Origin of the sequence: Gracilibacillus saliphilus (genome assembly GCF_010994085.1) — a bacterium.
Classification (GTDB): domain Bacteria; phylum Bacillota; class Bacilli; order Bacillales; family Amphibacillaceae; genus Gracilibacillus; species Gracilibacillus lacisalsi.
The window spans coordinates 1-41,892 of sequence record NZ_WJEB01000043.1; the positions used below are offsets into that span (position 1 = coordinate 1).

General features: G+C 37.7%; 41 protein-coding genes. 19 read left to right on the top strand and 22 right to left on the bottom strand.

The features are described 5' to 3' along the window. Positions 1-226 precede the first annotated feature (226 nt). The 3 genes from gntK to gnd all read right to left on the bottom strand — a co-directional run bounded on the left by gntK (position 227) and on the right by gnd (position 4,109). On the bottom strand, positions 227-1,756 hold the full coding sequence (gene gntK / locus GHT08_RS19595) for a gluconokinase (protein ID WP_163583115.1): 1,530 nt from the start codon (positions 1,754-1,756) through the stop codon (positions 227-229). An 80-nt stretch (positions 1,757-1,836) separates the two neighbouring features. After that, positions 1,837-3,183: a GntP family permease gene (locus tag GHT08_RS19600; RefSeq protein WP_163583082.1), complete on the bottom strand. Its 1,347-nt coding sequence runs from the start codon at positions 3,181-3,183 to the stop codon at positions 1,837-1,839. 29 nt (positions 3,184-3,212) lie between these two features. Next, a complete protein-coding gene (gene gnd, locus GHT08_RS19605; RefSeq protein WP_163583083.1) occupies positions 3,213-4,109 on the bottom strand; it encodes a phosphogluconate dehydrogenase (NAD(+)-dependent, decarboxylating) in 897 nt (298 codons plus the stop codon). A gap of 144 nt (positions 4,110-4,253) precedes the next feature. Between gnd and GHT08_RS19610 the strand changes: the two genes are divergently transcribed. Continuing rightward, positions 4,254-5,108: a MurR/RpiR family transcriptional regulator gene (locus tag GHT08_RS19610; protein ID WP_163583084.1), complete on the top strand. Its 855-nt coding sequence runs from the start codon at positions 4,254-4,256 to the stop codon at positions 5,106-5,108. Positions 5,109-5,311: 203 nt separating this feature from the next. Here the strand turns inward: GHT08_RS19610 and GHT08_RS19615 are convergent, their stop codons facing one another. Beyond that, on the bottom strand, positions 5,312-7,042 hold the full coding sequence (locus GHT08_RS19615) for a methyl-accepting chemotaxis protein (RefSeq protein WP_163583085.1): 1,731 nt from the start codon (positions 7,040-7,042) through the stop codon (positions 5,312-5,314). A gap of 253 nt (positions 7,043-7,295) precedes the next feature. Between GHT08_RS19615 and GHT08_RS19620 the strand changes: the two genes are divergently transcribed. Further along, complete coding sequence (locus GHT08_RS19620) at positions 7,296-8,072, top strand: YheC/YheD family protein (protein ID WP_163583086.1); 777 nt, start codon at positions 7,296-7,298, stop codon at positions 8,070-8,072. A gap of 178 nt (positions 8,073-8,250) precedes the next feature. After that, positions 8,251-8,808, top strand: coding sequence for a cupin domain-containing protein (locus tag GHT08_RS19625; protein ID WP_163583087.1), 558 nt, complete (start codon positions 8,251-8,253; stop codon positions 8,806-8,808). Positions 8,809-9,445: 637 nt separating this feature from the next. On the opposite strand, the gene GHT08_RS19630 is transcribed toward GHT08_RS19625, so the two are convergent. The 4 genes from GHT08_RS19630 to GHT08_RS19645 all read right to left on the bottom strand — a co-directional run bounded on the left by GHT08_RS19630 (position 9,446) and on the right by GHT08_RS19645 (position 12,353). Then, positions 9,446-9,886: a VOC family protein gene (locus GHT08_RS19630; protein ID WP_163583088.1), complete on the bottom strand. Its 441-nt coding sequence runs from the start codon at positions 9,884-9,886 to the stop codon at positions 9,446-9,448. 51 nt (positions 9,887-9,937) lie between these two features. Next, on the bottom strand, positions 9,938-10,546 hold the full coding sequence (locus GHT08_RS19635; RefSeq protein WP_163583089.1) for an AraC family transcriptional regulator: 609 nt from the start codon (positions 10,544-10,546) through the stop codon (positions 9,938-9,940). Between the two features lie 191 nt (positions 10,547-10,737). Then, on the bottom strand, positions 10,738-11,730 hold the full coding sequence (bioB, locus tag GHT08_RS19640) for a biotin synthase BioB (RefSeq protein WP_163583090.1): 993 nt from the start codon (positions 11,728-11,730) through the stop codon (positions 10,738-10,740). A gap of 14 nt (positions 11,731-11,744) precedes the next feature. Beyond that, entirely contained in the window at positions 11,745-12,353 is a 609-nt protein-coding gene (locus GHT08_RS19645; RefSeq protein WP_163583091.1) for a biotin transporter BioY, read from the bottom strand. Positions 12,354-12,636: 283 nt separating this feature from the next. On the opposite strand from GHT08_RS19645, the gene GHT08_RS19650 reads away from it, so the two are divergent. From GHT08_RS19650 to GHT08_RS19690, 9 genes are all read left to right on the top strand, one after another. Continuing rightward, positions 12,637-12,936, top strand: coding sequence for a hypothetical protein (locus tag GHT08_RS19650; RefSeq protein WP_163583092.1), 300 nt, complete (start codon positions 12,637-12,639; stop codon positions 12,934-12,936). Next, positions 12,933-14,438, top strand: a complete 1,506-nt coding sequence (locus GHT08_RS19655; RefSeq protein WP_163583093.1) for a solute symporter family protein — start codon at positions 12,933-12,935, stop codon at positions 14,436-14,438. The genes GHT08_RS19650 and GHT08_RS19655 overlap by 4 nt, the downstream gene beginning before the upstream one ends. Next, positions 14,431-16,212 carry a LytS/YhcK type 5TM receptor domain-containing protein gene (locus tag GHT08_RS19660; protein ID WP_163583094.1) on the top strand — a complete coding sequence of 594 codons (1,782 nt, stop codon included), beginning with the start codon at positions 14,431-14,433 and terminating at the stop codon, positions 16,210-16,212. Before GHT08_RS19655 ends, GHT08_RS19660 begins: the two co-directional genes overlap by 8 nt. Then, complete coding sequence (locus tag GHT08_RS19665) at positions 16,181-16,915, top strand: LytR/AlgR family response regulator transcription factor (RefSeq protein ID WP_163583095.1); 735 nt, start codon at positions 16,181-16,183, stop codon at positions 16,913-16,915. Before GHT08_RS19660 ends, GHT08_RS19665 begins: the two co-directional genes overlap by 32 nt. 296 nt (positions 16,916-17,211) lie before the next feature. Beyond that, positions 17,212-17,487 (top strand): DUF4212 domain-containing protein, encoded by a 276-nt coding sequence (locus GHT08_RS19670; RefSeq protein WP_018934127.1) that lies wholly within the window; start codon positions 17,212-17,214, stop codon positions 17,485-17,487. A 31-nt stretch (positions 17,488-17,518) separates the two neighbouring features. Further along, positions 17,519-19,192 carry a sodium:solute symporter family protein gene (locus GHT08_RS19675; RefSeq protein WP_163583096.1) on the top strand — a complete coding sequence of 558 codons (1,674 nt, stop codon included), beginning with the start codon at positions 17,519-17,521 and terminating at the stop codon, positions 19,190-19,192. A gap of 33 nt (positions 19,193-19,225) precedes the next feature. Beyond that, positions 19,226-19,684, top strand: coding sequence for a hypothetical protein (locus tag GHT08_RS19680; protein WP_193568328.1), 459 nt, complete (start codon positions 19,226-19,228; stop codon positions 19,682-19,684). Between the two features lie 542 nt (positions 19,685-20,226). Beyond that, positions 20,227-21,090: a DMT family transporter gene (locus tag GHT08_RS19685; protein ID WP_163583097.1), complete on the top strand. Its 864-nt coding sequence runs from the start codon at positions 20,227-20,229 to the stop codon at positions 21,088-21,090. Positions 21,091-21,197: 107 nt separating this feature from the next. Next, a complete protein-coding gene (locus GHT08_RS19690; protein WP_163583098.1) occupies positions 21,198-22,214 on the top strand; it encodes a DUF3231 family protein in 1,017 nt (338 codons plus the stop codon). 203 nt (positions 22,215-22,417) lie between these two features. Here GHT08_RS19690 and GHT08_RS19695 read toward each other — a convergent pair whose 3' ends face one another. The 6 genes from GHT08_RS19695 to GHT08_RS19720 form a co-directional block, all read right to left on the bottom strand. Then, positions 22,418-22,882, bottom strand: coding sequence for a hypothetical protein (locus tag GHT08_RS19695; RefSeq protein WP_163578512.1), 465 nt, complete (start codon positions 22,880-22,882; stop codon positions 22,418-22,420). A gap of 379 nt (positions 22,883-23,261) precedes the next feature. Then, entirely contained in the window at positions 23,262-24,440 is a 1,179-nt protein-coding gene (locus GHT08_RS19700; RefSeq protein WP_163583099.1) for a Ger(x)C family spore germination protein, read from the bottom strand. A 1-nt stretch (position 24,441) separates the two neighbouring features. Continuing rightward, a complete protein-coding gene (locus GHT08_RS19705) occupies positions 24,442-25,539 on the bottom strand; it encodes a GerAB/ArcD/ProY family transporter (RefSeq protein ID WP_163583100.1) in 1,098 nt (365 codons plus the stop codon). Then, the gene (locus GHT08_RS19710; protein ID WP_163583117.1) at positions 25,539-27,086 is read right to left on the bottom strand and encodes a spore germination protein; all 1,548 of its coding nucleotides are present in this window, start codon (positions 27,084-27,086) and stop codon (positions 25,539-25,541) included. The genes GHT08_RS19705 and GHT08_RS19710 overlap by 1 nt, the downstream gene beginning before the upstream one ends. Positions 27,087-27,326: 240 nt before the next feature. After that, complete coding sequence (locus GHT08_RS19715) at positions 27,327-29,375, bottom strand: catalase (protein ID WP_163583101.1); 2,049 nt, start codon at positions 29,373-29,375, stop codon at positions 27,327-27,329. Positions 29,376-29,888: 513 nt separating this feature from the next. Further along, positions 29,889-30,059, bottom strand: coding sequence for a hypothetical protein (locus GHT08_RS19720; protein WP_163583102.1), 171 nt, complete (start codon positions 30,057-30,059; stop codon positions 29,889-29,891). A 183-nt stretch (positions 30,060-30,242) separates the two neighbouring features. On the opposite strand from GHT08_RS19720, the gene GHT08_RS19725 reads away from it, so the two are divergent. After that, entirely contained in the window at positions 30,243-31,160 is a 918-nt protein-coding gene (locus GHT08_RS19725; protein ID WP_163583103.1) for an SDR family oxidoreductase, read from the top strand. 78 nt (positions 31,161-31,238) lie between these two features. On the opposite strand, the gene GHT08_RS19730 is transcribed toward GHT08_RS19725, so the two are convergent. Further along, positions 31,239-32,570, bottom strand: a complete 1,332-nt coding sequence (locus GHT08_RS19730; RefSeq protein ID WP_163583104.1) for an amino acid permease — start codon at positions 32,568-32,570, stop codon at positions 31,239-31,241. Positions 32,571-32,626: 56 nt separating this feature from the next. Further along, complete coding sequence (locus GHT08_RS19735; RefSeq protein ID WP_163583105.1) at positions 32,627-33,244, bottom strand: LysE family transporter; 618 nt, start codon at positions 33,242-33,244, stop codon at positions 32,627-32,629. Positions 33,245-33,340: 96 nt separating this feature from the next. Between GHT08_RS19735 and GHT08_RS19740 the strand changes: the two genes are divergently transcribed. The 5 genes from GHT08_RS19740 to GHT08_RS19760 all read left to right on the top strand — a co-directional run bounded on the left by GHT08_RS19740 (position 33,341) and on the right by GHT08_RS19760 (position 35,887). After that, positions 33,341-34,003 (top strand): reverse transcriptase-like protein, encoded by a 663-nt coding sequence (locus GHT08_RS19740; RefSeq protein WP_163583106.1) that lies wholly within the window; start codon positions 33,341-33,343, stop codon positions 34,001-34,003. A 55-nt stretch (positions 34,004-34,058) separates the two neighbouring features. Beyond that, positions 34,059-34,730 (top strand): hypothetical protein, encoded by a 672-nt coding sequence (locus tag GHT08_RS19745; RefSeq protein WP_163583107.1) that lies wholly within the window; start codon positions 34,059-34,061, stop codon positions 34,728-34,730. A 350-nt stretch (positions 34,731-35,080) separates the two neighbouring features. Further along, positions 35,081-35,287, top strand: coding sequence for a helix-turn-helix transcriptional regulator (locus GHT08_RS19750; protein WP_163583108.1), 207 nt, complete (start codon positions 35,081-35,083; stop codon positions 35,285-35,287). 18 nt (positions 35,288-35,305) lie between these two features. After that, positions 35,306-35,689: a hypothetical protein gene (locus GHT08_RS19755; protein ID WP_163583109.1), complete on the top strand. Its 384-nt coding sequence runs from the start codon at positions 35,306-35,308 to the stop codon at positions 35,687-35,689. An 18-nt stretch (positions 35,690-35,707) separates the two neighbouring features. Then, a complete protein-coding gene (locus GHT08_RS19760; protein ID WP_018934147.1) occupies positions 35,708-35,887 on the top strand; it encodes a hypothetical protein in 180 nt (59 codons plus the stop codon). Here the strand turns inward: GHT08_RS19760 and GHT08_RS19765 are convergent. From GHT08_RS19765 to GHT08_RS19785, 5 genes are all read right to left on the bottom strand, one after another. Then, on the bottom strand, positions 35,884-36,093 hold the full coding sequence (locus GHT08_RS19765) for a DUF3951 domain-containing protein (protein ID WP_163583110.1): 210 nt from the start codon (positions 36,091-36,093) through the stop codon (positions 35,884-35,886). The genes GHT08_RS19760 and GHT08_RS19765 overlap by 4 nt on opposite strands. 78 nt (positions 36,094-36,171) lie before the next feature. Further along, positions 36,172-38,028 (bottom strand): FtsX-like permease family protein, encoded by a 1,857-nt coding sequence (locus GHT08_RS19770; RefSeq protein ID WP_163583111.1) that lies wholly within the window; start codon positions 38,026-38,028, stop codon positions 36,172-36,174. Between the two features lie 17 nt (positions 38,029-38,045). Then, positions 38,046-38,810: an ABC transporter ATP-binding protein gene (locus GHT08_RS19775; RefSeq protein WP_163583112.1), complete on the bottom strand. Its 765-nt coding sequence runs from the start codon at positions 38,808-38,810 to the stop codon at positions 38,046-38,048. 148 nt (positions 38,811-38,958) lie between these two features. Further along, a complete protein-coding gene (locus tag GHT08_RS19780; protein ID WP_163583113.1) occupies positions 38,959-39,585 on the bottom strand; it encodes a FusB/FusC family EF-G-binding protein in 627 nt (208 codons plus the stop codon). 92 nt (positions 39,586-39,677) lie between these two features. Continuing rightward, positions 39,678-40,046, bottom strand: a complete 369-nt coding sequence (locus tag GHT08_RS19785) for a CD3324 family protein (RefSeq protein ID WP_337747856.1) — start codon at positions 40,044-40,046, stop codon at positions 39,678-39,680. A gap of 387 nt (positions 40,047-40,433) precedes the next feature. Between GHT08_RS19785 and GHT08_RS19790 the strand changes: the two genes are divergently transcribed. After that, positions 40,434-40,934, top strand: a complete 501-nt coding sequence (locus GHT08_RS19790; RefSeq protein WP_163583114.1) for a ring-infected erythrocyte surface antigen domain-containing protein — start codon at positions 40,434-40,436, stop codon at positions 40,932-40,934. 131 nt (positions 40,935-41,065) lie between these two features. On the opposite strand, the gene GHT08_RS19795 is transcribed toward GHT08_RS19790, so the two are convergent. Continuing rightward, a partial coding sequence (locus GHT08_RS19795; RefSeq protein ID WP_193568329.1) for a BCCT family transporter occupies positions 41,066-41,892 on the bottom strand: 827 nt, incomplete at its 5' end.

Here is a 41,892-nt window from a genome sequence, read left to right on the forward strand (position 1 = left end):
GCGAAGGACGCCCACTTCCACTCCTGTGGGAATCGTTTGACCTGAAAATCCACTTTTTCAAGCGATTTTGGTTCGAAAAAGTTAGCTGATGGACAAACCCCACGAAAAGGGAAGTGGACAGCCGGAGTGGCGGTTAAGTGATTGATATATTTCAAAAACAATCGCAGATCCAGGGATAAGGACTGAGAGAATTTTGCTCATTTTTTAACTGCCTTCCTACAATAATTCAAGCTTGAGTGCATTGTTTTTGAATACTAGCAATCGCTTCATATTCTTTTTCCAGTAGGCGAGGTAGACGAATAAAGATGGGCATTAAGTCTTGGTAAGTTTTTGTGGCATCTGGATTAGGGTGATGGCTATGAACCGAACCAACCATGTTTTCCACTTCTTCTAAAGAATCAATATCTTCTTTAGCATACATGCCTAACACAACAGCACCTAAGCAAGAACTTTCATAGCTTTCAGGTACCATGACTTCCTGGTCGAATATGTCAGCAAGCATTTGTCGCCAGAATGGAGAGCGTGCAAATCCACCAGTAGCTTGGATGCGTTTCGGTTCGCCGATTAATTCTTCCAGAGCTAGTAATACACTATATAGATTCATCATAATTCCTTCTAGTACGGCGCGTATCATATGTTCTTTCTTATGATGCATGGCTAGTCCAAAAAAGGAGCCTCTCGCATTTGCATTCCATAATGGAGCCCGTTCTCCTGTTAAATAGGGGTGGAAAAGCAATCCTTCTGATCCAGCTGGAACGGTTTCAGCGAGCGCTGTAAGTAAATCATAAGGACTTTCACCAGTCTGTTTGGCCTTCTCAACTTCTGCTTGTCCCAATTCCTCCTTCAACCAGCGAAAAATCATGCCGCCATTATTGACAGGGCCACCAATAACCCAATGCTTATCAGTTAAAGCATAACAGAAAATTCTCCCTTTTGGATCGGTGACAGGTTTATCTGTAACGGTGCGAATAGCCCCGCTTGTTCCAATTGTTAGAGCTACGACCCCGGGTTCAATCGCATTTACTCCTAAATTAGACAATACGCCATCACTTGCACCAACGATAAAAGGTAGATCGGAAGGCAACCCTAGCTCTTTCGCATATGGTGGATGTAAACCTGTGATGGAGTGTGTCGTTGCTACCGGCGTACTTAACTGCTCCTTATTAATTTGTAGTAGTTCCAGTACTTCTTGATCCCAATCCAATTGCTCTAAATGAAACATGCCTGTTGCAGAAGCAATCGAGTAATCAATCATATATTGACCAAACAGCCGGTAGAAAACATACTCTTTAATAGAAATAAACTTATGTTCAGGCTTGAATAACTCAGGGTGCTCTTCTTTTAACCATACCAATTTCAGTAAGGGTGACATTGGGTGAATAGGTGTTCCAGTACGTAAGTAAATTTGATGTCCATTATACGCTTGCTTTACTTTCTCCATGTAATGAGAACTGCGATTGTCTGCCCATGTAATGGAGTTAGTTAATGGCTCACCATTGTGATTAACGACCATTAAACTATGCATGGCAGAGCTAAATGAAATAAATTGTACCTTATTTCCAGCTATTTTTGCTTCTTTCATACTTTCTTTAATAGTGGTTAAAACAGCTTGAAAGATTTCTTCAGGATTTTGCTCTGCAACTTCTGGTTTGGGAGTATGTAATGGATATTCCACGCCCGCTCTGCTTAAAGCCTCTCCATTATTATTAAAAACTACTGCTTTCGTACTCGTCGTGCCAATATCGACACCAATCATAACATTACTCATGCTGATAGATTCCTCCTATGTAAAATGGGCTGCTGCTTATTTCAAAAGAGCAGCGCCCATCGTATCAATTATGAAATGAAAATGCCTAGGATAAGTGCTACGGATAAACCAACAAGTCCTATTAATGTTTCCATAACTGTCCAAGATTTCAAGGTATCCTTTACATCTAAACCAAAGTATCGTCCAACTAACCAGAAACCAGAGTCATTGACATGTGATAACACTGTTGCACCTGATGCAACTGCGATAACGATTAACCCTAAAACAGGACCTTCAAGACTTAAGATATCAATTAAAGGGGATACAAGTCCCGCTGCTGTTACCATCGATACAGTTGCAGAACCTTGTGCGACACGTACGGAAGCCGCGATTAAGAATGCTAGTAAAATCGGTGGCAGATTTGAGCCAGCCATCATGTTACCAATCACATCACCTACACCAGATTGAATTAAGACTTCTTTAAATACTCCACCTGCACCAGTTACTAAGATAATAATCCCTGCAGGTTCTAATCCTTTCGTTGCAATATCTTGTACTTCCTGACGAGAAAGACCGCGTTTTGTTCCTAAGAAAATAAAGGTTAAGATCGTTGCAATCGTTAATGCAACAAAAGGGTGTCCTAAGAAAGTGAATATTTCACGAGCCATATTTCCTTCCTCTAAAAAGAAGTCCGAAAATGTATTACATAAAATTAATACTAAAGGTATTAAAATAATGGAAGCAATTAAAGAAAAGCTAGGCAATTCTCGATCATCATATTCTATTTCTTCCATATTCATGTATTCTGGTACAACTACATGTAGACGCTTGGAAATATAACGTGCAAACAATGGGCCAGCAATAATCATGGAAGGTATACCAGCCAGTGCGCCGAATAAGATAACCCAACCTAAATCAGCTCCAACTAAATCTGCAACCGCAATTGGTCCGGGAGTCGGGGGAATAAAACTGTGTGTAACCGCTAAACCAGCAAGTAAAGGAATACCGTAATACAATAATGATTTTCCTGTTTTCTTTGCTAAACCGTATACCAGTGGTACAAGTATGATAAATCCAACATCAAAAAAGACGGGAATAGCTACAAGAAAACCTGTAATCCCTAATGACCATTGAGCTTTATCTTCACCAAGCTTATTAATCATGGTACGTGCCAAACGGTCAGCACCACCAGATACTTCAAGCATTTGGCCAAACATAGCGCCTAGACCGACAACGACAGCGACAAAACCTAATGTTCCACCCATACCCTGTTCCATCGTGTCGATTACATCGCCAAGAGGCATTCCTGCTAAAATACCGACAATTAAACTGACGACTAATAAAGCAACAAACGCGTGTAATTTCGTTCGAATAACTAGAAATAATAATAAGAAAATTCCTGCTAATGCAATAAGTATTAACATTTGATCTGACATGTTGTTTCCTTCCTTTGCTGAAAAATTTTTTAGACCTTAGTTACAGCATGGCCACCGAATTCATTACGGAGTGCTGCGACAACTTTTCCGGTAAATGTGTCTTGCTCTTGTGAGCGATAGCGCATCATTAGAGCGAGTGTGATGACAGGCGCAGCCATTTCATAGTCGAGTGCTGTTTCTACTGTCCATTTTCCTTCTCCTGAGGAGTGCATGATCCCTTTTATTTGTTCGAGATTAGGATCTTTTCCGAAAGCGTCTTCTGTTAACTCCATTAACCAGGAGCGAATAACGGAGCCATTGTTCCACACTTTGGCAACCTTTTCATAATCGTAAGCAAAAGGACTTTTCTCAAGTATGTCAAAACCTTCTGCTATGGCTTGCATCATACCATATTCAATTCCGTTATGGACCATCTTAAGAAAGTGACCGCTTCCAACAGGACCAGTATATAAGTAGCCATTCTCAACGGTTAGGTCTTGAAAAAGTGTTTCTACCTTTTCGAACTCCTGCTGCTCTCCACCTATCATTGTGCAGGCGCCATTTCGTGCACCATCAACACCACCGCTTGTCCCACAATCAAAGAAGTAGATCCCTTTTTCTTTACACGCATCCCCACGCTTGATGGAATCTTTGTAATGAGCGTTTCCGCCATCAATAATGCGGTCACCGCTTTCAAGATGCTCCAGTAAAGCTTGAAATACAGATTCTGTAGCATCACCTGCAGGAACCATCATCCAAATAGTGCGCGGTGCTTGTAAACGACTCACTAGTTCTTTTATCGTTGGGGCGGCCTCACCACCATCTGAAATAATATGCTGTAGTGCTTCTTCACTCATATCGTGAGCAATAACAGTATAATTTTTATTTAGTAGATTTAGTGATAGTTGATATCCCATTTTCCCTAAACCTATCATTCCTATTTGCATCATTACCAATCCTTTTTCGAAAAAATTTTCGTTCTTCATACATTATACGAAAAAAAATTCTTTTTTCAACCGTTTACAAAAAATATTTTTTTTCGAAGACTAATCCTGTATAATGAGAACTAAAGATTGTTCAGGAGAATGCTAATGATAAAAAGAGAGCAAACATGCTTAGATAAGGTACGAAGAAATTATCCGAAGTTCAGTGTTACAGAAAGAAAAATTGCTGATTATATCTTAGAAAATCCTAATCAGATTATTCATTCTTCGATTAATCAGTTGGCTGAGGATTTAGATGTTGCAGATTCAACTGTTTTTCGATTTTGTAAGCGGATAGGTTATAAAGGTTACCAGGCAATGAAAATTGCATTAGCCTCTGAAGTAGTATCTTCTATTCAACATATTCATGAAGAAGTGGACAGTGATGATGAGTTAAATACGGTAGCCGCCAAAGTATTTCGAACCAATATTCAATCTTTGGAAGAAACATTGAAGATTATCGATGAAGAACAATTGCAAAAGGCTGTAAATAGCTTATTATCTGCCCGTCAAATTCACTTTTTTGGTAGTGGTGGATCGAATACGGTAGCATTAGATGCATACCATAAGTTTATTCGTACCGGTTTGCCGGTACAAACTGCAGTGGATACTCATTTTCAGTTGATGGCTGCTTCTCAGCTGGATGAGAAGGATTGTGCTCTTCTTATTTCACATTCAGGGTCATCGAAGGATATTTTACATATTTTAAACGTATTGGGAAAGAATCAAGTAAAAACGATCGCGATTACCAACTTTGCGAAATCAACGTTAAGTGAAGCGGTACATATTCCACTATATACAAGTTCTGGGGAAACCGATTTTAGAACAGAAGCATTTTCTTCCCGAATTGCTCAGTTGACCTTAATTGATTTATTATTTGTGAACGTTTTGATGAACAGGGGAGAAACGGGACAAGAAGCGCTTAATAAAATGCGCGAGGCTATTACGGTGAAAAGAATATAGAGATTGGGACAGGAGTGTCTCAATTTTTTGAGTTCTAGATTAGTGAAGTAGAAGGCTAGAATTAACTCTGCTGAACAGTAACAGGAACCAAGAGAGACTGTGTCAGTAGAACAGTTAATAAGAATAAACAACAAATATAGTTGAGATCAACAAAGATGATGATCTCAACTTTTTTGTTGTTTTGGCTAGCTATGTCCCAGTTTCTATTGTATACGAAACCGTTTAGTCAATTTAGCTAGTGATTGGGATAATTCTGTTAGTTTTAAGCCAATATCGTGTGTTCTTTCCATTTGATGGATTTGCTCATCACTTGTTGCATACATTTCTTCAGCGCTTGCTAATGTTTCTTGAGAGACAGATGCAAAGCTCACAGTAGCTTGTTCAAGATCAGGTAGAACTTGATGCACGTTTTGCAGTTCATTTTCCATACTGTTAATGCGATTGCTAACCGTATCGATTTGTTCCATTAATTCATCAATAGATAATTTCGTATCGTTAGCAATAGTTAAGTTAGACGTGATACTTGTATGCATTTGATCGAATTCGTCGGCTGCTTGTGTTGTTACACTCTCCATTTCCGAGATGGAGTTAGTAATTTCTTCTGTCGCATTGGTAGCTTGTTCTGCTAGCTTTCTGACTTCATTTGCAACGACAGCGAATCCTTTACCAGATTCACCTGCTCTAGCAGCTTCAATGGCAGCATTCAATGCTAAAAGTTTGGTTTGTTCGGCTATTCCTTTAATTAAATCGACTAAGCTGGTAATGGACGATGAGTGAGCATTCACTTGCTGTATCGTTTGATTCAAATGCTCAAAACCTTGCCCAAAGGAAGTAATCATTTCGATCAGCTTTGTCATGTTTTTCTCACCATATGCTGCAGAGTTATTCATATTCTCCGAACTGTTATCAACCATTTTCATATTTTCTAATAAAGAAAAGATCTTTTCTTTCATTTCGTTGAAACTATTGGTACTATGTTCTGAACTGTTAGCAGTTTGTTCGGCACCTTCTTTTACAACATTAATGGATGTAATTAACTGATGACTTGACGCTAAAGAACTACCTGAAGAATCTTTTAACAGATCTCCAGTTGTTTCTAGCTGGGAAGTAGTATCATGGAGTTCTTTCAACATTGTCCGCATTTGGTCGATCATAGCGTCATAACTTTTATGCAATGATACGATCTCCGGTATAGTTGTATTTATTGCAAGTGTATCTTGTAAGTTTCCGTTTCGTGCTTCTCTCATGGTGTTTCGTAATTTCGTTAAAGGCTTGGTTAAACTTCGAACAAAAAATAATACGATGAATACAGAGATGATTAAACTAACGATAATAACGATAATTATCGTTTGAGCCATAGCATGAACAGCCCCCATATAAGATTGGGTAGGGACAACTAAAACGTATAGCCCATCGATTTGCTCACTTAAATCTTCAACAATCATGGTATAGTCCTTCCCATTGATTTTTTTGTGAATGACACCTTTGTTTAGTTCAATCATTTGATTTATTAAGGATTCGGAAAAAGTGAAATTACTGTCATTACTCACTTTGAAAGGGGTGACATCGCTATCAACGATATAGTAAATATCAGACATGATTCCTTCTTCTTCAAGTCTCTCTTTTTGGGAGCGTATTTCTGTTTCGAGTTGTTGCATAAAATATTCATCATCACTAACATATAGAAACTTCAGGTTGTCAGCTATGTATGCAAGCAATTCTCCTTCACGTGTCAACCGGTTTTCCATTGTTTCCATTGTTGTCTCTTTTGCATTTAAGTATGTACTTAAGCCGACAACACTTATGGAGATAATTAATAGAACAAAAAATAAAACTAGTAATCTAGTTTGTAAATTTATCTTTGATAGGAAGCTTTGTCTATGTTTCTTTTCCTTTTGAGTCTTTTTACCTGTTTTGTCGAAATAAAACTTCAATTTGTAATCCTCCAGTTCCTAGGTAATTATCCTTACATCGACAAATTGTAACAAATGAATGTTAAGTTAATGTTAAATTCAGATATATATTTAGTAAAAAAGTACCATTACGATAACTGGAAGATGGAAGTGGGCAAACTAACCATAACAGGCATTACTCGATAAAATTTCGAATCTTAATACATTTACCTTAACACTAATATGAAACTTTTCGAATACGATAAATAAAATATAAATAAATAGGAGTGAAATGATGGAAAGTATAAATAAATGGAGTCAGACGCTAAAAATAAAGCAAAACCCGCTTCTATCACAACATTATCCAGAAACTGTATTATACAGTAGCGATAATTTAAACGATTTTTTAAACCGTTATGCTTTTATTTATGTTAAACCTATCTCCAATTGTAAAGGTAGGGGAGTGGTACAGGTTGGCACAAACACAAACGGACAATATACCGTCAAGGGGTATACAATTACTGGATCTAAAGTAGATAGAGAATTAAATAGCTTAGAGGCAGTAATAATGTTTCTTCACTCTATTTATAGAAGAAAGTTGAATTCCAATCTTTATATTATTCAGCAGGGTATTTCAAGTGTTACGCCAGATAAACTAGCATTAGGTGTTCGAGCACATATCCAATATGTACAAGGTAAATGGGTTTTGGGAGGGATGCTTGGGAAGCTTGCCGATATAGATAGTGGTATTGTCAATCGAAATCGCGGAGCATGGGCGTTACCAATCAGACAACTTTTATTACAACATTTACAAATGGATCAACAGCAGGCCGAAAAATTAGAAAAGGAAATAGAGAGAATTTGTATTGAAGTAGGCAAAGTTTTTGGTGAAAATAGGCGGATAGTTGAATGTGGAATTGATATAGGTATTGACCAGTTAGGGAAAGTATGGGTATTTGAGGTTAATTTGATAGGACCAAGTATTGAATTTTTTTCTTATCTTAAAGATAAATCAATATTCAATCAGATCTTGGAAAATCGGAGAAAACGTCGCTTCAAGGGTAATCGATAGATTGAATATACAACCCAAAATTGCTGCTGTTCCCTTGATAGACGCAGGCCATGGGTCTCTTTAATAGAATGAAAACAGAGTTGTTACAAATCCCTCAAATAGCATTGGATTTGGATAAGCTACATTATCTACATCAAAGCATAATATATTTGTAGAAATGCTGAAAGGATGAAGAAGCATGTATAACAATTCTAACCTGCATCCAAATCCCCCTTATCTTAATCAATCAATGTATAATAATGGAATGTGTTCAGTTCAATCTCATTACACACCTAATCAACACTTTCAAAAAGGAAATGAAATTGGGCTGATAGATTATGGGTCAAGACCATTGGTGTTTAATATTAATGAAGTAACAAAACAAAACAATACGTTTCGTACCGCTATTTGGACGGGATCGCAATTCCAAATTACGTTAATGAGTATTGGCGTTGGGGAAGATATTGGAATAGAAATGCATCCTGCAGTAGATCAATTTTTACGTATTGAACAAGGTCAAGGAATTGCTCAGATGGGGACGAACAAGAATCATTTCAATTTTGAAAGGTATGTTTATGATGACACTGCTATCGTCATTCCTGCTGGTACCTGGCATAATGTAATTAATACTGGTACAATTCCACTTAAGCTGTATTCAATATATGCACCCCCTAACCATCCGTTTAATACAGTGCATGTTACTAAGAGAGATGCAATGGCTGTGGAAAGTCATCATCACAATGGAAATGTGAGTTAATATTATTATAACGATTTATTAAGGGGGCATTTGCTTTTTAAAGAGTAATATGCCCTATAATAGGTTTGTTTTTTACATCTATTAATTTACACAAAATCGTTTGTCAATTTAGCGAGTGATTGAGCTAATTATGTACGTTTCTATCTGATAAGAAAAACCTGAAAACCCCACCGGCCCTTTATTAAATGCTAATTGGATTTCGATTACTTTAATATTAATTATGAAATACGTGAACAGCATAACCACCGCTTCGGCTGCGCACTTTCCTTTCCGTGGGGGTTGTCCTTCAGCTAACTTTTTCGAGCAAAACCCGCTCGAAAAAGTGGATCTTGAGGTCAAACAATTCCCACAGGAGTGAAAGTGGGCGGCCTATGCTAAGGTCTGCTCTACAATTCTAGCATGAAGTAACATTGCTGCTTTTATACTTATGGATAGCGATTCTTGCTCTTATCTATTTTTTAACTGTCTATTCGAAAGGGAGCTTATCAAAGCGAAGTAATTAGTCGCAGCGTCGGCAAACACACTAAAAATATGTCAAAATAACTACTTCGTTAAACACGGTCATTGCACTGATTATATACTTTCGTACCTTTTAAAAAAGGGGTGCATGTAAGCACACCCTTTTAGTTATTTTAATTCACTTGTAGGCTTGGTCTCTTGCAAGCAATGATTTGTCCCATTTGTGTTGAGGTAGTGTTGTAATGAACTCAATTAAATGACCGTCTGGATCTCGCAAATGGACTGCTCGTATTCCCCAATGCGTTTTATCTTCGATAGATGTGACGAATTTTCCGCCTCGCCGTTCAATATCCTGGACCGTTTTTTCTAAATCTGTCACTTCAAAGATTAACGCAAAATTGTCTTGCACTTGCATGTTAACTGGTAAATTTTTTGTCCCTACGGCTTCTGCCATTAGCTCCTTTCTGAAGAGTGCTAACACCATACCGTCTCCAACATCAAAACTTGCGTAATCCCCACCTGGTTCTCCCCATGTCCGTTTAAATCCGAGCGTTTCTTGATAAAAGGACAAACAAGCGTCAAATTCAGTGACGAGCAGCCGAATATTGTCTAACTTCATTTTATTCACCTCACCTAATTTGTCTTCCCTTCTGAGTTTAATAGAAGGGTTTTAGTTTGTCTTGAAAAAATCGGACATATAATTAGATGGTGTCATCCCTGTATAGGTTCGGAATTCTCGAATAAAATGAGCTTGATCGCTATAGCCATACTCAGCACTGGTTGGTGCACCCATTAATTCATGCTGTTCGTATAAGAAACGTAAGGAATACTGCATGCGGACAATTCGACAAAATGTCTTTGGGCTAAGTCCTATCCAGTCCAGAAATATCCGTTGTACATGCCTGCTACTCATAAATTCTTTTTCAGCAAGTTTTTGCACTTTTATACTTCCTTGATGCAGATAAATATGATGGAGTAAGTTTGCGATTGAAGCACTATTCTTTGCACTTTTAGTTTGCTTTAGACGTTGTAAGAGCACGGTATTTAACAAGGCAATTCGGTCTGTTGTTTCAGTTAACTGGTATTGTATGTCTGTCCACACTTTGTCTATGTCAGAGAGAGTAATAGAAAGATCACTATACGAAGCAACCGAGACGTTAAATAGTGCGCGAAGAGCACCAGGACGGAAGCGGATCCCGATGAAATCCGAACCACGATGAATCGGAATATCAGCGCCAAACTGTAATGGTGTAAAAGCGTGGGTTAAACGAGGATGCATAATAGGGTGCCTCCAATCATTCATAGAAATCTACCGTCACTAAAAATTATATATATTATATAATAAATAGCATTACCAAGCGAATATTAACAGATTTTGTATAAAGATACCAAGGGGGCAGCAGGTATGGTTATTTTATATTTTCCTCGTTTATCCCCAATCATTTCAGACTACATCAATGAGTTGATAAGTTATACACATTCTTCTGAGGCAACATAATCGATTTCAAAGCCGAGATCTTCTATCATTTGATAATCTTGTATGCGAGCTTGTCCTTCTGTTGTTAAGTAATCCCCAATAAAGATAGAATTAGCAGGATAAAGTCCAAATGGTTGAAGGCTTCTCAAGTTCACTTCTCTGCCACCGGATATCCGAATTTCTTTTGATGGATTGATAAAACGAAATAAACAAAGGACCTTTAAACAATAGGTAGGCGTCAATTCGTTAGTTCCTTCTAGTAATGTTCCATCAATGGCATGCAGAAAGTTAACGGGGATGGAGTCAGCATTCAGTTCCTTTAAGGCATGCGCCATTTCAATTACATCTTCTTTGCTCTCTTTCATACCGACTATCACACCAGAACACGGCGAGATTCCCGCTGCTTTGACGGCATTTACTGTGGAAACCCGGTCATAATAGCTATGACTTGTTGTAATTTGATCGTGATGATTAGCGGATGTATTAATATTGTGATTGTAGCGATCTACCCCTGCCGCTTTTAATTGATCGGCTTGTTCTGGTTCTAACAGTCCTAAGCATGCACAAATTTTCATATCGTAATGTTGTTTAATTTCCTCAACTGCTGAAGTGACCGTATCAAGTTCCCGTTTGGATGGACCACGACCACTGGCGACAATACAATAAGTACCTGATTTTGATTCATGTGCTCTTTTAGCACCTTGGACAATAGATTGTTTATCCAGCATTCGATATTTTTCAATCGGGGCGGTAGCGTCTCTTGATTGAGCACAATACCCACAATTTTCAGGACATAGGCCCGATTTCGTGTTGATAATCATATTGAGCTTTACTTTATTTCCATAGTACTGTTTGCGAACCTGGAAGGCGCTATCTAGTAAATTTAATAATTGCTCGTTTGGACAGTTTAAAACGGAAAGTGCCTCCTGGTTTGATAGCATTTCGTTATGTAGAGCTTTTCTTGCTAATGATTGCCAAATACTCATAGAATCCCGCCTTTTTAAGCTACGTTTTGATTATGTTGGTTTCGAAACATACTTTCGGAGATGAAACTTTTTTCTAGCCGGTGAGCAAATATCCCTGCTCCGATAGATAACACAATATCCTTAGGTAAAGGTACTGCCAACCAATACCAAACAAGTTGATAAGAGAATCCTTCAGGTGCGTCAAACCAGAACATATAGGCTGCATACATCCAATTAGCCCCTAAGAGATAATTAATGACCATGGCAATCAGTGCAGCAGTGATATACATGGGAAAGCTCTGTTTCTTCTCTATTAATTTACCTGCAACATAGGCGATTATTATAAAAGAAACAATGAAACCAAAAGTTGGTGAAATAAGAGTTGAAGCCCCACCTTTAAATTGGGCGAAAATCGGGGCACCCGCTAAACCTAGTAACATGTAGACCAACATGGAAATAGCTCCCAATCTGCTTCCTAGAATAAGCCCCGCTAAGATTGCAAAAAAAGTTTGTAACGTGATGGGAACTCCACCAATCACCATGAAAGGTGCAATCGATGTAATATTCGCACCTACTGTCATTAAGGCGATAAATATACTGCCGATGGTAAGGTCAAGTGCTGTTAAGCGTTTATGATTCTGCATTATTTTTCCTCCTTTCCAAACATAGATTAAATGAAGAAAATAAAATTGTCAACCATATAAATGAAATGGTTGACATATATGAATAATTATTGCTCCGCATATTCGTTCACAAAATTGACATATTTATACACGCTCCTTTATAATTGCTTACGATAAAGAAAATGAAATCATGGTTTAAACTGTCCATAAAACTCCTACTTGCGAAGAAGCTAAGTAGGGGATCACGGACGTTAACATTCTGATAAGTCTCACTTTTTCAATTCCTTCAAAGAGGAGGATTAGCGTGCAAAATAGCCAAAGTAATGAAACCGCTTACCGAATTAACGATCAGGTAAGGAAAAAACACTGTATTCTCATCGCTAACGCTACAATCATTATTCTCTTTTATATACTGTTTCCTATTTTTTTAACCAGTTTTATGTCAGAGCAAAATATTTATTTTCTCCCGTTGGCATGGGGATATGTCCTTGTATTATTTCTAATGACTTGGGGAATTGGAGTCTGGCATTTCTTTTTCACGAAATCATTTAATCGAAAGCTTGATGAAAGAGGCGAACAGTCCAAAGCCGGAGGTGACCAATGAATTTTACCTATTTTATCTTTTTCGTCGTTATCGTAATAGGTACGCTGGTCATTACCCATTGGGCAGCAGAACGGAGTAGAACAGCTCATCAATTTTATGTGGCAGCAGGTAGTCTGTCCGGTATGCAAAATGGGATGGCGATAGCTGGTGATTTCATTAGCGCAGCTTCATTTCTTGGTATTACTGGATTAATTGCGCTTTATGGTTATGATGGATTCTTGTATGCTACAGGTTTTCTCATTTCTTATGTGATATTGTTGCTATTAATCGTGGAACCAATCCATCGGCTTGGCACCTATTCTGTAGCAGACGTGGTTGCTGCTCGATTTCCAGGAAACCGGATGCGTGCTGCCGTGGCCATTAGTGGTATTTGTATTTCGGTTTTATATATGATCCCACAGCTCGTAGCTTCTGGTTTACTGATTCGTCTTTTACTAGGGGTGGATTTTCGAGTAGCAGTGAGCATTATCGGTGTGTTAATGACGGTGTATGTTGCATTTGGTGGAATGCTGGCAACATCTTGGGTTCAGATTATCAAAACTGTACTGCTGATGTGTGGAACATTATTAGTTGTTTTTATTTTGTTGTCCTGGCTGAATTGGGACTTTTTTGGTCTAATAGCAGATGCAATAGAGCAAAGTCCGCATGGGGAGTCATTTTTTTATCCTGGAAATCTGTTTACTAACTCAATAGACAAAATTTCACTTACTTTAACCTTAATGCTTGGTACTTCAGGCCTTCCACATATACTAATTCGGTTTTTAACGGTGAATAATGCAAAGGAGGCAAGAGTATCTGCTATGTCTGCCTCATGGATTATTGGTTTGTTTTATATCATGACACTTATTTTGGGTGTCGGAACCATTGCACTTGTTGGAAGTGAAACATTGATACAGGCAGACTCCAGTGGGAATCTAGCGGCATTATTGTTAGCAGAGGCGGTTGGTGGTGATTTTCTAATTGCCTTTGTGATGGCTGTTGCCTTTGCCACTATCATTGCTGTAGTAACCGGGTTGATTTTTGCCGCAACTTCTTCTTTTGCGCACGATATCTACTACCATCTTTGGAAGAAAAAAAGGGTTGAAGAGAAAAAACAGCTACAGGTTGCTAGAATGGTTGCCGTTGTGATCGGCATATTGTCGATCCTCTTATCGATCGGAATGGAAGAGAGTAATGTTGCTTTTCTTGTATCCATTACCTTTGCGATTGCGGCTTCCACGCTATTTCCTTTGCTGATTCTTACGTTTTACTGGAGGCGATTTAACAGAATCGGTGGCTATACCACATTATTATGTGGTTTTCTTACATCCATCATTTTAGTTGTGTTAGGGCCAGAGGGGATTGGCATCTTACCACTCTCTAATCCTGGTATTTTATCAATCCCTGCCGGCTTTGTTGGTGGTGTGATCGGTGCGATGGCAGGAAAGAAAGATGAGAAAAGCTATGAAGATCTTTTCTTAAAACTGTACAGCGACAAACAGGAGGCTGTTTCACATGATTGACCTCACCATCGTTTTATTTGAAAGGATTGGTCTGCTTTTGCTAGCGGCATTTATGTTAACCCAAATACCGGGGTTCCGTTCGTTATTAGACAGAGATTTTGCCATTGATACCATGATTTATCTAGCGATTGTATTTGGATTTATTGGGATATTAGGGACGCACACCGGGGTATTAATCGAAATGGATACATTGGCACTTGAATCGAGAATAAACGATGTGACATCTAATGAGGTCTTGATCGGTTTTAGTACGGTAGTGGTCATGATTGCTGGCCTGCTTGGTGGGCCATATGTCGGGCTTTGTACAGGAATTATTACGGGGATTTATCTGGCCTTTATTGGTGGAGATGCTTGGATTGCAAATAGTTTGATTAACCCATTGGCAGGTTTAATTACGGGGTGGACAGGTCAGTTTTTTTCGGATGAGCGAGTCATTGCACCGGGCAAGGCATTATTTATTGGGATGTTCCCACCGGTCTTGCATATGGGCTTGCTGTTGATTTTTATTTCCGATCAAGAAAAAGGAGTAGAGCTTGTCAATACAATTGGCATCCCGCTTGTCATTACTAATGCTGTTGCGCTTGCTATTTTTACGATGGTAATCCGAGCTGCACTTAATGAAACGGAAAGAGAAGCAGCGATTGAAACAAATCGAGCTTTATCGATTGCTGAGAAAGCTTTGCCGATACTTCAGGATGCTTCCTTAATCTCTAATGCAAACAAAATGGCGAAGCTTCTCTATGATGAGTTGGATGTAGCTGCAATTGCGATTACAGATAAAGAGAAGGTGCTTAGCCATGTCGGTCTTGGGGATGACCATCATCGATTAGGGGAGCCGCTTAAAATGCGGCTATCACACAAAGCACTTGATACTGGAGATATACAGGTTGCTTATGACAGGGAGGGGATTCAATGCCGATCTGAAGCCTGTCCACTGAAAACTGCGATAATGGTACCGATTTACCGTTCTGGCGAGATAATTGGTCTGATTAATTTATATTTTCGCCATTCCCAACAAATTCGGGCTGTAGAAATCGAACTTGCTAAAGGTCTAGGCACTATTATCTCTAATCAAATCAGTGGTTTTGAAGCGGAGAGGATGAAAGAACTTTTGAAGGAAGCGGAAATACGAAATCTTCAGGCACAGATAAATCCACATTTTCTATTCAACACTTTTAATTTGCTTCATTCTTTGATGCGAGTCAATCAAGAAAAGGCACGTCATATCCTCATACAACTGAGTCACTATATGCGAGCGAACCTGTCCATCGCCAGCAAAACGCTAATCCCCCTGAAAGATGAACTCGCGCATGTGAATGCCTATGTGGAAATTGTAACTGCACGTTTCATGGATCAGCTCATCATTAACATTCATATTGATCAAGATCTTGAAAATGTATTGATACCGCCAGCGACATTGCAACCCCTTATTGAAAATTGTATTCAACACGGGCTAAAGAATAATCAAATCAAAGGTAAAATTGATTTAATTATTAAAAAGAAAGAAGAATGGGTATATATTGAAGTTTGCGATAATGGTAAAGGTTTTTCAGATGATATGCTGGCATTACTCGGAACAGAACCTATTGATCAACAGAATGGTAATGGTACAGCCTTATATAATATTAATGAAAGATTGAAAGGAATTATGGGGGAGAAGAGTCGGCTACACTTTCGCAACAATCCGGAAAAAGGAAGTTCCGTTTCATTTAAAATACTTGTTGATACAAGGAGTGGCATAAATGAAGATTTACGTGATGATCGCAGAGGATGAGCGTCTTGGACGGGAAGAACTGTCTTATCAGCTTGAGCAGGAAGAAGATGTGAGCTTATGTCCAAGTGCGGAGAATGGCGAGCAATTAATTCAGTTGTATCATAAATATAATCCTACTGTCCTGTTTTTAGATATACATATGCCAGGCCTCACCGGTTTGGAAGTGGCAGAGACATTGCGTAATGAAGAGGGGGATGAGCCAGTAATTGTTTTTACTACAGCTTATGACACCTATGCTGTTCAAGCATTTGACCTTCAAGCGACAGATTACCTATTAAAACCTTTTGACAAAGCTCGTTTTGACACCGCTATGAAACGAGTAAGGGAAGAACTGCAAAAAAAGCAGCAAAAAAAGCGAAAAATTGATAAATTGATTATTTCTACTGATAATAAAATGGTGGTTGTGGATCCATTGCAAATCGGTTATGCAGTCCGTGAAGGAAGACTGTTGCTGTTACACACATTAACAAATGAAGTTATCGAAACTAAAATGAATTTAAAAGAGCTAGAAGAGAAGCTGGCTACCTTTCCTTTTTACCGACCGCATAGAAGTTATCTCGTTAATCTTGATGCGATCGAGGAAATTACTCCGTGGTTTAACGGAGCCTATAACATTGTAATTAAGGATAAAAATAAATCGCAAGTTCCAATGAGCAGAACGGTAGCCAAACAATTTTTTGATGTGTTACAAGGATTAAATTAACCATTCATACAATTCATTCAACATTTTAAACAGATAGAACGGCATTTCAAGAAAATCTCGAAATTGAATCAATTATATCTAATATACTAAATACAAATGTTAGAGTATTTAGTATTTTTTCTGCTTTCAAAGAGGATGGGCTTTGGAAGCAGAAAGTAAGACTTCTGATTTTGGAGGCTTACGGATGGTTATTGCTGTGGCAAATTTATAGTAGGCAGGAGTTAATTCACGGCAATTTGTAAGCGTTTACTAAACACTCTAACATTAATAAAAGCAGGAAGGGATGGGAATAGTCAATGAATCAAACACTCAATGAAAAACAGAGATGGTATTGGAAGAAGAATATCCAACTGATCATAGGTTTGCTCATTGTTTGGTTTTTAGTTGGTCTTGGTGCTGGTGTTCTGTTTGCTGAACCTCTCTCCAATGTTCAATTTTTAAATGTATCGTTATCGTTCTGGTTTGCACACCAAGGTTCGATACTGGTATTTATCATTCTGATACTTACGTATGCCATTCGGATGGATAAACTCGATAAGCAATATAAAGAAATGATAAAGGATGGGAATTAGACTTAGGTAAGCAGGTATAAGGAGGGTTTTCATGAGTGTTGAAGTGATTACGATTATTCTGGTACTTATTACATTCGCTGTTTACACAGGAATTGGTTGGTGGTCAAGGGTTCGAGATACGTCCAATTTTTATGTCGCAGGACAGGGAGTTCCAACTGTAGCCAATGGGGCTGCTATTGCTGCGGATTGGATGTCTGCTGCATCTTTCATTTCGATGGCAGGACTGGTTGCATTTTTAGGCTATGACGGAACCATTTACTTAATGGGATGGACTGGTGGTTACGTCCTCTTAGCATTACTACTTGCTCCATATTTACGTAAATTCGGAAAGTTTACAGTTCCTGACTTTATTGGTGATCGTTTTTATTCAAGTGGTGCTCGTGCGGTAGCAGCAGTCGCAACAATTTTTATTTCGCTTACTTATATTTCTGGTCAAATGCGTGGGGTAGGAATTGTTTTCAGTCGTTATCTTCAGGTCGATATTATTATCGGAGTTTTAATTGGCATGGCTATTGTTGGCTTCTTTGCATTACTTGGTGGAATGAAAGGTGTGACATGGACACAAGCTATTCAATATTTTGTCATTATTATCGCTTTTTTAATACCGGCGTTTGCCATTTCGTTTCAGTTAACAGGTAATCCTATTCCGCAACTTGCCTTAACAAGCAGTGATATTGTTGATCGCTTGGGGCAAATCCAAGTAGATCTTGGTATGACGGAGTATATGGCGCCATTTACAGATCTTTCTATGATTAATGTCTTTATGGTTACGCTAGCTTTAATGGCAGGGACGGCTGGACTTCCTCACGTAATTGTCCGTTTTTATACGGTTAAAAGTGTTCGTGCAGCTCGTTGGTCAGCGGTTTGGGCAATCATCTTTATTGGCCTGCTTTATTTAACTGCTCCTGCAGTTGGTGCATTTGCTAAATACAATCTGATCGATACGATCGCAGATAAGCCAATCGAAGAAGTTCAGAGTATTGAGTGGGTAAGTAAGTGGGAAACAACGGGTCTCTTACAATTAGATGATGTCAATGGTGATGGAGTCGTGAATTTTACTGGTGGTGAAGACAATGAGGTCTCCATTGATGGAGATATTATCGTGTTATCCACTCCAGAAGTGGCAAATCTGGCTCCTTTTATTATTGCATTAGTTGCAGCAGGTGGTTTAGCAGCAGCATTGTCAACGGCATCAGGTTTATTAATTACGATGACAAGTGCTGTATCCCATGATATCTATTATCGTATCTTTAATAAAAGTGCTTCAGAATCACAACGATTACGAGTTGGCCGGATTACCTTACTCATTGCACTTGCTATTGCAGCATATGTCGGTATAAACCCTCCAGGATTTGCCGGAGAGGTTGTAGCACTTGCCTTTGGTTTAGGTGCAGCAAGTTTGTTCCCGGTTATACTGTTAGGTATTTTTGACAAGCGAATGAATAAAGAAGGTGCAGTCGCAGGTATTATTGCTGGTTTGAGTTTCACATTGATTATGATCGGTGCAATACTCTCCCCATCTATTTTGGGTACTGAAGAACCGATTTTAGATAGTTTCTTTGGTATTAATGCTCAAGGTGTCGGGGTGGTCGGGATGATACTGAACTTTATTGTCAGCTTTATTGTTTCCCGGATGACACCTGAACCGCCTAAAGACATCCAAGAATTAATCGAAAATGTCCGTGCTCCCGAGATAGATGAGTAATCATAAGATCAAGTGGCAGAAAGGAGAGAAAAGATGAATTGGACTTTGGTTTTAGCTGTTCTTTTAATCGTCTTATATCTCTTCCATCCATGGATGAATATGAAGACGTTTCAAAAGGTGATCGGGATAACCCTGTTTCTTGAGATCTTTTATTTAATTGGTCACTATCTGATGAACTGGCCATTTCCCACACCGATTACTTTGGTACAGCTTTTTGTTGTATCAGGTATGGGAGTTGCTTTAGGAGTATTTTTCTCCCGAATTTGGCCGCTGCCGCTTGAAAAAGGCTTCGAGCGGATTTTCAGAACATTTCTGATCGCAATCCCTTCTCTCGGTTTTGGTATGGGATTGCAGGTCATTCTTCAAGGAGCACATGCGACACAGGCTATTTATTTAATTTTTGCACTTGCTGCATGGCTTGGGTCAAGCAGATTTGTACGTGAAGACAAAGCGGTTATTACTTCTAATAAAAGAATAGAGGGGACAACATAACGAAAAGGGTGCTCCATAAGTTATCGTTAATCACTTATGGAGAGCCTTTTTTTGAAAGTATAAAATTAGTGCAAGACCGTTTTAAGCGTAGTAGTTATTTTGATATGTTTTACGTGTATTTGTCAACGCTTAGACTAATTACGTCGTTTTCCGCGAGCACGTCCTCAACTAACTTCAGCAACTTTATTATCGGGAAAACCTTTTATGCTACTTGGTAGTTTTCCCTGTAACTATATTTTTACCGGGAAAACCCCGCATTTTAATAGGCAGATTTCCCGGTTAATTCAGTTTTACCAGGAAATCTTACCATTACACTCAGTGGTTTTCCTGGTATTAGATATGTCAAAAGAGAAGTGAGCAACCGGAATGGTGGTAATGCTGTCCAGATATTTCATCTACTACCAAAGTAGTTAGGCGTATCTAGTCCAACTTTTTTAATTTTCCCATTTGTATAAACAAATTTAAAACTGGTATATTATAGAAAATAAATGATTTTGAATTGTGTTGTTCACAAAGTCATAAGAGAGTTGGGAGAGAGTTTTATGAGCCAGCGGAATGCTTTTTTATTGATATTGGTTGCTGCTGTACTATGGGGGACAACAGGTACAGCTCAAAGTTTTGCACCATCATCCGCACATCCTGTTGCAATTGGGGCCATTCGTTTAGCGATAGGTGGAATAGTTTTATTAGTATTTGTAGTTATACAAGGAAAATTTTATATTAAAAGGTGGCCCAAGCTGACAACATGTTTGGCAGCAGTATCGATGGCAGCTTATCAACCACTTTTTTTCTCTGCGGTATCTTGGACGGGGGTAGCAGTTGGGACGGTGGTAGCAATTGGGAGTGCACCAATATTAGCGGGATTACTAGAATGGTTATTCTATCGAAATATTCCAGACCGAAGATGGTGGTTGGCTACTATTTTAGCAGTAGCAGGTTGTACATTGTTAGCTTCGAATCAAGAGACAGTTACAATATCATCCTTAGGGATTCTGATGGCAGTCGGAGCGGGTTTATCCTTTTCAGCATATACCTTGTTTAGCAAAAAGTTATTGGAACAACATCGTTCAGAAGCGGTTGTTGCAGTGGTGTTCACGTTGGCCGCTATTTTATTATCACCAATTTTATTCTTATACGATTTTTCTTGGTTATTGGAATCGAATGGCATTATCGTAACATTACATTTAGGAATTTTAGCAACTGCGATTGCTTACTTATTCTTTGCCCGTGGTTTGTTAGGCACTTCTGCAGCAACAGCTGTGACACTTTCACTTGCAGAACCACTTACAGCATCTATTCTAGGAATGGTAGTTGTAAAAGAAGTAATAACTGTACAAATACTTATAGGTTTAGTACTAATCTTTACCGCGCTCGTTTTTTTGTCGATTAGAAAATCGTCACCGTAAAATTAATAACTTCTTCTAATAGATAGGCACGTGTATAGATTATATCTCATATTATCCATGATTTTTGAGCATAATAAACATATGATTACTATTCTTGGAGGTTACTTATGCGTGATAAAATGATTCATCTAACATCTGGTGAGATTGCTACACTGTGGACGGGCTACATGAATGATAGTATGTCGAAATGCGTGTTAAAGTTTATGCTGCAACATATTGAGGACCCCGATATAAAACCAGTTGTTCAGAATGCTTATGACATTTCATCGAGTCATCTTGACAGCTTGCTCACAATTTTCGAGCAGGATAATTATGTACAGCCTAACGGATTTGTTGAACAAGATGTAAACTTGGATGCTTCATGGCTTTATACCGATTTATTTTGCTTAAGTTATATTAATCATATAGCAAAAGTAGGGATGGTTTCCTATAGTGGATCTGTCGCTATGAGTGACAGAGAGGATATACGAAATTATTTTACAAATGCTCTTAATGAATCAATAGAGCTTTTTAATCGATCAACTGAAATAGCTTTAGCCAAAGGAGTAAATGCAAGACATCCATATATCGAAGTCCCAATAGAAACGAATTATGTCGATAGCAAAAAATATATGAGTGGTTTGAACCCACTGACGCAAAAACGACCATTGAATGCTATCGAAATTTCCCATTTGTATATGAATATAGAGACAAATACAATAGGTTTAAAGTTATGTTTATCATTTGCCCAAACCTCTCCAACAAAAGAAGTACAAGATTTTATGCTGAGAGCAAAAAAAGTCTCCCAAAAGCATATTAAAGTTTTCACTGATACACTCTTAGAAAATGATATAGATGTTCCAGAGGTTCCAGATCTTGCAATAAGTGATTCAACTACTAAAACGTTCTCTGACAAGCTAATAATGTTTCATATGTCACTACTCATGTCAGCTGGGATTGGTAATTATGCTACTGCTGCAGCTGCCAGTCAACGAAGTGATTTGATGGTCGATTATGAACGTCTGTCGTTAGAAGTATCAAAGTTAGCCAAAAGTGGTGCAGATATTATGATCGAGAACAATTGGTTAGAACAACCACCAGGAACGAAAGATCGCGAAAAATTAGCAAGAAATAAAGAAAAATAATCTCAAAAAGTAAAAAAATTGTCAAGCTCCGAGCGCCCAGAAACTAGCACGAATCGCCCTAGGATAGGTCATCATCGGTGCGTAAACTCACCGTGATTCCCTTATCTCAGTTGATTCTGAAGCCACTACGTTTCTAAAGGGGCGCTCTGCACTTTTTTTATCATGAATTATATAACAAAAGGATGTATCTTGGGAACTGCTCTCTATTGATATCTTATGGAGTTTCGCTTTCTCATGAATATTTGCAACAGAAATCCTACAAGCATCCCTGGTATTACACTTACTATTGGTAGCCATAATGGCCCTAAGAGGACCTCGAACAAAGTAAACGTTGAAGAATAAATCGTTCCCACCGTTACGAAATACGCAGAAAATACAAATGGCAAGTAAGCATAGGGCTTCTTATCACCGCCTGCATCACGATATGCATCCCACATAGCAAAAAAATATAAACATGGGTAAAACATGAGCCATTGAAAGTTTGCTGTTGCAATAGCCATATCAATTTGGCCATAAAAACTAAAAATAATGATTTGGTTTAAATGTGACTGAACATTAATTAAAAACTCTAATCCAATTAAGATAATCCCCTTAACTATTCTTCCATTGAGCACTTGAGCGAATCCTGGTAATGCGATACTCCATAGTATAGCCTCAGATGCTTTCACATTTCTTGAACCTTTCTGATAGTAGTTTGATTTTTTGAATTATTGGGAAAAGCGGTGTGTACCTTTTATTCAGTGATGTTACTGTAGTGTTACGGTTCATTATTTACACCTTCTTTAAGTATTATCAAGTTTAGTGTTCCAGATAATGGAATAAATTATAACTAAATTTATAGATTAATTTAAATTATCTTTGCTGTGATAAAATCCAAATGTAAAAAAAACAAAAATACAAGCTAATTTTTTTTCTTCCAAGGAGGATCCCCATTTTGATGGAGTTTTTGATTTATTTTATAAATAACATAGGGCACTATAAAAGTTAATAAAGTACAGATCAAAATTAATTTTTTAGGTAGTGTACCTAATATAACTTCCCACATGTTTATCTCTCCATTCCTACGTCTTTTACTTTATCCGGAGCACCAATATTCCTTACAATAGCCTTAGCAGATATTTCTACAGTACTTTGTGAAAAAAGATTAGCTCCGTGTTCCCAATCACCCTCAATCTTCTTCCAGTCTTCATAGTGTTTTTGCCTTAGTATGTTACTGAAACCGAAAAAGTCGACTTTTAATTCGTCCTGTGCTGTCTCTACTGATTTGGTTACGATTTCCTCTATTTTTTTATTGATTTCTTCTTCAATTTTATCTATATATGCTTGATCTAGAAGAGATTTACTACCAAACATTTCAGCAATGTATCCCTCTGTATCAATTGAAATCGATATTTTTATATTTTCCTTGTTTTTAGCATCTATTTCTATGGAACTTCTTGCGTCACTTATCTCATATATCATGAGCTCTCCATCTATTTGGAAATTTAATATGCCATTTGTAATATCCCCTTTTATTAGTCTGAAACCCTTTATGTCATCACCCATAAGAGTGCCGACCTGCTGATCTGATTTTCCGTCAAATACAGCTACACCATTATAATTAACATTCTGTGCTGATGATGTAAGAAGTGGAAGCAAATAACTGCTTTCATTCAACAAATATCGGTGCAATAAGCCTATCCGAACCGGTTCAATTAACTCTAAAGATTTTACATTGTTTTCCATGATTTTATTGATGAATCGAGAAGGGAGCTCCTCAGTTTCTGACGTTTGTCCAAGCACATCTTTTGCAGCACCATCAGATATCATCACTTTTATTCCTCTACGCATTTCATGATCACGAATAAAAGCATCTACAACACTTGAAAATAAATATGGTTCACTTGCAACTTCACTTGAAACAATCAAAATTTTTAAATGTTCATAGTTAGGAACCCAGTTTGTAAGACCTAACATTTCCCTAGAAATTTGAAATGCACTCTGCCCAGTAGCAGATATATTTTTGAATGCTAGTTTATCTCCTCCATCTTGTGTGGGGCTTGATAAATTACCTGGTATTACAAACTGACTAGTCAAAGTTATGTCATATTCACCTTTTTCTTTTTTATCATCCATATCGATCGCGCTTCCAATAACAAAGCCTCTTTCATCGATTGGTAATTCATCCCAACACCCTGTAAGTAATATTGCAATGGTGCAAAAGAGAAATGGAAGAAGGTGTTTCATGTTACTTCACTCTCCTTAATTTAGCGATAACATGTAATAAAATAACAACAAATACAGTGTATAGAACCGAGCTATAGCCAATAATCGAAGCAAAGGCAGATACCTGTACGAAATCTTGTGGGGACATACTTGTAATATATACAATGGGTGCAATGATGAAGATAAGCTTAATTTTACTCATGTTTTTAAAAATGGTGTTAACTGCGAGTACAGCAATGTCGAAGGCCATTGTAGTTGTATTGAAAATAGCCATGATCCAAATAACGAAAAATAATGATTCAAATCGTTCCAAAATACCACCTGGAATTTCCGCTATTTTAGCTAATTCGATGGTGGGATACTGTAAGTTGGAAGTAACAGAGTTTCCGAAAACTACGATACAGCTAAGGAATAGGGCTAAATATAAAACAACAGGGATACACATCCCTAAAACGGCCATTTGTGGGGCTTTATTAGGTTTTTTAACAAGTGTGATATAAAACCAAAGTATACTAAATCCTGCATAAGACAATATACTATTTTTAACTCCTTCCACATATCCGTTAAAACTAGACTCAAAAGTTGGGGATAACAAGCTTAGGTCAAACCATTTTATATTAAAAACAATAACAATCAATGCGACAGAAAATACGAATGGTAAGAACATGGTATTTAATCGGAATATACCTATTCTAGAACCTGCTACGGCATAAATGATCAATAGTAGAAAAGTGAATGAGATGATCTCTACTGGTGTTTCTTGTAATAAATAATGCTTGGCAATGTCAGCAATTTGTCGAACTTGTAATGAAGTTACTCCCATCGATAGAATGGAGAATAGTAATGTTAGCAATATTGCTATAGGTTTTGAGACAATAGCTGATGAATAATTTATAAAAGACTGATTTGGAAAGCTTGTTGAAAGTTTAGCAACAAACCAGGTGATGATAATAGCAATCATGCCTCCGATTAATATAGATACCCAGCCATCGGACGCTGTTGTTGCAGAGGCAACACTCTGTGGTAGAGAAAGAATGCCTATACCAATCACAAATGAGGGTACGGCGACTAATATTTGCTTTTCGGATATTTTATCATCAGCATATTCAAATTTATTCATTACCTATTCTCCTTATCCGTTGACTGCTTATCTTTTGTTTCCATATATTGAGGCCTTTTTGTTAACAGTGGAATGGGTTTTCGGAAAATAAGATCTTCCCAATCCTTAAAGAAGGTAGGAGCAAATGGAGTGGAATATGGAACCCCGATACTTTTAAGGTTAACAATATGAATGTTTACCATAATGTAACCGATAATAATGCCGTAGAGTCCAAACATTCCCGATAAGAATATAAACCCAAACAGAATGATTCTAAAAGCAATTGCAAGACTATATGCTGGTAAGGCAAACGATGCAATTGCATTTAGAGCAACAACAATTACCATGATCGGACTTACAATTCCTGCTTGTACTGCAGCGTCCCCTATTACTAGTCCTCCAACAATTCCAATCGTTTGCCCAATTGTCTTTGGTAATCGTGCCCCTGCTTCTCGTAACAACTCCATCGTAACAGCCATAAGCAATGCTTCTATTAAAGGGGTAAAAGGAACACCCTGCCTTGATGCCGCAATCGAAAAGGTTAAATTGGTTGGAATCATTCCAGGGTGAAAAGAAACTAGCGCAATATATAAAGACGGTAAAAATATAGCAATAAATGCTGCTATATACCGTAAGATTCTTAATAAGGTCCCTATAGTCCATCGCTCATAATAATCCTCAGGGGATTGCATAGAGCTCCCTAACGTAGTCGGAGCAATTAAAACAAATGGACTACCATCAAGCATAATGACAGCTTTTCCTTGCAAAAGCGCAGCAGAGGCTTTATCCGGTCGTTCTGTATTCATAAGTTGAGGAAATGGAGAAAGATAATCATCCTCAATCCATTGTTCAACAAATCCTGATTCTGGAGCATCATCTGTGTCAATGGATTCTAATCTTCTATTAATTTCTTTTAAGATGTCCGGATGAATGACATCAGCTATATAAGTTACTACTAGATTTTTCTTGGATCTTCTACCAATTTGATATGTCTTAAATCGTAAATTTGGGTCTTGAATATAACGGCGCATCAAGACGATATTCGTACGTAAATCTTCTACAAAACCATCTCTAGGGCCACGAATCAGAGATTCTGTTATAGGTTCTTGAATATCACGTTTATCCCAGCCTTGTGTACTGATTATAAGTACTTTGTCTAGTCCATCTAAATAAAGAACTGTACTCCCGCTTAAAATTTCATTCGACACATCATCCAATGTATAGCCTTCTTTGATGGTAGATGTAGATAGAATTTCTTGATTTAATATATCCAAAAGCTTTTGTTTATTATCGGGTATTTGTTCACGTACAATTTTCAGCTGTAAATTTTCTATAATATGATTTCTTACATAAGCACCGTCCACCAGTCCCTCAATATAAACCGTGGCACATTTATGCTCTGAGCCTCGGATAGTAAATGTTCGAATTACCAGATCATCCGGTTCGTCTAACAATGTTCTTAGATTTCTAAGATTCTTATCTAGGCTTTCAACTAATTGAATGTTATTAGAATCATCTTTCTCCCTTACGGTTTTTTTGTTACGATTTAAGAATGAATTTATGCGTATTTTAACCACCTCAAGAATTTCGTTCTTCCCTTTTGTTTCCCAATTTTAACTGTTTCTATACAAAAGAACGGGATCAGAAAATATGTAGATGGCAAAAGAAATATTCGGGACTCTTTTGATGCAGTTTATCAGATAGGAAGATGTTGAGAAGGTATGGGGATTGGTAGAAGAAACTGTTCCTCACAATCAGTTAAAACGAGTCTCATTCTTATGACTAAGAATGAGACTCGTTTTAGTGGCTTAGACTATTTGCCGATTCCAATGTCGATGAACGGCAACCTCCTTTATAAATTCATGGGCAAAGGTGTTCATGTTATTTGCAATCACCACGCCGGTCTTACCGTCAAAATCATTGATTTCAAACCATTGGATTCCTTCGTGTGTAGCACCTATTGTCTTATAATGAGAGAATGCTTCGTCAATAAAGTACGCTATATCCTTATTAAATTTCTTATTTCTGTCACTTCCTCTAATCATATATACTGCATCAAATAACACTGAATCAGCTGTTAAGTTCGTATGATCAACTTCAAGCTGTGTGCCATTCATTCCCGTTATGATGCCAAGTTTTTCACTAACAATTTCGGGCTGGAGACCGGATGCTTTCAGTGAGGACAATACATATTTTACATCAGCATCATGAAAGCCATCTGTTACAATAACCGCAACCGAACGAGAAAAAGCACTATACTTTGTATTCAGCTGACTAAGTGCAGGAGATGCTTGTGTTATATTCGAGCCACCTGATTTAGGCGGAACTACACCGATATCTACTGCAATTGCTATCGCTAATTCTAAGTTCACGTTAGCAAACATATCAACTACTTGTTGTCTAACAGATTTGCTTTTCACTTTCCCTAATTCAAATCTAAATGCGTTAATAATATGCATTTTTTCCGTTTCACTCATACTGTTCCAGAATAAGGTCGCTTGAGAGAAGTGATCTACAAAACTTTTACTTCTACCTTGGACTTTACGCCCTTCTACTTTTTCTTGGTAGTGTTGATAACCTCCTTCTGCAACACTTGCTTCTGATGGAGTATTCCCAGCCAATGAGTTCTTGTGGTAGCTTACTTTACCAACGTTAATCGTTTGTCTGTGATAGCCATCACGTTGATTATTATGGAATGGACAAACCGGTCTATTAATTGGAATTTCATGAAAATTTGGACCACCAAGACGAATAAGCTGTGTATCTGTATAAGAGAATAATCGTGCTTGTAAAAGAGGATCATTGGTAAAATCGATTCCAGGTACTACATGCCCAGGATGAAAGGCAACTTGTTCTGTTTCTGCAAATACATTATCGACATTTTGGTTTAATGTCATTTTGCCGATAATTCGAACAGGTACGTCTTCCTCCGGCCAAATCTTCGTGGCATCTAAAATATCAAAATCAAAGGCAAACTCATCTTCTTCGTTAATGATCTGAACACCTAATTCAAATTCAGGATAATATCCATTCTCAATCGCTTCCCATAGATCGCGGCGATGAAAGTCAGGATCTCTTCCGGCTAGTTCGTTTGCCTCATCCCAAATAAGAGAATGTGTACCAAGTGTAGGTTTCCAGTGAAATTTCACAAAATAGGCTTTACCTTCTTCATTGACAAAACGGAATGCATGAACACCGAAGCCTTCCATCATTCGAAAGCTTCTAGGGATTGCTCGATCAGACATAAGCCACATGATCATATGAGCTGTTTCTTGATTGTTAGCGACAAAGTCCCAAAATGTGTCATGTGCTGATGATGCTTGTGGTATTTCATTGTGTGGTTCCGGTTTGATTGCATGTACCATATCAGGGAATTTAATGCCGTCTTGGATGAAAAACACAGGTATATTATTCCCGACTAAATCAAAATTGCCCTCATTTGTATAGAACTTTGTTGCGAACCCACGTACATCCCGAACAGTATCAGCAGAACCTCGTGAACCTACTACTGTTGAAAAACGAACAAACACAGGAGTTTTAGTAGTTACGTCCTGTAAAAATTTTGCTTTCGTAACATTTCTCATATTTTCATAGAGTTGAAATTCACCATGAGCAGCAAATCCACGTGCATGGACAACCCGTTCAGGAATTCGCTCATGATCAAAATGTGTCATTTTTTCACGAAAATGAAAATCTTCCATTAAAGTGGGGCCACGTTCGCCCGCTTTGAGTGAGAATTCATCTTCTGATACTTTTAGCCCTTGATTGGTAGTCAGCTTTTTCCCTTTATCATCGACGCGATACTGATCCAACTGATGGTCTTTTTTGTTTGTATGTCCTTTACGTTCATCGGCCATTTTTATACCTCCTTCTTGTTACATGATATGAAGAACTATTTGGGATTATTTTCATTTTTTGTTGGGTGGTATATAAGGAGGGACTTTTTCTGTTACTCTAGTAAATTTGCCGCCTTGTTCCGGGGAAAAAGAGTACCCTTCCGAGGATAAACGACTATATCCAGGGAAGAGAAGGAGATATCCCCGGAAGCGCCGCCTTGTTCCGGGGAAAAAGAGTACCCTTCCAAGGATAAACGATTATATCCAGGGAAGGGAAGGAGATATCCCCGGAAGCGCCGTCTCTACTCCGAGGAAAAAGAGTTCTCTTCGGAGGGTAAACGACTATATCCATTAAAGGATAGCCGGAGAGGTAGTTATCATCACTATAAATTTCAAAATTATCTCTTAGGTGACTGAACTTCTAATTACCACATTACTTCGAAGTATATATCTACTATAATAAGTGCTATACTTCCTGCTTGAATTGGTTGTCTTCTTTAAAGTTATGATTTTTCCTGATTTTTCTTCTCTGTGTTATATGGTTGGATAATATGGTTGATAGGCAGGGTTCGCATAATAAGGTGGTCTAGATCCAATCGCAGGCAGTTGCCAAGGTGTTGGATTATTATCGTATAAAACGTTTTCCTTTTTCTTAGATTTCGGAATCAATAAGTACTTTACTTCTGGGTTGTAATAATAGCGCATTGTTTCACCTCCTGATAGCAGGTTATGCTTTATTTTATCTTAGTGAGCTAGTTTATTTTAAATTCTTTGAACCAAAATGGAAGGGAAAATTCTCTAGTTCTCAGTTTTCATCTGTAAGACAAACACGACATTCGCCTAGATGACATAGAGTACTTTTAGCGAGATTTAAAAGGAGGTTTTTACATGTCTGATAACAGGCCGAGTCATGAAGGGTATCCTATGTATCCGAATTACGGAAAGATAACCCAATATGAAGAGGTAGCCTTGACAGTGCCTGAACAACGTCAATATCGCCAACCTGGTGTAGAAGATTTAATGGTGCCTAAGCCGATCGTTGAAAATCCGCAATATAAGGGAAGTGGGAAGTTAAAAGATAAGGTAGCACTTATTACAGGTGGAGATAGTGGAATGGGTGCAGCAGCTGCGATTGCTTTTGCAAAAGAAGGAGCGAACGTAGCGATTGCTTATTTAGATGAGCATGATGATGCCAATCGAACTAAAAAACGAATTGAAGAGTTAGGCCAGAGTTGTTTGTTATTACCAGGAGATCTAAGAGAAAAGCAGCAATGCATTGAGATTGTAGAAAAGACAGTAGAAAAATTCGGTCAGCTAGATGTTTTATGCAACCATGTCGGGATTCAATTTCAGCAGTTAAGTTTAGAAGATATTACAGATGAACAATTTGACGATACGTTTAAAGTAAATATATACTCTCATTTTTATACAACAAGAGCAGCATTAAAATACTTAAAAGCAGGGAGTTCGATCATTAATACTTCCTCAGTTGTTACATTTTACGGATACGATCAATTAATTGATTATACTGCGACTAAAGGAGCCAATATCGGCTTTACACGTGCACTTGCCAGAAATCTAGTCAAAAAAGGGATAAGAGTGAATGCCATTGCCCCAGGGCGTTTTTGGACACCATTAATTCCTTCCAGTTTTTCTGCTGATGAAGTTGCACTTGCAGGTAATCCGATGGATCGCCAAGGTCAACCGTTTGAAATCGCCCCATCGTTTGTCTATCTTGCCTCAGACGATTCCCGCTTTGTAACCGGACAAACACTTCATGTGAACGGAGGGCAGGTGTTTGGTTAATTCGGTGAAGAAGAGGACGGTAGAAGCAGTGTTTTCTTTAAAAAAGTTAACGATAATTTTTATGTGACATTGGAACAATCATTGATTGTTCCAATGTCTTTGCATAAACAGCGTAATAACAGTAATGATTAATGCGAGCAACAAACTAATCCAAAATCCAGGTCGAATACTCTGATCCATTAAAGTCCCTGATACCGCTGCTGCAATAAATAGTAATCCGACAGATGCGATCACCTTGTTTAACAGCTTTATTCCTTCTAATACACTCCATGATGAAAGGATAATAAATGCCCAATTGAATAGCAGTAAGATCCCGGCAGCTGTTGTTATATACTCGTAGATCTTTTCTGGTAACAATAATGCTGTAATGACCGAAGCTGCTAAGCCAATTGTGGCAAGTAATAATGAAGGGAAAGGTAATTCTTTAAACTTTTTCATTTTTTTCGAAAAAACTTTTGGGGCGTCACCGTCTTTTGCCAATGTTACTAATAAAGTGACAACTCCAAATAAAGCAGCAGTCATTGTAGAAAAGCCTGCAACAATGATGGCCGCGTTAAAGACATGTGGAAAAAATGGTAGTGAATAATCGGCTAAAGCTGTTACAAAAGGTGACTCACTTGGGTCGAATTTGTCAACCGGAGCCATGATTACTGCTAGACAAAGGGAGATAATGTAGATAATAGCGAGTAATCCTAACATCACCTTTCCAGTTTTCGGCGCATCTTCTTTTTTCTTCAACCGGATTGCCATTAACCCGATGACTTCAATACCTCCAAAAGCATAGAAAGCATATATTAATGATGCCCAAAATCCTTTGTACCCACCGGTAAAAGTATCATCCAAATTAGTTGGAATGCCTGGTTGGGAGGCTGAACTACCTGGGATTCCACCAGCTAGTGCAATGACGGCAATAATAATAAACATAAAAATCGCAGCGGTTTTAATGACTGCTAAAAAATCTTCAATACGGTCAAATCCTCTTGTGCCAAGTAGGATGACCAAAATAGAAAGTATCGCATAAATAGCCGCAAACACCCAAAGTGGAATATTCGGAAACCATGCTTTTGTCAAGATAGCCAAGGCAATTAATTGACTGCCCATAATCAATATACTCGAACACCAATAATTCCAACCACAGCTAAAGCCTGCCCATTTGCCAAATGCTTTTTCCGCATAATAGCAAAAAGAGCCTTCTTGAGGATCAGCAGCCGACATTTTTGCTAATAAATTAAAGACAATATAGGTGCCGATAGCTGCAATCAAAAAAGACAAAACGATCGAAGGACCGGTAAGTTTAATTCCAATGCTCGAACCGAGAAAATAGCCTGTCCCAATCGTACATCCGACCCCGGTCAACGCCAATTGCCACCAAGCTATTTTCTTTTCTGATGAAGCTGATGATTCACTCACACAACATTCTCCTTATCCATTTATACTAAACCATGTTTAGTATGGGATAAGGTGATCTAAAATATGAGTAGAATGGCTTGGTAACCAAAATAAATGGCAAAACCAATTAATGAAAGTCCTGTAACAACAGAGATCATCTTCAATGTTTTTTCGGACAATAAACGACGTGATCCACTGGAGATTAGTGCCATTGATAGATCCCAGATCATGACGCCGAGAATAATTGCCGAACTGTACCAAAACAAATGAAGAGTATCATATTTATCGATTGTGTTAGCTAGTACCGATCCGTAAATTCCTAACCAAAACAAAATCGAGAGCGGATTGCTGATGGAAATCAGAAATCCAGAAGTAAAGGTCTTTCGTAATGAATCACGTTCCTCTCTAAATTGGACTGATTGTGTGGAAACCATACTTTCAATACCTGTATACAAGAGAACAAATGCACCAAATGACCATAAGAAAGTCTTCATAAAAGGAGTTTCTAAAAAATGGACAACTCCAAAATAAACAGCAAGAATAAAAAATAACTCTGCTATAATGGATCCTAAACCGATCATCCATGAATGCAGGAAGCCATTTTTAATTCCTTGATTAATTTGTGCCGCATTAATCGGACCAAGTGGTGCGGCTAAAGATAAACCGAGAAACATATAACTAAGAAAAATTGTCAACTGCTTTCACTCCCCCATCATTCGATAACAAAAAGCTTGTACCATTACTATTCTATTTACAGAAAATAGAGATATGAGCAAAAGGAGATGTAATTGATGTATGTCACAATCGAAATAGCTTATTTATCAACAAAAGGTGTTCGCACTACTTTTTTTTCAGAGGAAATGGATGCGGAAAAAGCGTTAGAAATTGCTAATGATTTTGAAAAATGGAATCGTGCAGAATCAATAGAGTTTTTCGATCATCGAGGTAATCGCTGGAACAAGAAAGAACTGATCGCATATACCGAGGAAATCGTAACAGAACCACATGATGTAACCGTATCTTTTGACGCGGGATTTGATTTGAAAACAAACCAAGCAGGCCTAGGTTGTGCAATATACTATAGACAAAATCATAAGTCCTACCGCATTCGGAAAAATATCTTAGTGTCAGAGTTGACATCGAATAATGAAGCAGAGTATGCCGCATTATTTGAGGGGATTAAACAAGTAGAAGAATTGGGTGTTCACCATCAGTCCGTGACATTCAAAGGAGATTCTAAAGTGGTGATTAATCAACTATTAGGTGAATGGCCGTGTATGGATGAAACATTAAATCAGTGGGCAGACCGAATCGAGGAGAAGCTTGAGACAATCGGAATTGATCCGTTATATCAAGATATCAATAGAAAGGAAAATCGTGAAGCCCATCAGTTAGCCACAAAGGCTCTCGAAAATGTAGAAATTAATAGCCATATCGAATTGGAGAAATTGTAACTTTTGATCAAGATGAACGACTAATCGATTAAAGCTAGAAAATGGAGGGATGACTGTGAAGAGTTGTCTAAAAAAAGTAATGTTATTTGGCCTAATCGCAGGCAGTGCTTTTGTTTTACCGACAACTGTTTTTGCTGAAGCAACTGGAGAAGAAGTAGAGGGAACGATGATTGAATTGGAAGAAGGTATGAATCATAACGGAACCATTGAAGATGCACAGCAATATATTGAGGAGCATTTGAGTGACAGTTTTGCGGGATTGTATGTTGATCGAGAAGAGAAGCAGACAGGTGTGGTAGTCTTGATGTTTACTGAGTCTATTGCAGATAAGCATCGCCAAGCTCTGGAAGGGTTTGCTAAGCAACCGGAAGATATCGAGATAAGAGAAGTTGATTATACCGAGGAACAACTAATAGAGAAGCAAAGAGAGATTGATGGAGACGGCTTTGAATACGATAACTTCACTATTTATCATACAGGGGTAGACATTATTAATGGTAAAGTAGTAGTTGGAATTGACCCATTGGACGAGAGAAACGTTCAATTTCTTTATAATAAATATGGGGAAGAACTAGTTGAGGTTGTAGAAGGTGAGCAGGCAACAACATTAGAAATGACAACAATGGACACTGAAATGGCAAATGATAGTGAGGTAACCCGCCAACAAGATGAGGATCGAAATTTTTTCCAGAAAATAATTGATACATTAAAAGGGTGGTTTTCATAATTAATAGGAACGCCGGATGCATGGTCAGCATCCGGTGTTTTTTAATAAGCCAGAAAGTATAAAAACAGTGCAATGACTGTGTTAAGCAAAGTAGTTATTTCCGTGAGCATGGTCTAAACTAAAATTGCAAAGTGGAGTGGGTAGCCGTGGCAGTGGTCAAGCTGTTCAAATATTTCATAATTATTAGTAAAGTAATCGACATCTGCTTACATTTAATGATGAATAGGCGGGGTTTGCCGTTTTTTATGGAAACTGTTAGAAATCAAGATAAACCTAATCAATGTGTAAAGCTACCTTGACAGTAAAGGAAGCTTTACATTAAACTGTGTGTATGGAAGGGTGGTTTATTTGTGAAAAACAGAATCAAAGAATTAAGAGAAGAACAAAGCATTTCACAAGAAAAAATGGCAAGACAATTGAACGTTTCTCGTCAGACCATCATTTCAATTGAAAAGGGAAGATATAATCCTTCTCTTCCACTAGCTATGCAAATGGCAAGACTATTTAATCGCACGGTAGAGGAAGTGTTTATTTTAGAAGACGAAGAAGAAATGTAATAGTAAGGAGAGGTAAGGATGAAAAAGCAATATGATCGAAAGTTATTTGTTATTTTCGGAATCATGTTTCTATTAATGAGTGCGTTATTTAATTGGGCAACCATCAGTACTGGCGTGTTTCCAGCTGGGCATGATCTAATGTTGATTGCTATGACCGTCATGTGTTTTTGTAATGCTTACTTAGCACCACAATTTATTCAGAATGATGAACGTACGAAAAGAATTAAAGAACGAAGTATGTTTTACAGTTATTTTATTAATCTTGGTTATATGGCTATTTTTCTTACATTATTACAATTTAACTTATTAGCTATAACAGCATATCAAACAGTAGCTATATTAGCTGCTTTAACGATTATGACCGTTTTTATCACAATGGGTGTGTTATCTAAACGATATTAATGGGGAGGAAGATGAGGTATGAATAATTGGTATTGGATGATTCTGATACTTATAGGAGCTGTTGTCACCTATTTGATATCAAAAAGAGCACGTAATGACAGGAATGAACTGACGAAGAAGGGGTTTTACGGAATTATTACTGTATTAGTGGTTATTTTTGTAGTCTCGACTATTATGACTGTCTTTTCAGGTAACTAATCTCGTACATCATCAGTTTCTTCTTCATGTTGTATTTGCTCTTGTTTTTCCTCATGAAAAGCTTTATTCTCTTGTCCAGTAATATTGTCAAACGGGGTATAATAATTACTCGGACGTTCTTTTTTAATCAACACTTTAAAAGCAACAATTAAAATTAAAACAATGATTAAGAAATAGATTCCAATACTTAAAAAGGAAAAAAACATGATAACCACTTCTCCTGACAGGAATATGATGGTTATCATGTTATATGAATTAAAGCAGCTATACAAGCAGTCCTCACTTTAGCCTTTTGGTAATACAATCCGTTGATACATTTTGACCGTTAGTAAGTAGTACAATCCATAAATGACTAGGAACATACTAATTGGAAGCCAAATTTTGGTGTATGGTTCAATTAAAATAAACGAGAACATTTCCATTCCAATAAGTACATGGACAAGGCCGATTAACCCAGGGAAAAGAAAGACAAGAAATAGTTCTTTATAGATTGATTTTTTCAGTTTTGTTTGACGTACCCCGATTTTTCTTAGCATCTGGTAGCGACCGATGTCTGCTGTTGCGCTTGATAGTAATTTGAACATTAACACACTAGCCATCATCATTAAGAACGCTACCCCAAGAAACATTCCCATAAAAATGGTACCATTTGCTACGCCCCTTAATGTTGTATAATCTTCATACTTACTCCCACTCATTGCGGGCTCTTCACCTGTATAATTTATTGCTAATTGATGATGTCGTTCATCAATCTGCTCAAGTGTATCCGCATGATCAGTGAAATTCTCGACTTTTCCAACAAAAACAGTTTGTGTATCTGCATTGATTTCTTCAAATTTTTCTTGGTCTAGAATATATAATGCGCGATCACCGAAGATGTAAAAATTGGCCATTAATTCAGATCTTAATGCGGTATGCCACTGTTCAGGCATCAATTCTGCATTATCTGTATCCTCAGTTGTGTAAACTGGTGCTGTTAAGTCATTTTCTGGTCTTGCTTCTTTCGTTAACTCATCCAAATTACCGGTTATTTCTTTAATAACTGGAGGATTTGTTTGTAATTCATCTTTGGAAAAATAAACACCTTCATCCGTAACACGATAGGAATAAAGATTGCGCTCCTCGAATTCCCAATTCTCCATTTCTGCTAGTTCTTCGTCTGTTGGCTCGAGTACTTTCACATCATAAGCATGCATCATCGAGGATTGAATTTCAGTATTATGGTAAAAGGATAAACCTGCTGTCATTGCTCCTAAACCTAATGCAATGAGCATCGCAACTGTCCCGAGTACTTTGGATAACTGACTGACGCGGAAGTCAAGCTGTGCATAGGTAAACGCATTGAGACCTTTTTCATTAATAGTGCGAATTCCTTTGATTCTCTTAATAATAAATGGCAACATCGCCATAAAGAAAAAGTAGGTTCCTGGTGTAACTGTAGCTGCAGCAATCAGAACACCTACATGTGCAAGCTCACCCATGTTAATCATAGCAAAGTAACCGACTGCTATTAGCACAATTGCAAATAATGTTCCTACAAAAGTTTTCCAACCTTTAATTGCTTTGTTATCAGCTTTTTGATCAGCGTGTAATAGCTCCAGTACGGATTTACGTGCCACCCTGATGGCATTCACAATCGCGGTTAAAAGGAACAATATCATATAGAATATAACAGTTGTCCATAAGGATGATGAGTAAAGCGGCTGGAATCCTTCACCAGAGAAATCAAGTCTTGCCATTAACAGGCGGGCTATTCCTTCTGAAAGTCCTACACCAACGATTAGACCGATAATAAGTGAGATAATCCCAATTACCAAAGTTTCTAGAAACATCATTTGCGTAACTTTTCCTTTTTTTGCTCCCAAGGTCATATACATACCTAATTCTTTTTGACGCAAGGACAAAACAAAGGATGTCGCATAGAAAATGTAAAAGATGGTGACAAGCCCTAAAATAAAGGTCCCAACATGGAAGACAAACACAATGGAACTTATAAGAGCGTTCGCTTCCAGGAATGCTTTATTCTGTGCCAATGTTTCAAACATATAGAAAATCGCAATCGATATCGTTAAACCAAATAATAATACAAGATAGTCTTTCCACATTTTTTTCATACTACCAGATAGTAGTTTCAATAACATGTCCTCTCACTCCTTTTCTATGACGATTGGATGCTTGTCAATTCCGCAAGCACATTTAGAATTTGTTGGTGGAATTGTTGTTGGTCACCAGATTTCTTGATTTCTTTGTAAAGCGCACCATCCTGAATAAATAAAATGCGTTCACAATAGCTGGCACTTAATGGATCATGTGTTACGAGCATAATAGAAACATCATGATATTGATTTAAATGTTCCATTGTTTTCATTAAACTGTGTGCATTTTTTGAATCAAGCGCACCTGTTGGCTCATCTGCCAAGATAATTGCTGGTTCGTGAACGAGTGCTCTGGCAGCTGCTGCACGTTGCTTTTGTCCACCAGAAATCGTCACCGGATATTTGGCAAGAATAGATTTAATTCCTAGTTTTTCGGCAACTTGTGTGACTAGTGGTTTGATTTTTTTAGAACTTACTCCTTGTAAAGAAAGGGGCAATGCGATATTTTCATAAACTGTTAAGTTCTCTAATAGGTTGAAATCTTGAAAGATAAATCCTAATTGATCAGAACGAAAATCAGCTAAAGCATTCTGTTTCATATCGGTAATGTCTTGACCTGCAATCTCTATTTTCCCGGATGTTGCTTTATCTAAAGTGGATACTACATTGAGTAACGTTGTTTTACCTGCACCTGAAGGCCCCATAATCCCTACAAATTCGCCTTCCTTAATCGTGAAGGAAACATTATCTAGTGCTTTATATTGATTCTCTGATCTTTTACCAAATATTTTTTGAACGTTTTCTACGTTTACGACAGATTTAGTCATTGTTTAAATACCTCCAATTTTGTTTTGCTATCTATAGTGTAAAAGAAGGTGCGAAAATTACCTATCGATTTTCCTTTCAACTGTCTTACATTTTTGTAAGGTTGATAGAGGAAAGAGAAAATAAAAAAGCATGAATCCATTTTTAGATTCATGCTTTAAGATGCTCCATAAATTGATGAAGCGGATCTATATTAGTAATATTTAGATTACAGGTGACAGGATCCTTACAAATATAGTTTCCCTTTTTCGAATAGGTTCCACGGATCTGCCCTTTTTTCGTTGTCGTAAATAGTGATACGTCTTCAAGGCCATTGCAAATCGTACAGATTCCTTTATGTTGAGTGGGCTCGAGATAACCTTGAATACCGATCAGTTTATTTTCTTTTGGGATGAGCATATATGTTTTGCCTGAACCTTTATCATACCACCTTAAATAGACCGTTTCTTTCCTGTCTATTTGCCCAAGGTCAGGAATTCGCAGTTTTTTGGCTTTTGGAAAAGCCTTTTGAATCTGTTTATCACTAACCATTGGAAAAGGGATAACATATTGCTTTACTTGTTCAAGGAATGGTTCAATATCTTCTTTTGCTTTCATTGTTCGAATAGCTGATAGTGTCTCCTGCTGATCTGGCAATTGTTTTTCTAACGCTTCAATCGCTATTTCTTTCACAGCAGCGATAACTTGCTGATCATTAGAATGAGATTGTGCACTGACAACTCTTTTGGCTTGTTGTTTGATATGATGAAACTGATGTGGATGAATAAATGCTTCCATTGTTCACACTCCTTACACTAATAGTTTACCAAATCCATGATAAAAAGATATGGCAAGAATGTTTCTTCATTATTCTCGCCATATCTTTCTACTTAGTTTTTTCTATATACGATTTTTTTAATAGTTTCGATTGATAAACAAAAGGTATCTGCTAATTCTTCTATCGTCATACCTACTTGGAATAAGTGTCGAATTCGTTGATTTCGTTGATCATAATAGGCACGATTACCAGATTTAACTCCCCATTTTCTCCGTTCGTCTCGCTTCGGAATATAGATGCTTTCTCCTTGTACATATTCCTGCAGTGCAAGTAGCAATTCTTCCGGGAGTATATCTTGCGCTTTTGTGTTCATGATTGCCAGCTCCTTATTTAGTCGTTCTATAAGGGCAAAGCTTGCACAAGTAAGGCGATTATGTGAATCACCCATACAAAGTATCGCCTTATTTGTCAGGCTTTGCATGGGCTAGCTGTAATCCAGGCAATAATTGTGACATTGCCATTTGAAACACCTCCACTAATTCCCATTTTACACTAAAGTGGAGCATCTTACTATATCCAAATACTTAATAATAAATTCACTTGACATATTTCTGCTTTAACATATCAAACTCTGCTATAAATAGGTTGGTGGTGGATTACAATGTATGAATGTTATCATGATATGAACACGTTCACGGATTATCTAGGTAAATATAGAACTATAATGATATAGATCAAAAGGATCATTTTCCAAAAATTACAATGTAAAAGGTTGGAATTTCCTCTCAACTTTTCTATAATGTACTATTGTGTAGCATTGCTAGAGAAAACTACATAGAATGATAGAAAATAACGGGGAGTAATTAAAATGAAAAAACGAATCATTATACTTACAAGCATCTTTTTGATAGGTGTTTTAGCAGGATGTTCTGCAGAAGCTGATGCAATTGTTGATTACCATAATAATTTCATCGAAAATATTGAGGAGAAAGAAAATAAAGTACTAGAATTAGATGAACAGACATATGAAATGGAGTATTTAGTAGATATTCATGAAATTCAGCAAAACGACATTATTCCGATATTAACGGAAATTCAAGCATTTTTTGAAGAACAGGAACCAAGTCTAGAAGTAGTTAAGGAGTATCACGAATTAAGAGTTAGCCAATATGAACCGTGGATCGAGTCCCATCTGATGGAAGCTGATGCAATAGAGCAATTGCTAAATGATAATATAACAGAAGCAGAGTTTGATGAAATCATGAATGAGTCAGTAGAAATATATAATGAAGGATACGAAAATGGTGAAAAAGCTGATGAAAAGATGGAAAGCTTAGTAGAAGAATATAATTTGGAATGGGAAGAATAGAGAAAACCATCGGGATTCCCGATGGTTTTCAATTTGATCACGGTGCTAACCGTCTTTAAGCCCATCACTACAGGATTCATAAGTCCACTATATACGTGGTGATTAGAACCCCCGTTGGTCACATTCTTATTTTATTTTCTCACATTATAAATCCAAGCTTTATCCTCATCCATCATTCTTTTGGCTGCATATATGGTTAGCAATTGAATGACGATAATTGGAATTCCCATTAATCCTGAAATGACTTCAAGTGGTGCAAGGCCGCCAATTTGCATAAGGATTAGCGCAAGTGTCGTGATAATGGCTGCCACAATGACTCTTAGCTTACGTGATGGCTCCATTTTACTCATGTCCCGTTTGCTTGTATATGCTGCAATCGTATATGTTGTGGAATCCAGTGTTGTGGTAAGGAAAATCATCGATACCACAACAAATGCAATAATGGCAATGCTCGCCCACGGTAAAGATAGAAGGATTTCCGGTATTGCATTCATCGGATCATTGCCTTCTACAATATCAAGAACAGGTACTTCACCTGTAAGATAACGTTCCACACCAAATCCACCTAAGACACCTGTTGCGATCCAGGAAAGCATGGTTGGCGCCAATAAATAGGTGAGGATCATTTCCTTGACAGTACGACCTTTAGAAATTTTTGCTGCGAAAATACTGTGCAGCATCGCCCATGTCGCACTGTAAGCAAACCAAAATATCATATGGCTTTGTACATGGGTAGTCGTCTCCATTGCAACGGAATCTGTATATAAGGACAATTGCAGATAATGCTGAAGCAAATGTCCAACCGTGTCTGTGAAATAATCCAATATAAAAATACCGGGACCAGCAACTAAAATAAATATAGCAAGTCCGCTAGCTAAATACATATTAAATGTACTCAAGCGCTTGATCCCTTTTTCGATACCGAGATAGGCACTTACAGAGAATAGAAAAACCCAAA

Excerpts from the sequence above, each read along its gene's own strand:
- gntK (WP_163583115.1), bottom strand. The coding sequence starts at position 1,756 with ATGATTGGTGTCGATATTGGCACGACGAGTACGAAAGCAGTAGTTTTT.
- GHT08_RS19600 (WP_163583082.1), bottom strand. The coding sequence starts at position 3,183 with ATGTCAGATCAAATGTTAATACTTATTGCATTAGCAGGAATTTTCTTA.
- gnd (WP_163583083.1), bottom strand. The coding sequence starts at position 4,109 with ATGCAAATAGGAATGATAGGTTTAGGGAAAATGGGATATCAACTATCA.
- GHT08_RS19610 (WP_163583084.1), top strand. The coding sequence starts at position 4,254 with ATGATAAAAAGAGAGCAAACATGCTTAGATAAGGTACGAAGAAATTAT.
- GHT08_RS19620 (WP_163583086.1), top strand. The coding sequence starts at position 7,296 with ATGGAAAGTATAAATAAATGGAGTCAGACGCTAAAAATAAAGCAAAAC.
- GHT08_RS19625 (WP_163583087.1), top strand. The coding sequence starts at position 8,251 with ATGTATAACAATTCTAACCTGCATCCAAATCCCCCTTATCTTAATCAA.
- GHT08_RS19630 (WP_163583088.1), bottom strand. The coding sequence starts at position 9,886 with ATGAAGTTAGACAATATTCGGCTGCTCGTCACTGAATTTGACGCTTGT.
- GHT08_RS19635 (WP_163583089.1), bottom strand. The coding sequence starts at position 10,546 with ATGCATCCTCGTTTAACCCACGCTTTTACACCATTACAGTTTGGCGCT.
- bioB (WP_163583090.1), bottom strand. The coding sequence starts at position 11,730 with ATGAGTATTTGGCAATCATTAGCAAGAAAAGCTCTACATAACGAAATG.
- GHT08_RS19645 (WP_163583091.1), bottom strand. The coding sequence starts at position 12,353 with ATGCAGAATCATAAACGCTTAACAGCACTTGACCTTACCATCGGCAGT.
- GHT08_RS19655 (WP_163583093.1), top strand. The coding sequence starts at position 12,933 with ATGAATTTTACCTATTTTATCTTTTTCGTCGTTATCGTAATAGGTACG.
- GHT08_RS19660 (WP_163583094.1), top strand. The coding sequence starts at position 14,431 with ATGATTGACCTCACCATCGTTTTATTTGAAAGGATTGGTCTGCTTTTG.
- GHT08_RS19665 (WP_163583095.1), top strand. The coding sequence starts at position 16,181 with ATGAAGATTTACGTGATGATCGCAGAGGATGAGCGTCTTGGACGGGAA.
- GHT08_RS19670 (WP_018934127.1), top strand. The coding sequence starts at position 17,212 with ATGAATCAAACACTCAATGAAAAACAGAGATGGTATTGGAAGAAGAAT.
- GHT08_RS19675 (WP_163583096.1), top strand. The coding sequence starts at position 17,519 with ATGAGTGTTGAAGTGATTACGATTATTCTGGTACTTATTACATTCGCT.
- GHT08_RS19680 (WP_193568328.1), top strand. The coding sequence starts at position 19,226 with ATGAATTGGACTTTGGTTTTAGCTGTTCTTTTAATCGTCTTATATCTC.
- GHT08_RS19685 (WP_163583097.1), top strand. The coding sequence starts at position 20,227 with ATGAGCCAGCGGAATGCTTTTTTATTGATATTGGTTGCTGCTGTACTA.
- GHT08_RS19690 (WP_163583098.1), top strand. The coding sequence starts at position 21,198 with ATGCGTGATAAAATGATTCATCTAACATCTGGTGAGATTGCTACACTG.
- GHT08_RS19700 (WP_163583099.1), bottom strand. The coding sequence starts at position 24,440 with ATGAAACACCTTCTTCCATTTCTCTTTTGCACCATTGCAATATTACTT.
- GHT08_RS19705 (WP_163583100.1), bottom strand. The coding sequence starts at position 25,539 with ATGAATAAATTTGAATATGCTGATGATAAAATATCCGAAAAGCAAATA.
- GHT08_RS19715 (WP_163583101.1), bottom strand. The coding sequence starts at position 29,375 with ATGGCCGATGAACGTAAAGGACATACAAACAAAAAAGACCATCAGTTG.
- GHT08_RS19720 (WP_163583102.1), bottom strand. The coding sequence starts at position 30,059 with ATGCGCTATTATTACAACCCAGAAGTAAAGTACTTATTGATTCCGAAA.
- GHT08_RS19725 (WP_163583103.1), top strand. The coding sequence starts at position 30,243 with ATGTCTGATAACAGGCCGAGTCATGAAGGGTATCCTATGTATCCGAAT.
- GHT08_RS19740 (WP_163583106.1), top strand. The coding sequence starts at position 33,341 with ATGTATGTCACAATCGAAATAGCTTATTTATCAACAAAAGGTGTTCGC.
- GHT08_RS19755 (WP_163583109.1), top strand. The coding sequence starts at position 35,306 with ATGAAAAAGCAATATGATCGAAAGTTATTTGTTATTTTCGGAATCATG.
- GHT08_RS19760 (WP_018934147.1), top strand. The coding sequence starts at position 35,708 with ATGAATAATTGGTATTGGATGATTCTGATACTTATAGGAGCTGTTGTC.
- GHT08_RS19765 (WP_163583110.1), bottom strand. The coding sequence starts at position 36,093 with ATGTTTTTTTCCTTTTTAAGTATTGGAATCTATTTCTTAATCATTGTT.
- GHT08_RS19770 (WP_163583111.1), bottom strand. The coding sequence starts at position 38,028 with ATGTTATTGAAACTACTATCTGGTAGTATGAAAAAAATGTGGAAAGAC.
- GHT08_RS19775 (WP_163583112.1), bottom strand. The coding sequence starts at position 38,810 with ATGACTAAATCTGTCGTAAACGTAGAAAACGTTCAAAAAATATTTGGT.
- GHT08_RS19780 (WP_163583113.1), bottom strand. The coding sequence starts at position 39,585 with ATGGAAGCATTTATTCATCCACATCAGTTTCATCATATCAAACAACAA.
- GHT08_RS19785 (WP_337747856.1), bottom strand. The coding sequence starts at position 40,046 with ATGCAAAGCCTGACAAATAAGGCGATACTTTGTATGGGTGATTCACAT.
- GHT08_RS19790 (WP_163583114.1), top strand. The coding sequence starts at position 40,434 with ATGAAAAAACGAATCATTATACTTACAAGCATCTTTTTGATAGGTGTT.